Below are 57,671 nucleotides of genomic sequence, written 5' to 3'. Positions count from 1 at the left end.
AAGTCGAAGTAGATCTGGAAGGCGTAGGCGTAGTATGCGAGCAGCACGTTGCCGGCGGGGTAGGCGCCGAGGTCGCCCCAGACCTGGTCCACGTACTGGCCGAGCACGTCCGCGAGCAGCACCTTCTTCAGGAACCCCTGGGCGATGCGGGCGAGCGCCTCCTCGACGTCGGGGCCGGTCACGACCGGCGCGGACGCGAGCTGCGGGATGAAGGCGCGCGGGCGCACGATTGGTCCGGCGACCAGGTGCGGGAAGAACGAGAGGAACAGCGCGAAGTCGAGCAGGCTCCGGCAGGCGCGCTCACCGCGGTAGACGTTGATCGTGTAGGCGAGCGACTCGAAGGTGTAGAACGAGATGCCGATCGGCAGCAGGATGTCCCAGTGCGGCGGCTCCGCCAGACCGAACAGATGGTAGAGGTTGTCGGCGACGAAGTTCCCGTACTTGAAGTAGCCGAGCATGCCGAGGTTGAAGGCGAGGCTCACGCACAGGAGGAGGCGCCGTCGTACGGGCTCGGTCGTACGCTCGAGCACGATGCCGAGCGAGTAGTCGATGAGCGTGGAGCCCAGCAGCAGGAGCCCGAAGAACGGGTTCCACGACATGTAGAAGAGGTAACTGGCGACGACCAGGAAGATCTTGCGGCCGCGCCAGAAACGACGCGGGATGCACAGGTAATGGATGACGAGGGTGAGGGGCAGGAAGATCAGGAACTCGAGGCTGTTGAACAGCATGTGGCCGGCGTGTTCTAGGCGGCGGGCGCGGTGATCGTCAAACCGCGCGCCGATTCCTGATGCCGCGTGTCGTCGCGATCCTGCTCACCTTCTTCGGCGTGCTCGGCGTCGCCGCCGCCGTGCTCGTGCGCGTCGCCGGCGCGCCGTCGCGCGTCGCCGGCGAGGCGCTCTACGTGCACCGCGTGGTCCTCGACCAGATCGAGCTCGCGGCACGCGGACCGCGGCCGGACGTCGCGTGGCTCGGCGACTCGAGCATCATGGACGCGCCGAAGATCGTCGGCTATCCGGCGCTCGTCGACCGCGACGACCTCGAGCCGCGCGGACTCCACGGCGTCGCGCTCGCGGCGATGGGGTTCGACTTCTACGCCTACGACTCGCTGATCGACGCGACGCTCGACCTGGGTCCGCGCGTGATCGTGATGATCGCCAACTTCCGCGTCTCGATCCCCGAGGGCGGCGTGCGGGGCTTCAACGACCTCGTGGCCGAGCAGCCGCTTTCGCGCCTGCCGGACGTGCTCGCGCTGCCGTACAGCTTTCGCGGCATGACCGCGCCGCGGCTCGTGCTCGCGCGCGCGCTGCGAACGACCCCCGGCGAGGACGCGTTCCTCATCGCCGAAGGGTCCCGCCGGCTGTTCCAGGAGCAGCGCTTCTGGCGCGTCCTCGGACCGGACGCACCGCGCGAGCTGACGCAGTGGGAGGTCTTCGTGGCCGGACGCAGCGGCGTGCTCGGCGCCTACCGGCGTCCCATCCGTCCCCGCCAGCCGCTCATGCGCTTCGCGCGCGACGCCGTCGCGCGTGCGGTGGCGCGCGGCGCCCGCGTCCTGGTGGTCGTGACGCCCGTGCCGGTCGATCGGCTGCGGGGCATGGGCTGGTACGACGAGCGCGAGTACGCGGAGCGGGCGGCCGTCGTCCGCGAGGTGGTCGAGTCCGAGGGCGGGCACGTGCTGGATCTGCACGATGCGCTGCCCGAGTCGCTCCTGCGCGACGCCGGCGGACACTTCACGCCCCAGGGCAACGCGCGCATGGCCGAGCTCGTGTGGCCGCCGATCGCCCGGTTGCTGGAGGTCGAGCGAACGGAGTAGGACGCCCGCCGCGTGCGGCGCGTCGTCGGCATCGTGGTCTCGTATCTGGTCGGGCTCGGCGTTGCGACGTGGTGGATCACCGCGACGTGGGGCGACACGGCGTACGCGAAGGGGCAGGACCTCTATCCGCACCGCGTGCTCGCCGGCTGGCTCGCCAAGTGGGAGGGCGAGCACCTGGACGTCGTCTGGCTCGGCGACTCGACGCTGATGGAGCTGACGATGCCGAGCTATCCGTCGGTGATCCAGCGCAAGGATCTGAACCCCCTGCGGATGCGGAGCGCCAACCTGTGCACGCCCGGATTCGACTTCTTCGGCTACTACACCCTCATCGGGCCGGTGCTGGACCTCCGGCCGAGGGTCGTGGTGCTGGTCGCGCACCTGCGCCTGTTCGATCCCGGCGGCACGAACCGCGGCTTCACCGATCTCGCCGGGCTGATTCCCGGCGACGAGCTGCCGCGCGCGGTGACCCTGCCCATTGCCGCCCGCGGCCTCACGGCGCCGCGCCTGCTGCTCGCGCGGCTCATCGACACCGACTGGGGCGTGTGGACGTTCCTGGTCGCCGAGGGGCTCCGCAACGACTTCCAGGAGGCGGGCTTCTGGAGCGCGCTCGGGACGAGCAAGCGGCCGCGCCTCGGCCCGGCCATGGCCGGCATCGCGGGGCGGTATGCCGCCGCGCTCACGCCGGGCCATCCGCTCGTGCGCTTTGCGGGCGAAACGGTGCGGATGGCGACCGCGCGCGGCGTCCCGGCGCTGGTCGTGGTGACGCCGATCCCGTGGGAGTGGCTGACGGCCCGCGGCACGTACGATCCGGCTGCGGTGGCAGCGCACGTCGAGGTGCTCCGTCGCGTGGTGGAGGCGAACGGCGGGACCCTGCTCGACCTGCACGATGCGCTCACGAAGCCGGAGTTCCGCGATCTGGGCGGCCACTTCAGCGCGCAGGGGGCGGACAAGATGGCCGCGCTGGTGTGGCCGGCGCTGCAGCCGCTGCTGCTGCGGAGCGCCGGCCTCAGCGCGCCCGCAGCGAGCCGAGGTACGCCGTGAGCGCGTCGCGCCAGTGCCGGAGCGGCGGCTCGCCCGTCTCCGCCAGGCGCGTGTTGGCGAGCACCGAGTAGGCGGGCCGCGGCGCCGGCGCGGCGTACGATGCGGTCGTGATGGGCGTGATGCTCGCCGCGATGCCCCCGAGGTCGAGTGCGGCCCGCGCGAACTCGAACCACGTGCACTCGCCGGCGTTGGTCACGTGGTAGACGCCCGGCGGCGCGTCGCCCGCGACCCAGCGGGGAAACAGGCGCACGAGCGCCGTCGCGAGATCGCCGGCCCACGTCGGCGCGGTCACCTGGTCGTCGACCACGCGTAGCGCCTGGCCGCGCCGTGCCTGGGCGAGGACGCGGTCGATGAAGCTGCCGCCCTTGCCGCGCGAGCCGCCGGCCGCGTACACCCCGGCCGTCCGCACGATGGCGTGCCGCGGCGCGTGCTCGGCGCACAGGCGCTCGCCGGCGAGCTTCGAGCGCGCGTAGGCCCCGAGCGGGTTGGGCGTCGCGTCCTCGCGGTAGGGCGTCCGCTGTCGCCCGTCGAAGACGTAGTCGGTGCTGGTGTGGACCAGGAAGGCGCCGACGCGGTGCGCCGCCCGCGCGAGCGCGCCGACCGCGTCGGCGTTGATCGCGTTCGCGCTGCTCGGGTCCTGCTCGGCCGCATCCACCCGGTTGTCGGCCGCCGTGTTGACGACGAGGTCGGCTCGCAGGTCGGCGAGCCGGGTCGCGATCGAGCCCGCGTCCTGCAGATCGAGGGCCGCGCGGTCGAGCGCGATCGTGTCGCCCGGCGGCAACCGCGCTCCCAGCTCCCGCCCGAGCTGCCCCGTCGCCCCGATGATCACCACGCGCACGCCCGCACTATATGGGGCGCCGTCCACCGCCGCGAACACGCGAAGATCCGAAACTCAACCCGCGCTCCCGTTGCGTTGGGTCGTCGGGCGCCGTTACAACGGTTCGATGTCCCGTCTGTGGGTCTACGTCGCCCGCTATCGGCTACGGCTGGCGGCGGGCGTCGTCTGCCTGGTGGGGGCGACGAGCCTCGCCATGGCCGTGCCGTGGCTCTGGCGCCGGGCCGTGAACGACATCGGCGCAGGTGCCGGCTCCGGGGCGCTCGTGCGCACCGTGGCCCTCATCGCAGGTATCGCCGCGGCCCAGGCCGTCACGCGGACCCTGTCCCGCACGCTCATCTTCAACGTCGGACGCGACATCGAGTACGACCTGCGCAACGAGCTGTTCGCGCACCTGGAGCGCCTGCCGCTCTCCTTCTACCAGAGCCGCAAGACCGGCGACCTGATGTCGCGTCTCGTGAACGACGTGACGGCGGTGCGGATGCTCCTGGGGCCCGGGATCCTCAACTTCATCAACACCCCCGTCTACTACGCCTACGGCCTCGCCATCATGTGCTCGATCGATCCGCTGCTCACGGTCTCGACGCTGGCGGTCTATCCGGTCGTCCTCTACTGCGTGAAGCGGACGAGCGCGCTGCTCCTCGAGCGGACCCTGCGCGTCCAGGAAGGTCTCGCGGATCTGTCGAGCCGCGTGCAGGAGAACCTCTCCGGCATGCACGTCGTCAAGGCGTACGTGTCCGAGGAGCACGAGACGCGCACGTTCCTGGCGCTCAACGATCGGTTCCAGGAGGCGAGCATGCGCCTCGCGCGCATGCGCAGCTTCATCGGGCCGCTCATGAACATCGTCGGCGGCGTCGGCGCGCTCGTCGTGCTGTGGGTGGGCGGCCGGCGCGTCATGTCGGGACGCCTCTCGGTGGGCGACCTGGTGGCGTTCATCGGCTACCTCCATCTGCTCGCCTGGCCGACCATGGCGCTCGGCTGGATGCTGTCGGTCTTCCAGCGCGGCCGCGCCGCCATGCAGCGTCTGAACGAGCTCTTCGCCGTGACGCCCGCGATCGCGAGCCCGCCCGGCGCGCAGGCGATCGACGGGTTCCGGGGCGAGATCACGCTGCGCGACGTGACCTTCCGCTACCCCGGGCATCCGAGCGCCGCGCCGGTGCTGGACCACGTGAGCCTCACGATTCCGGCCGGCAAGACGGTCGCGATCGTCGGGCGGACCGGCGCGGGCAAGTCGGCGCTCGTCGGCCTGCTGCCGCGCCTGTTCGACGTCGAGGGCGGGCAGGTGCTCGTCGACGGCTGCGACGTGCGCACGCTGCCGCTGGGGTGGCTGCGCGCGAACGTCGGCCTCGTGCCGCAGGATCCGTTCCTGTTCTCGCGCACGATCGCAGACAACGTGGCCTTCGCGATTCCCGAGGACGGCCACCATCGGGTGCAGTGGGCGGTCGACATGGCCGGGCTGCGGCGCGACCTCGACGACATGCCGGCGGGGCTCGACACGATCGTCGGCGAGCGCGGCATCACGCTCTCGGGCGGGCAGAAGCAGCGCGTGACCCTGGCGCGCGTGCTCGCCTCCCAGCCGCGCGTCCTCCTGCTCGACGACGCGCTCTCGAGCGTCGACGCCTCGACCGAGCGTGAGATCCTGGACCGGCTGCGGAGCTTCTTCCGGGCCCGCACGACGGTGCTCGTCGCCCATCGCATCACGACCGTGAAGGAGGCCGACGTCATCGTCGTGCTCGAGGACGGCCGCGTGGTCGAGCAGGGCGACCACGACACCCTCCTCGCGCGCGGCGCGGTGTACGCCGACCTCTTCCGCCAGCAGGCGCTCGAGGGCGAGCTGGAAGCGATCTGATGGACGACACCGAGGACATCGGCAAAGCGTACGACGCGCGCCTGATCGGCCGGCTGTGGACGTTCGTGCGCCCGTACCGCGGCATCTTCTGGAGCGCCTTCCTGCTCTCGCCGATGAACCAGGGCTTCAGCCTGATCCAGCCCTACCTCCTCATGCTCGGCATCGATCGCTACGTGGCCGCGAAGGACACCGCCGGCCTCGGGCGGCTCGCCGGCTTCTTCGTGGTCGCGGTCGCCGGCGAGTTCGTCACCTACTACGGACAGTCGTACCTCACCATGCTGGTGGCGCAGCGCAGCCTCGCCGACCTGCGCGTGGCCCTCTTCGCGCACCTGCAGCGCCTGCCGATGTCGTTCTACGACCGCACGCCGGTCGGCAAGGTCGTCTCGCGCGTCACGACCGACGTGGACGTCCTGAACGAGATGTTCGCGGCCGGCGCGATGACGATCGTGCTCGACCTCCTGAAGCTCGTCGGCATCACGGGCTTCATGCTGTGGATCAACTGGCAGATGGCGATCGTGAGCCTGCTTCTCCTGCCGCCGATGACGCTCGCGATCGACTTCTTCCGCCGCCGGGCGCGCGTCACCTACCGGCAGATCCGCGAGCGCATCGCGCGCATCAACGGCTTCCTCCAGGAGGCGATCACGGGCATCGCCGTGGTCCAGCTCTCGGCGCGCGAGCAGCGGACCTACGGCGAGTTCGAGCGCTTGAACGCCGATCACCGCGACGCCAACCGCTGGTCGAACCGCTACGAGGCGGCCCTGTTCTCGCTCGTGGAGGCGGTCGCGACGGTGTCGATCGCAGCCATGCTGTGGCGGGGCGGCGTGCTCCACGCCCGCGACGCCGTCGAGCTCGGAACCGTCATCGCGTTCATCCAGTACATCCAGCAGTTCTTCGTCCCGATCCGTGACTTCAGCGCGAAGTATGCCGTGATGCAGTCGTCCATGACCGCGGCCGAGCGCATCTTCGCGCTCTTCGACGAGCCGGGGGAGCCGGTGCCGGCCGCGGGGCGCGTTCCCGACGAGATCCGTGGCGCGATCGAGTTCGATCACGTGTGGTTCTCGTACAGGGACACGGACCATGGCGAGCCCGACTGGGTGCTGCAGGACGTCTCCTTCCGCATCGCGCCGGGCGAGCGGGTGGCGATCGTGGGCGCCACCGGTTCCGGCAAGACGACACTCATCAAGCTCCTCGATCGCCTCTACACCGCGCAGCGCGGGCGCCTCCTCGTCGACGGCCTGGACGTGCGCGAGTGGGACGGCGCGGCGCTGCGGCGGCGCATCGCCGTCGTCCTGCAGGACGTGTTCCTGTTCAGCGGCAGCCTCGAGGAGAACGTCACGCTCGGGCGGTCCGACATCGATCGCGCGCGGGTCGATGCGGCCGCGAAGCACGTCCACGCGCATGGGTTCATCGGCCGCCTGGGCGGCTGGTCGGCGGTGCTGCGCGAGCGGGGCTCGAACCTCTCGACCGGCCAGCGCCAGCTCCTCGCCTTCGCGCGCGCCCTGGCACACGATCCGGCGATCCTCGTCATGGACGAGGCGACCTCGAGCGTCGACCCCGAAACCGAATGGCTCGTGCAGGACGCCCTCGAGAAGCTCCTCGCGGGCCGGACGGCGCTCATCATCGCGCACCGCCTGTCGACCATCGAGCACGCCGACCGCATCATCGTCCTGCACAAGGGGCGGCTGCGCGAGGAGGGGACGCACGCCGAGCTGCTGGCGCGCGACGGCATCTACGCCCGGCTCTATCGCGTGCAGTACGCGAGCGGGGCGATCCCCGTCGAGGCGTCGGCCGCGGCGCGCTCGTGAGGCGCGCCGGGCGGGCCGCGCTCGTGGCGCTCGCCGTCGCGGCGAGCGGGTGCGGGGTCGGGTACGTCGTGCGCGCCGGCTATTCGGAGGCGCGCATCCTGTGGCGGCGCGAGCCGATCACGACCGTGCTCGCGCGGCCCGACCTCGCCCCTGGGCTGCGCGAGCGGCTCGAGCTGGTCCTCGCGGTGCGGGCCTTCGCCCGCGACGACCTCGGCCTCCGCGTCGGGGAGAGCTTCGCCACCTTCGCCGACGTCGACGGCGACGCGACGGTGTGGGTCGTGTCGGCGGCGTACCGCGACCGGCTGGAGGCGTACACGTGGTGGTTCCCGGTGGTCGGACGGGTCCCGTACAAGGGGTTCTTCGATCGCGGCGAGGCAACCGCGCTCGCGGCGACGCTCGAGGCGGACCAGCTCGACGTGGACGTCCGCTCGGCGTCGGCGTTCAGCACGCTCGGCTGGTTCGCCGACCCGCTGCTCTCGACGACCGCGCGCGCCGATCCGGTGCGGCTCGCCGAGACGGTGATCCACGAGCTGTTCCACGCGACGCTCTATCTGCCCGGCGAGGCGACCTTCAACGAGAGCGCCGCGACCTTCGTCGGTCATCGCGGCGCGATCGCGTTCTTCTGCGGCGGGCCGGGCGAGAACGTGGAGCGCTGCGGGACGGCGATCCGGCGCTGGAACGCCGAGCGCGCGCACGGGCGGGTGGTGGCGCGTCTCGTCCGCCGGCTGCGTGCGCTCTATGCGAGCGGCGACCCGCCGCCGGCGATCCAGCGGCAGCGACGCATGCTCGCCGCGCACGCCGCGGCCACGGTCGAGCGCCGGCATCTCGGGGATCCCCGCGAGCTCTCGCCGCCGAACAACGCCCGGCTGCTGGCCGTGGTCACCTACGAGACCGACCTCGACCTGTTCGACGGTCTCGTGGCGCCCGGACGGCCGCTGCGGCCGGCGATCGCGGCGATCGTGGCCCGGGCGCGCGGCGCGGACGATCCGTTCGCCGCCGTGCGCGCGATCGATCCGCGCACGTTGCAAACGGACGCGGCGGGACTAGACTCTCCTTCGCCATGGCGCCCGTCGCATTCGCCGTGGACGTCATGCTGGGTCGCCTCGCGCGCTGGCTCCGCATTCTCGGGCATGACGTCGCGTACGGTCCCCACCTGCACGGCGCGGGGCTCGTGCGCCGCGCCCGCGACGAGGGCCGGATGATCCTCACGCGCGACACCCAGCTCGTGCGCGACCCGAACCTGCCGCCCCACGTCTTCATCACGAGCGATCACTTCCGGCACCAGCTCCGGCAGGTCGCCGGCGCGGTGCCGCTCGCCGCGGGCGCGACCTTCACCCGCTGCGTCGAGTGCAATCGCCTCCTACAGGAAACGGCGCGGGACGCGGTGCGCGAACGCGTCCCGCCGTACGTCTTCCAGACGCAGGCGCGCTTCTGGACCTGCGCGGCGTGCCACCGCGTCTTCTGGCCGGCGACGCACCACGCGCGCATGCGGGCCGAGCTCGACGCGCTCGGGCTCGGAGCGTCCGCATGACGGCCGACGGGGCGCCGCCGACGTTCCCGGTCGCGCGCTGTGCGCCGTGCGACCGCGAGGTGCTGGCGCACGTGTGGGTCGGTGCCGGCGGCGACGAGCAGTACGGGTGCATCCATTGCGACGCGCTGCTCGATCCCGCCGAGCTGCGCTGGGTCGCCGAGGAGGAGCTCGACGCAATCGGCTACGGGCTGCTGGCCGAGCGCGAGCATTGCGGGCGGCCGGACTGCGGGGGCGGGCGCTGCGGCCGCGCGTAGCATCGCTGTGCGGGGTGCGCTGGTAGTCCGATTTTCGCCGTGGTAGGCCCTGCCGAATCACCCCCCAGGAGGGACGACGCACCATGAACGAGCGAGTTCGCGAGATCCTCAGTTGCTACTCCAGCGACAACCCGGGGACGCTGACGAACCTGGCGCGGCTCCTCAACACGGGCCGCCTGGGGGGCACCGGCAAGCTGGTGATCCTCCCGGTCGACCAGGGCTTCGAGCACGGACCGGCCCGGTCGTTCGCGAAGAACCCCGACGGCTACGACCCCCGCTACCACTTCCGCCTGGCCCTCGACGCCGGCTGCAACGCCTACGCGGCGCCGCTCGGTTTCATCGAGGCGGGTGCGGCCGAGTTCGCGGGCGAGATCCCTCTCATCCTGAAGCTCAACGACTCGGACTCGCTCTATACCGGCACCGATCCGTGCCCGGCCCTCACCGGCAGCGTCGACGAGGCGCTGCGGCTCGGCTGCGTCGCGATCGGCTTCACGATCTACCCGGCGTCGGCGTTTCGCAACGAGATGTACCGGCAGATCCGCGACCTCACCGAGGAAGCCAAGCGCAAGGGCCTCGCCGTCGTCGTGTGGTCCTACCCGCGCGGCTCGGGCATCTCGAAGGAGGGCGAGACCGCCATCGACGTGTGTGCCTATGCCGCGCAGATCGCGGCCCAGCTCGGCGCGCACGTGATCAAGGTGAAGCCGCCGACGCAGCACATCGAGCAGGCCGCCGCGAAGAAGGTCTACGAGAGCGAGAAGATCAAGATCGACACCCTCGCCGATCGCGTGCGGCACGTCGTGCAGAGCGCGTTCGGCGGCCGCCGCATCGTCATCTTCTCGGGCGGCGAGGCGAAGGGGAACGACGCCATGTTCGACGAGATCCGCGCCATCCGCGACGGCGGCGGGTTCGGCTCGATCATCGGCCGCAACTCGTTCCAGCGCCCGAAGAAGGACGCCATCGCCTTCCTCGGTACCGTCATGGACATCTACGCCGGCAAGGTGAAGTGACGTGCCGGTCGGGGGGGTGAACTTCGAGATCCTGTCGCGATCGTTCCTCAAGGTCGCGGAGGAAGCCGCCATCGCCGCCGCGCGGACGATGGGGCAGGGCAAGCGCAAGTACTCCGACCACGTCGCCGTCGAGGCCATGCGGACCGCGATGGACCAGCTCGCGATGCGCGGCACCATCGTCATCGGCGAGGGCGAGCGCGACGAGGCCCCGATGCTCTACGTGGGCGAGAAGGTCGGGCTCGGCGGTCCGAGCGACCTCGAGATCGACATCGCGGTCGATCCGCTCGAAGGGACGAACCTGTGCGCGACCGGGTCGCCCGGTGCGATCGCCGTCCTCGCCGCGGCGACCAAGGGCGGCCTCTTGCACGCGCCCGACATGTACATGGACAAGCTCGTGGTCGGACCCGCCGCGCGCGACCACGTCGATCTCGACGCGCCCGCGGCCGACAACCTGAAGGCCATCGCGAAGGCGCTCAACCGGGACGTCGAAGACCTCGTCGTGATCGTCCTCGATCGCGAGCGGCACGTGAAGCTCATCGACGACATCCGCGCGGCCGGCGCGCGCATCAAGCTCATCAGTGACGGCGACCTGTCGCCCGCCATCGCGGCGGCCGTGCGCGGCACGAACGTGCACGCGGTCATGGGGATCGGGGGCGCGCCCGAGGGCGTGCTCGCCGCCGCCGCCATGCGCTGCCTCGGCGGCGGCATGCGCGGGCGGCTCGTGGTCGCGAAGGAAGGACAGCTCGAGCGCCTGAAGAAGATGGGCGTCACCGACCTCGACAAGGTCTACACCGAGAGGGATCTCGCCCCGGCCGACGATCTCCTCTTCGTCGCGACCGGCGTCACCGACGGCGCCTTCATGCGCGGCGTGCGCTTCTTCGGCGGTGGCGTGCGCACGAGCTCCATCATCATGTCGCTGGGCGAGCGGCACATCCGGTTCGTCGACACCGTCCACGTCGACGAGGGCAGCGAGGTCGTCGTCGAGTTCTGACGCGGGCCGTGGACGAGCCGTCGCGCGGGAGCACGGTCGGACGGGCGCTCGGCGTCGTCACGCTGCACGTGGCGCTGGTCGTGTGGCTCACGTGGCCGCTGGGCGCGAACCTCGCGACCCACGTGCCGCACACGCGCGAGATCGCCTCGACCGACCTGCCGTACTGCGCATGGGTCCTCGCGTACGAGACGCACACGCTCGCCACGCGCCCGGCGTCGATCCTCGACGCGAACATCTACCATCCGGCACCCCGCACGCTCTTCTACGGCCCGACCTACCTCGCCGCGCTGCCGATCTACGCACCGGTGTGGGCCGCGACGGGAAATCCGACCCTCGCGATCAACTTCGTGTTCCTCGCGGGCCTCGCGCTCACGAGCGCGGCGCTGCACTGGGTCGTCTGGCGATGGACGGCGTCGCATGCGGCGGGCGTCATCGCGGGATGGACCTTCCTGCTCTCGCGGTGGACGATCACCTGGTTCGTTCCGACGGTCCCGCCGTACGGCGTCCTCTGGTACTTTCCGTTCATCGTCGCGGCGGTCGCGACGCCGGCCCGGACCTGGCGCGCGGCGCTGCGGACCGTCCCGCTCCTCGTCCTGCAGAGCCTGACCGATCTCATCTTCGTCGGTGGCGCGGTCATGGCCCCAGCCGCCGCAATCGCCCTCGGGCGCCTCGCGCGCCCCTCGACGCGGCAGGCCGGGCTCCGGCTGCTGGCGGCACTCGGGCTCACCGTGGTCGTCCTGTCGCCGCTCTACCTCGGCTACGTCGACGTCAGGCGGCGCGAGCCGAACATCACCCAGCAGTCGGTGTGGAAGTCGTGGCACGAGTTCGTTCCCCTGCCGGTGGGGGTTCTCGACGAGCACGTCCCCGTGAGCGTCCCGCACCTCGTGTGGCCGCTCGTGCTCGCGGGCGTGAGTCTGCTCGCGCTGCGGCGCGGGCACGGCCGTGCGCCCTCCCGGGCCTGGGGACATGCCGCGCTCTGGCTCGGGCTCGGGACCGTGCTGGCGCTCGACGGCACGTCGCTGCCCGGGGTGGGAAGGTTTCGCATGCCGCACTTCCTTCTGTTCGACGCCGCCGGCATCGGTGCTGCGCTCCGCGTCTCGACGCGCTTCGCGGTGGCGGCGCTGATCGGCGTCTCGCTGCTCGCCGGGCTCGCGTTCGCGGAGCTGACCGCCCGCGCGCGCGCCGGCGTCGCCACGCTCCTCGCGCTCGGCGTGATGGCGCTCACCTACGCCGAGTGCCGGGAGAACTGGTTTCGCTGGATCGTCGAGCGCAAGCCCGTTCCCGCCGTGTATCCGCTCGAGGCGACGCTCGAGCCCTCGCCGATCACCCAGCTCCTTCGGACGAGCGACGCCGTGGTGCTCGAGCTGCCGCTCCTGCCGCGTGCGGTCGCCGGCCGTCCGCATGCCACGGCGATGTTCCGCTCGATCTTTCACTGGCGGCCCCTTCTGAACGGCTACGGCAGCTACTACCCCTCGGGTTTCGCCGAGCGGATGGAGCTCGCCCTCCGGGCGCCCGACCCCGAGGCGCTGCGGACGCTGCAACGCGAGACGGGTCTCACGCACCTCATCGTGAACGCCGGCTCGCCCCTGGCACGTCCGATCTGGATGCGCGCCGCGGCGGCGCCCGGGTCCGGCCTGCGGCTCGTCGCCGAGGACGACGCGACGCTGCTCTTCGCGGTCGAGTTCCCGCCTCAGTTGCCCGGCGCGGGGCCCACCGCGCCGTCGTCGCCGACGACGTAGCCGAGCGCCTCGAGGTTGCGCCGCGTGGCCGCGTCGGGGCCGCCGCCCGGGGTGACGGCGACGCCCTGCGGTCGCGCCGCGAACGCATCCAGCGTCGTCACGAGCGAGGGCGGGACGGCGTCCGCGGCGAGGCGGGCGTGCTGACCGGGGTCGCGCACGAGATCGTAGCACTCGAGCTCGCCGCTCGTGACGTGGCGGGTGCAGGAGTAGTTGGCCGTCTCGGCCGCTACGAGGTCGGTCGTGCGGACCGATTCGGCGGACATGGCCTCGCTGAAGGCGGCCGTTCGATCGCGCACGACGCCGCCCGGGGCCAGCAGCGGCGCGAGGCTCGTGCCGTCGACGCCGGGAACCGCCGGCGCGCCGGCGAGGTGGAGGATCGTCGGCGCGAGGTCCACCAGCGACACCGGCGTCGCGACGCGGCGCCCGGCCGGCACGTGACCCGGCCAGCGCAGGACGAGGGGCACCCGCAGCGTCTCGTCGTAGAGCTGGTAGCCGTGGAAGCGCTGGCCATGCTCGAGGAACTCCTCGCCGTGGTCCGAGGTGAGGACCACGAGCGTGTCGTCCTCGAGCCCGAGGTCCGCGAGCGCCTTCAGCACCGTGCCGACGGCGTCGTCGGCGACGCGCGCCTCCTGCAGGTAGCGCAGGTGGTCGCGCTCGATGCCCGGCGGAATCGTCGCGATGTCCTCGAACAGGGTGCGGTACGCCTCGGGCGGGAAGTAGGGCGCGTGCACCTGATACGTGTGCAGGAAGAGGAAGAACCGGCGACCGGCGTGCGCGCGGAGCCAGGTCGCGCCACGCCCGAACGTCTCCATGGCGTGGCCGGTGCCCTGCTGCGCCTTGTTCTCGTCGTAGAGGCCGAAGCCTCGATCGATGCCGGACTCGGCGAGCAGGAACCCGTCCTCGGTGAAGGCGGTCGTCGCGTAGCCCTGCGCGCGGAGCGCCTGCGCCAGCGTCGCGATCCCCGGCGCGAGGACTTCGCCCAGGCGCCGCACGCCGTGCGAGCGGTAGTAGAGGCCGGTCAGCATGCTCACGTGCGACGGGAGCGTCAGCGGGAAGGGCGCGACCGTCCGCTCGAACAGCGTGCCGCGCCCGGCGAGCTCGCGATCGACGTGTGGCGTCGTCGGCCAGCGCTGGCCGTAGGCGCCCACCGCGTCCGCCCGCAACGTGTCGAGCGAGATGAGGAGCACGTTGGGAGCATGCGGCGGCGCGACCGGCCCGACCAGCGTGGGATCGCCCCACACCGGCAGCGAGCTCCGGGTGTCCGCCGGATCGACCGTGCGCACCTCGAAGCGCAGCCGCACCTCGCGACCCGCGGTCGCCGCGACCGGAATCGTCGCCGGCACCCAGCGGCGGTCGTCGCGGCTCGCGGGATCGACCACCGTCGACCAGATCTCCTTCGCCGCCTGCGCTCCCTCGTCGACGACGACGGCGAAGCGCAGCCGCGGCGAGACCTCCCACGCCTCGGGTTGCACGCCGACGGCCAGCTCGAGCTGCCCGCCCGCCGGGATCGCGATCGGCGCCGTCACGACGTCGCGTTCCGGCAGCGCCGGCGCCGGCAGCGCCCCGATCGCGACGTCGAATGCGCCGTCGACCGGAAGGTCCTTCAGATCGACGACCAGCGCGGCGCGACCGTTCTCGACGCGGACGAGCGCCGTCGCCGAGCGATCCGCAGCGCCCGCGTGCGGATGCACCCAGGTGTGGGCGACGAGCCATGCCGCCGACGCGAGCCCCGGCCCGAGATCGACCACGTACTCCTTCCGCCCCTCCGCCGGCACCCGCTCGTCCCGTCGCAGGAGCAACGTCGCCATCACGCTCCGCCCCAGCACGGGCCGCCATTCGTCCGCCAGCGACACCGAAGGCGGCGCCTCCTTCGCCACGTCCGCGAAGCGCACGAGCGGCCCGACCGGACCCGGCGGCCCAGACGCCTCCCGACACGCGGACGCCGCGAGGAGCGCACCAACGAGAAGGCGCCGCCACATCTCGGGCAGCGTCCGTACCGGTGCCCAGGCGAGGCCGCAAGCGAAGCGCCGCGCCCCGGTCGTGCGATCGTGGCAGCGGGGGCGCGGGGTGACCTCCCGGAGCCGGGAGCGCGGCCAATACGCTCGTTCCGACGGGCCCTAGGCGGAGAGGGCCGCGCGCGTTGCCGGCTCCCGGAGGTCACCCCGCGCCCCCGCGCGCACGCCCGCCGAACGCGACTCGAGCAGCCGCTTCACGAGCGCGTCCAGTGACACTGCCCCGGGCCCCGACACGACGAGGTAGAGGAGTAGCGCGATGTAGTGCAGCTCCTCCTTGCCGAAGAGGTCGCGCGCCGTGTCGAGCTGCGGCCACACGGCCGTCTTGATCGCGACGATCATGGTGACGATGAGCGGGATCGAGAGGAGGCGAGTTCCGAGCCCGACGAGGACGAGGGTGCCGCCCACCAGCTCGACCGCCGAGGCGAAGGGCGCTTGCAGCTCCGGATACGGGATGCCGAGCTCGCGGAAGAAGTTGACGATGTCGGGCAGGTTGTGGAGCTTGCCCCATCCGGTCGGGATGAAGATCGCCCCGATGATGAGCCGGGCGAGCAGAGGCGGCGCCCAGTCGATCCGTCGCAGCACGGCCAGCATCGTTCGCCACTGGGTTCGAAGCCTCTCCATAGAGCGGATCCTCCTCGCGAATGGATGCCGGCCGGCCAAATCCGTTACAGTCGGCCCGTGATCCCGTTCGTGAAGGGCCACGGCCTCGGAAACGACTACCTCGTGGTCGATGCGGCCGACCTGGGTGGCCACGCGCTCGCGCCCGAGACCGTCCGTCTGTGGTGCGATCGGCACCGCGGCGTCGGCGCCGACGGCATCCTGGTTCGGGTCCCGAGCCGGACCGCCGACGTCGGCGTCCGCATCTTCAACCCCGACGGGAGCGAGGCCGAGAAGTCCGGCAACGGGCTGCGGATCTTCGCGAAGTACCTGTTCGACCACGGGCACGCGAGGGCGCCGCGCTTCACGGTCGAGACCACGGGCGGCGTGGTCGCGTGCGAGTGCCACCTGGTCGCCGGGCGGGTGGGCGCCGTCACCGTCGAGATGGGACGGGCCACGTTCGTCCCAGCCGAGATCCCGATGCTGGGCGTCGCCGGCGACGCGGTCGAGGTGCCGCTCGACGTCCCGGGCGGCGAGCGCGTCGTCGTGACGGCGGTGTCGATCGGCAACCCGCACTGCGTGGTCTTCCGCGACGCCGTCGACGAGGCCGCGTGCCGCGCCCTCGGCCCCGTGCTCGAGCGCCACGCGGCATTCCCCAAGCGCACCAACGTGCAGCTCGCGCACACGCTCGGACCGGACGCGATCGAGATCCGCATCTGGGAGCGCGGCGCCGGCTACACGCTCGCGTCGGGATCGTCGTCGTGCGGCGCGGCCGCGGCGGCGGTGCGCACGGGCCGCTGCGAGGCGGGACGCATCCGCGTGGAGATGCCGGGCGGCGAGCTGGTCGTGCACGTGCGCGCCGACTGGTCGCTGCGGCTGGAAGGACCGGTCGTCGAGGTGTTCACCGGCCGGATCGCGCTACCGCCGACCTGATGCGCCGGCCCGCAGCGACCTCCCTCGGCGCCGTCGTGCTGGCTGTCCTGCTGGGCGCGTCCGTCCGCGCCGTCGCCGAGTCGCCCGCGCGCCCGCTCGACGCCCAACGCCTCGTCTTCCTCTTGGAATACGTCGGCACCGACTACGACGGCGCGGTGCACGACGGCGCCGTCCTGAACCAGCTCGAGTACGGCGAGGTGCTGCGGTTCACCAAGCAGCTGATCCGCGAGTACGGTGCCAGCCCGGGTCGCTCCGAGGGGGTGCTCGCGGGTCTGCGCGAGCTGGAGCAGTCGATCGAGCGGCGGGCGCCCGCGGCCGAGGTGTGGTCCGCGACACGACGCCTGCTGCCGGAGTTCGCGCGCACGCTGGGCGGCGCCGCGCGTCCGAGCGCGCCGCCGAACCTCGCCAACGGGCGCCGTCTGTGGGCCGCCGACTGCGCCCCGTGCCATGGGCCGGCGGGCGCCGGCGACGGACCCGCCTCGCCCGACATGGAGCCGCCGCCCACCGCGTTTCGCGGCGAGTACCTGGATCGTCTGGCGCCGCGGCAGGTCTACAGCGCCGTCTCGTTCGGCGTCGACGGTACGGCGATGCCGTCGTTCCAGGCCTACAGCGAGCAGCAGCGCTGGGACGTGGCGTTCTTCGTGATGACGTTGCGCGTGGAGTTCGACCCGAGGCGGCCGGCCGGCGGGTCGCCGCCGACGCTCGACGAGATCGCCGCGTCGTCGAACCTGGAGCTGCTCGACCTCTTGCGGGAGACGCGTCCCGACGCGTCGCCGCGCGAGGTCGACTACTACCGCGTGAACTTCGCGTCCGCGGAAGGCGGAGGTGCGGCCGCCGGACCGGCCGGCGGCCCGAGCTCGGGGCTCGCCGTCGCCGTGCAGCTGCAGGACGTCTTCTCGAGCGTGGCCGACCGGATCTTTCCGCGCGTCGTCGGCGTGACGAGCTACGTGCGCGATCCCGCCTGGTCGCCCGAGAAGCTGCAGGCCGAACGCGGCGACGCCTGGATGGTGAGCAACCCCGACATGCTCCGGTATCCGGGCTTCCGGCCGGTGCGGTCGGGCAGCGGGTTTCTCGTCGACGACGAGGGATACGTGCTGTCCTGCGATCACATCGTGCGCGACCAGCCCGGCGAAACCGTGGAGCTCGTCGACGTCGAGCTGCCCGACCAGCCCCACTATCCGACGCGCATCGTCGGAACCGAGCCCACGCTCGATCTCGCGGTGCTCCGCATCGGCGACCTGCCGAAGGCGATCGACGCTGCGCCGCTCGAGATCGCTGACAGCGATCGCGTGCAGGTGGGGCACTGGCTGATCGCCCTCGGCGACCCGCCGGGAGCGGAGAAGACGTTCTCGGTCGGCGTCGTGTCGGCACCGCCCGAGCGACAGTGCTATCAGGCGCAGATCTCCGCGACGCGCCTGCAGAGCTCGCTCGCCGTGCCGCCGGGTGGGCAGGGCGGGCCCGTCGTCGACATCCACGGCCAGGTCGTGGGCATGGTCGTCGGCGGCGCGCCGGACGGCTCGCCGACCGCGCACGTCCTGCCCGTGAACCTCGTCTGGAACCTCTACGAGGCGTTGAAGGTGGCGCAGAGCCGTCGCTCGCCGTGGATCGGGGTGTCGGTCCTGGAACTACCGCTCCTGCGCAAGCGCCTCGAAGGGCAGCCCGCGAAGACGAAGGCGACGATCCCCATGACGGGCGTCTACATCGACGACGTGTTCGATCCGAGCCCGGCGTCGCGCGTGGGCGTCCGGCCAGGGGACTTCCTGGTCGCGCTCGGCGGCCACAAGCTGCTCTCGGTCGCCGACTTCCAGACGTGGCTCTACGTGCTCGGGATCGGCAAGGAGGTTCAGCTCGACCTCGCGCGCGACGGCACGCCGATGCAGGTCCGCGCGACGATCGAAGTGCGGCCGGAGAACGCGACGACGAGATAGCCGGCACGTCGTGCGGTTTCGCACGACGCGCCGGCGCCGGGATCAATCGGTCGCGAACGGATCGCGGTCGAGGAAGGCTGCGCTCGGCGACCCGAACTGGGTCGTCGAGGTCGTGGTCGACGAGCTGGTGGTCGTGGTCGACGTGCTCGCTGCCGTCGACGTCGTGGTGGACGTGCTGGTGGACGTGCTGGTGCTCGTGCTGGTCGTCGTGGTCTGCACGACGGTGGTCGAGGTCGTCGTGGTCGGCGGCGTGGAGGTCGTGGTCGTCGAGCTCGGGTTCTTGAGCGACGGCACGCAGAACTCCTGGCGCCGGGTGAGGACCAGGTCGTTGAAGGGGCCGAATTGGTTGCCGAGCCAGACGTGCTTGGTGGTGAACGGCGCGCGCGCCTTCACCTTGTAGCAGAGCAGGTGGTCCGGGTGCTGCGGAGCGGTCGGATCCTCGTTGTTCTTGTTGACCGGTGCGCAGAGCTGCGCCGGCTTCAGCAGATCGACGGTGCCGGTCCCGAACTGGTCGTCGACCTTCACGCCGAGGATCTTCTGGAATGACGGCGTGCCCTTCGATCGCCGCACCTTGTAGCACTGGAAGTGATCGACGGCCGGATCGAGCGGCGGGGCGGGGGCAGGTGCCGCGAGGGTCTTGGCCGTCGGAACGAAGAGCAGGTCGGTCTTGATGACGTCGAGCGTGATCGTGCCGAACTGGTTCACGACCACCTGGTTCAGCCGTTTGATGGCTGGATTGCGGATGCGGAACGCGGTCAGATGGTCTGGATCGTTCGGCGCTTCGGGCTGCTCGTCGTTCTTGTCGGCCGGCGCACAGAGCTTGTTCGGCCGGTCGACGTTGACGGTCGACGAGCCGAACTGGTCGACCAGCGTGACGCCGGGGATGCGGTGGAAGAGGAACGGCTTCACCTCGTAGCAGCTGAAGTGATCGGGCACATTGCAGATGTCGGTGATGTGGGATTGCACGCACTGTCCCATCTCGCAGCCCGCCACCGTGCACGCGTTGGCGTCGGTGTCCGTGCACGGCGTGCTGTCGGGCGAGGGCGGGTGCGTGCACAGGCCGGTCGCCGGGTTGCACGGCGGATCGAGGGTGCACTCGTTGGTGTCGGGCGTGCAGACGGTCTGCTGGTGGATCTGCACGCACTGGCCCTGCTCGCAGCCGGCCGTGGTGCACGCGTTCTGATCGGTGTCGCCGCAGGGCGTGCTGTCGGGAACGGGCGGGTGCGTGCACAGGCCGGTCGCGGGGTTGCACGCCGGATCGCTCGTGCACTCGTTCGTGTCCGGCGTGCAGACGGTCTGCTGGTGGGTCTGCACGCACTGGCCCTGCTCGCAGCCGGCCGTGGTGCACAGGTTCGTGTCGGTGTCGCCGCACGGCGTGCTGTCCGGAACGGGCGGATGCGTGCACAGGCCGGTCGCGGGGTTGCACGCGGGATCGCTCGTGCACTCGTTGGTGTCGGGCGTGCAGATCGTCTGCTGGTGGGTCTGCACGCACGATCCCTGCTCGCACCCCGCCGTCGTGCACGCGTTCTGATCGGTGTCACCGCACGGCGTGCTGTCGGGCTTGTTCTGATTCACGCAGCCGCTCACGAGGTCGGTACCCGCGCCGAACTGCACGGTGATGGGTCCTGTGGAGCACCCCATGAGCCCCGCGTTGCACAGGTCGTTGCCGGTCACGTTCCCCTGATCGGGGAGCGGGTCGGGATCGTTCGGCTGCACGACGTAGGTGTTCTGCAGGAAGTTCACCTGCCCGGCGGTTGCCGCGCCGGGCAGCGGGAGGTTCCCGCAACCGGTCGCGGAGTTGGGGACGACGAACAGCGAGCCGGCGGGACCGACGAAGCACGGGAGCGACGGGCCCGCACAGCAGACGGCGTTTCCGAAAACCCCTGAAACGGGGAGGTTGCCGACCGCCGGAACTCGCACGTTGTCCCCGCCGAGGTCCTCGATGTCGAAGCCCCCGGTGATCTTCGTGGTGTCGCCGCAGGTGTCCGCGTTCGCGAGGCTGATGGTGCAGTTGGTGATGTTGCTCTGCGAGAGGTCGCAGACGTCGTCGGTGCACTCGATCTGATCGTTGCACTGCGAGTCCGCGTTGCACTTCCGCTTGGGGCTCTGGCAGGTCTTGAAGATGCTGGCGCCGTGCTGACATTGGGCCTCGACTGCGGGCGGCCCGACCAAGGCGCCGAGTGCGATCGCAACCAGGGCAATTCCGGCGAGTCCGAACTTCCTCGGTCGGTCCATCTTGTCCTCCCCTCGGTATGAGAACTCGGATGAAGAAGAAGCGCTGCTCTCCCGGTCGATCTGGTGACGACTAGGACAGTTCCGCAGAAGGCACCACGCTGTCAAGAAAAAACCGCACGAGACCACCCGCGAACTGAAGGTTTCGGGATAGTCTGCTCGCCGAACCAGATAGTGGCGCGCGTCGTCGCGTCGCCCCCCCACTGTACGGCACACTGCGAGGGGTACGATCGTCGATGGTACTCTCCCATCGCGCCCACGCTCCGCGATGCGGCCCGCATCGTCGCCGCGCAACTACGGGAATTATTGGTGCCGCACGTGCGTCCGAGAGGAACGGAGCCGCGACGACGTCGGCCCGCCCGCGATTGCTGAACGCGGAGCGTCAACGAAGGGCAGGGCGACCGGGCCTGACGTGGATTGGGCATGGACGTCCACCTTCGCCGGAAGCGACCCGCATCCCGTCTCGCGCGACGCGCGATCCTGGCCCTTTGCGCGTTGATACTCGGACAGGGTGACGAACCGATCGTTCGCGCCGAACGGCGTGAAGTCGGCGACGAGCTGCGTCGCGTCACCGTTCGCGAAGCAGTTGTCGTCACCGACGTAGTGGCTCTGCAGCACGTAGAGCTGCGAGACGCGGTTGCCCACGAGCCGATTGCCGATCACGACGGCGTCCTCGACCTCCTCGAGCGACAGGCCGCGCTCGAGGTTGTCGAACAGGACGTTCCGAACCGCCCGGCCGCGGTGGGAGCCGCTGCTCCAGCGCAGGCCCTTCACGTTCTCGTAGGCGACGTTGTCGATGGCGGCGCCGCCCGTGGACTCGGCCGCGAAGTACGCGCCGCAGTTCTCGTTGCGGAAGAGCGTGCTGGCGTGGACCGTCACGTCGCGGGCGCCGTAGATCCGCACGCCCTGCCGGTTGCCGTACGAGATCACATGCGAGACGAGACCGTTGCTCGACCCCTTGAAGAAGCTGACGCCGGCGTCCTGCATGTGCCGGAACGTGAAGCCGATCACGGTGACGTAGTGCTTGTCCTGCACGAAGATGCCGTCGCCGCGCCGGATCAGCTCCAGCTCGTGCGCCGCCGGCGGCCGGCCGTCGCTCGTGTGGAGGTAGAGCACGCGCGTCGCCTCGTCGTAGAACCAGCTCGACGGGCGCAGCGCCACCACGTCGACGGCCGACTTCTTCTCGACCAGATACTCGTGGGTGATCGTGGCGTGCACGTAGCGCTGCTGTGGGCCGTCCATCTCGACGGCGCCCCACACGACGAAGTCGGGGAACGCGGCGCGAAAGACGCCGGGCGGCCCGAGCGGCGCAAAGATCGTCTCGTCGACCGGCTCGGAGCCGGCGAGCACGACCGGGCCGGGTGGATCGCCCGTGTGGCGGCCGCTCGTGTCGGCGACGAAGGTGATCGCGGCATCGGGACGTCCGTCGTGCTCGACCGTGATCTGCTCGCGATAGAGTCCCGGGCCGACGTACGCCGTGTCCCCCGCCTGCATGGCGTTCGACAGCTTCGAGACGTGGCGCCAGGCCGTCGACGGCGAGCGACCGTCGGCGGCGTCGTCGCCCATGCTCTGGCGCACGTAGAAGGTCGTGGCGTGCGCGACCCCGCCGACGCAGAGTAGCGCCGCAAGGATTGCGCGCGTGGCTGCGCCCCCCGCCCCGCGGACGAGGTGCGCAACCAGGCGCGCAACCGAGCCCTCCATACGGGCGCCTGTACTCCGCCGCGGGCGCGGCCGGCAACGCGGGGTCCGCAGCATCCGCACCGCGCGCGCTTCGCCCGCCGCGTCGGTTCGTCGCCGTGCGGACCGAACGCGCGTGCATTCCCGTGCGCGACGTGCGGCGCCCTTCTGCGGGCGCCGCTGCACCCGGTCGGCGATGCTCAGGCGCGGCGCGCACGGCGGGCGCCAAGGCGGCGCGTCGAACGCCCGCCGGTGCTCGCGCGGCGTTGCGGAGCCGTGCTCCGGCGCACAGCGCCGCAGGCCGGGGCACGTGCGTTGCACTGTTTCGCCGCGGGGGAGGTGAGAGCCATGCGCACACGACGTTCTTGTCTGCTGGGGGCTTTGGGGTTGGTGGTGGTGACGGCAACGACGGCGTCGGGTGAGATCGGCGATCCGGTGCGCGGCCTCACACCCGAGCAGGTCCAGACTTTCGAGGCCGGTCGCGAAGTCTTCGAGGAGATCGAGGACGTGGGCGACGGGCTCGGTCCCGTCTTCAACGGTGACGGGTGCGCGACCTGCCACAACGTCGGCGCGACCGGCGGTGGCAGCACGCTCGTCGAGACGCGCTTCGGCGCGGTGGTGGGCGGCGTCTTCGACCCGCTCGCCAACCTCGGCGGGTCGCTCATCCAGAACCAGGGCATCGGCGAACAGGGGGCGTGCAACTTCGTGGGCGAGGTCGTGCCGGGCACGGCCACGGTGAGCGCCGGCCGGCGCACGACGCCGCTCTTCGGCCTGGGCCTCGTCGACGCGGTGCCCGACTCGACGTTCCGCGCCATGGCGCGCTCGCAGGCCCGGCGATCGCCCTCGACCGCCGGTCGGGCGAACATGGTGACCGACGCGGTCACGGGCGAGACGAGGGTCGGCAAGTTCGGCTGGAAGAGCCAGGTGCCGAACCTGATGCACTTCTCGGGCGACGCGTATCTGAACGAGATGGGGATCACGAGCCCGCTCTTCCCGACCGAGAACTGTCCGCAGGGCGACTGCACGCTGCTGGCCTGCGATCCCGTTCCAGACCCCGAGGATGACGGTGAGGACGTGCAGCTCTTCCACGACTTCATGACGATGCTCGGCGCGCCACCGCGCGGGCCCATCACGCGCCAGGTGCTCGCCGGCAGCGTGCTCTTCGATCGCATCGGCTGCGCGAGCTGTCACGTCCGGACGCTCACGACCGGGACGAGCGACATCGCGGCCTTGAGCCGCCGCACCTTCCAGCCGTTCTCGGACTTCCTGCTCCACGACATGGGCAGCCTGGGCGACGGCATCGAGCAAGGCCTGGCGAGCGGACGCGAGATGCGCACCGCGCCACTCTGGGGTCTGCGCCTCCTCACGACGTACCTGCACGACGGTACCGCGACCACGATCCCTGACGCGATCCTCGCGCACGACGGTCAGGGGCGCCGCGCTCGCGACCAGTACGCCCGGCTCTCGAGCTTCCAGCGATCGCGGCTGCTCGCGTTCCTCCGCTCCCTATAGTCCGAATAGTCCGACCCAAGACTTCGTCTTGGGTCGGGGGGAACGCGAGCGTGTGGCGGTCGTACACGCGCGGGCACGCGCGCCAGACTCGATCGGGGAGATTCGGTTCATGCACAGCGGCTCGGCGAATGCCCGTGGTCGGGTGAAGAGCATCGTGCGTACCAGCTATGCCGCGCCAGCTTTGCTGGCCGCGGCATGCCGGTCGCGCGTGCCACTACCGCGACAAACTCGGATCTAGTCCGAGCCAAGACGTAGTCTTGGCTCGGAGCTAAATGACTCCCAGCGCGGCCGACTCGATCCAGCCGCGGCGGCGGTCGCGGCCGACGACCTGCGACCATCCCTTCTGCTCGCCGTCGACGCGCAGCACCGTGCCGGGCTTGGCGGCGAAGTGCGGCTTGGCGTTCGCGTTCGGCTCGTAGCGCACGGTGGCGTCGGCGACTGCGACCACCACGGCATACGTCGGGTGGTCGATGGTCCACCACCGATAGCCCGCCGACGTCGCGCTCACGCCCAGCACGATCGTCGCCGCGGCCACGAGGAATCGCGGCGCGCGCGCGAAGCCGGGGAGCAGCGGTCCGACCGCGAGCAGGAGCCACAGGACCGACCACGCCGCGGCGGCTGCGAGGAGCAGCGTGTCCGTGCTCGCGCGCGACGCGAGCGGGACGAGCAATCGGGCGGCGATGGGCTCGTCGGCGACGTCGCTCGCGAGCTCGCGTGCGTAAGCGACGTTCGCCGCCAGATCGGGGTCGCCGGGCGCGAGGCGGAGCGCGCGCTCGTAGGCGAGGACCGCGCGTCCGACGTCGCCGGTCTTGAACCAGGCGTTGCCGAGATCGAAGTACACGGGCGCGCTCTCCACACCCGCCGCGAGGACCTTCTCATAGGTCGCCGCGGCCTCGGCGTACTTCTCCTCGCCGTAGAGCGCGCTCGCCCGATAGAAGAGGGCGCTCGGGCTCTCGGGGGCCGCGGCGACCGATCCAGCGGCGAGGGCGACGAGCGCGAGGGCGGCGGCCCGGCCGAGGCGGCGCGAGCGCTCGAGCGCGCGCACGATCGCGTCCGCCTGCGCGAGCGTCGTCTCGAGCTCGCTGGCCGAGGTCGCGCGTGGCGCGAAGCGCGCGGCTTCGCAGGCGGTGAAGAAGGCCGTCACCTGCGTTGCCACCGCGTCGCCGGCGCCGTTCGCGCGCAGACGGTCGGGCGCGGCTTCGAGCACGCTCCCCGGTGGGAGCGCCAGCTTGGCGGCGAGGTAGTCGCGCACGGCCGCGGCGACCTGATCGTGGCAGCGGGCGGTGTCACCGCGCCCGAGGACGAGGCGCGCGCGGGCGAGCGCCGCGCGCGCCTCGCGTCCTGCGCGCGTGTAGCGCGCGTACTGCGAGTCGGTCGCGAGCCGCCGGCGACGACGGTCGTAGGCGGTGGCGACGGCCCACACGAGCACGGGCACGAGCTGCAGCAGCCAGAAGACGGGGCTTCGATACAGACGCGCTCCGACCGGCCGCAACGTCCCCGGCGCATCCTTGATGAAGACGATGTCGCGCCCGAGCGTTTCGGTGCGCTGCGGAGCGGGCGCCGGCGCCGGCACGGCGCCGACGATCTGGGGCGTCGCCTTCGCCTGCGCCGACGGGCGGATCGTGAGGGTGATCGGGCTCGGCGCGATCGTCCGGTACGTGCGGCTCGTCGGATCGAAGTAGCTGAAGCGGAGCGTCGGCAGGCGGAAGGGACCCTCGCGCAGCGGGATCACGACCTGCTCGAACGTCCGCTCGTCGTTGCGGTCGGAGGGCTGGCTCGTCTGCACGGGATAGACGCGGAAGCCGTCGCCGGCGGCGATCGTCGGCGGGGCGATTCCGTCGAGCGCGCCGTCGCCGCGCACGACGCTGTGGACGGTCACCGGATCGCCTGCCGTGACCTCGGCCGGCGCCGCCGTCACCTCGAACGTGAAGTGGCCGACCGCGCCGCCGAAATCGGGCGGCCTTCCCTCGCTCGGAAGGGGCAGGACCATGAGCGTGATCGGCTGCGACTGGAGCTGCGTCGGGCGGCTCTCGTCGCCGAAAAAGCCGCCGAAGAACGGCCCGCGCCGCCGTCCCTGGACGACGACGCTCATGTTCATGGTCGCCGGCCCGACGGTCAGCGATCCGGTCTTGAGCGGCGTCAGCGTCGTCTTGAAGTCGACGACCTGCCGCGGCCCGTTCGGCGTGTCCTCCCGGCGCTGCGTCGGCTCGGGAAACTTCTCGAGCGCGAAGCCGTCGCCGGGAACCGCCGGGTACTGGAGATCGCCGATGCGCACGGCGCCCACCAGGAGCTTCAAGCCGAGCGGGATGCGCTCGTGGAGGTAGACCTCGGTGCGCGGCAGCGACAACGACAGCTCGAGCTGGTCGTTGCGGCTCGGGCTGCCGTCGGCCGATCGCGCGCCGGCGGCGAGCGCCTCGAGCGTCACCGCCGGGGCATCGTAGTGCTTGCCGTCGACGTCGACGCCGATCGGACCGATCGTATAGCGGCCCGGCTTCGAGGCCACCACCGTGAAGTGATGTGTGACCGACGCCGTCACGCGGCCGTTCACGATCGTGACGTTCGAGGACGGGCCGACCGCCCGGATCTGCAGGCCCTCGGTGCTCGCGATCTGCGGGGCGGGCGCGCTCTGCGTGCCGTCGATCACGACGGCGAGGTCGGCCGACTCTCCGACCGCGAGCTTCGCCGGGTCGATGGTGGCGGTCACGCGGATCTCGGCGGGCGCCAGCCCGCGCAGCGTGAGCAGCGTCACGACGACGAGAACGGCTCTCACCAATCCTCCCGTGGCTCGGCGACGCCGGCCCCCTGGAGCTGCTGCACGATCTCGTCGGGGCGGACCTCCTGGTCGCGCTGCGCGTCGAGCAGCGCCTCGGCCTCGTGCGGCGACATCTCCTTCGTCGGCTCGCCCCCGGCCGTGGCGCCACCGCCCTGCGCCTGGCGCTGGTCGCCCTGCGGCTCGCCGGGTTCGCCTTGGGCCTGCTGCGGCTTCTGGTCGCCCGGCTTCTCCTGGTCGTCGCCGCCCTGCGCCTGCTCCTGCTCCTTCTGCTTCTGTTCCTTCTCCTTCTGCTCGCCCGGCTGCCGTTGGTCCTGCTGATCCTGCTGCTGCTGTTGGTCCTGCCCTTTGTCGGCCTGCTCCTCTTGCTGCTGGTCGTGTTGTCGTTGCTGCTGTTGCTGCTGATCCTGAGCCTGTTGCTGCTGCTGTTGCTGATCCTCACCCTGCTGCTGCTTCTGGTCCTTCTGATCCTGTTGCTGCTGCTGGTCCTTGTTCTTCTGCTGCTCCTCGAGCTTCTTCTTGAGGTCGGCGATCTTCTTTTCGACGAACTCGTGGTTGAACTTCGCGTCCTCGTCGGCGGGATCGGCCCCCATGGCGCGCCGGTACGCGACCAGCGCCTCGGCCCAGCGCTCGAGCGCCGTCTTCGGGTCCGACGTCTCCGCCGCGGCGCCGAGCCGGTACTTCGCATTGCCCGTGTCGTAGGCGGCGCGCGCCGTCCGCGCCGGCTCGGTGTCCGACGACGGCACCTGGCCGAGCGCGTTGATCGCGTCGTCGAACTTGCCCTGCCGATAGGCGGCGGCGCCCAAGTTCAAATGAAGCAGCGCCGAGTCCGGGTCGTCGACCAGCGCCTCGTTGTACTTGGCGACCGCGTCGTCGAACTTCCCGTCGGCATAGAGCTTGGACGCCTGGCGCGCCGTCGCGTGCGGATCGAGCCACCCGGCGCCGGTCGTGCCGAGCGCGAGGACGAGCAGGAGGGCGGCTCTCACGACGCCACCTCGCTGCGACGTCGCCACCACGAACGCTCGCGCCACGCCGCGCGCCGCCGCTCGCCGACGAACGGCTCGGCCACCAGCAGGAGCAGCGCGAGCGCGAGCGGCAGCTGGAAGCGATGCTCGTAGCGCCGCTCGAGCGTGCTCGCGAGCTCGCGCTTCTCCATCGTCGCGATGTGATCGCGATAGAGGTCCGCGAGGCCGAGGTCGGCGCCGGCGGCGTGCAGATAGACGCCACCCGTGTCGATCGCGACCTTCTTGAGGGTCTCCTCGTCCAGATGCGACTTCACGACCTGGCCCTTGCGGTCCTTCAGGTAGCCCTTCTCGACAGGGATGAGCTCGCCTTCGCTGGTGCCGATGCCGACCGTGTAGATCTTGACGCCGCGCTCGGCGGCACGTTTGGTGGCCTCCTCGACCTTGCCCTCGTGGTCCTCGCCGTCGGTGATGAGGACGAGGGCCTGATGGCTTCCCTGGCGGCCCTCGAACGCCTCGAGCGCCGTGTCGATCGCCGTCGTGAGATTGGTTCCGCCGCGCGGGATGATCCCGACCTCGATCGCATCGAGGCTCTCCATGAAGGCGCTCCGGTCGAGCGTCAGCGGGCACTGCACGAAGGCGGTGCCGGCGAACGCGACGAGACCGATGCGATCGCCCTTGAGCTGCGCGAGGAGGTCCTGCACCGCGAGCTTCGCGCGCGCGAGGCGGTTGGGCGCGACGTCGGTCGCGAGCATGCTCTTCGAGGTGTCGAGCGCGACCACGAGGTCGATGCCTTCCCGCCGCATCTCCTCCCAGTGGAAGCCCCACATCGGGCCCGCGAGCGCGACGGCGAGCGCGGCGGCGGCGGCGACCAGGAGCACCATGCGGACCCGGCGGCGCCGCCGGTCGAGATCGGGGACGACGACCGGGAGCAGCGCCGCCTCGACGAACGCCATGAGCGCGCGCTCGCGCTGGCGGAGCGCCCACAGGAAGAAGAGCGCGAGCGCGGGCACGGCGAGGAGGGCGGCGAGCGCCACGGGGTCGCGCCACTGGATCATGGGATCTTCCGCAGGAGCGTCTCGGCGAGACCCACCTCGAGACACATGACGAGCAAGGCCGGCCAGACGAGCCAGGGATAGAGCTCCCGGTAGTCCGCGTACTCGGGCGCTTCGAACGTCGTCTTCTCGGCCTTGTCGATCTCCGTGTAGATGTCGCGCAGGCTGTCGGTATCGGTGGCGCGGAAGTAGCGGCCGTGGGTCGCAGAGGCGACCCGCTTCAACGTCTCCTCGTCGATGTCGACCTGCATCGGCCGGTACACCTTGTTGCCGAAGAGGTCGCGCGCGGGAAAGGGGGCCATGCCGCGCGTGCCGGCGCCGACCGTGTAGACCTTGATGCCGAGCGCCGCGGCGGCTTCGGCCGCCGTCTCGGGCGTGATGCGGCCGGCGTTCTGCTGGCCGTCGGTGAGCAGCACGACGAACTTGCTCCTGGCCGTCGACGCGCGCAGCCGATTGACGGCGGTCGCGAGCCCGGCCCCGATCGCCGTCCCGTCCTCGATCATGCCGACCTCGGCGCGCTCGAGGTTCTGGCGGAGCCACCCGTGATCGAGCGTCAGCGGACACTGCGTATACGCCCGCGCCCCGAACAGGACGAGCCCGATCCGATCCTGCGGCCGCGCCGCGACGAAGTCCTTGACGACCGACTTCACGACCCCGAGCCGGCTCGCGCGCTCGTTCCCGAGCGTGAAGTCCTCGGCGAGCATGCTGCCGGAGACGTCGACCGCGAGCACGACGTCGACGCCCTCGTGGTGGACCTTGGCGGCGGCGTTGCCCACCTGCGGGCGCGCCATCGCGAGCGCGATCAGGACGACGACCGCTGAGCGCAGGAGCCCGAGCACGAGCCGGCGCCGCCCGGAACCCGCCGGCGCGACCGCCCGCAGCACCGCGAGCGACGGATAGCGCACCGCCGCGCGACGATCTCGCCGCCGCCCCGCCGTCCACAGGAGGGGCAGGAGCGCGAGCAGAAGCAGCCACCAGGGGTTGGCAAGCCGGCCGCTCACGCGGCCTCCCGTGTAACGGGGGTCGTTTCGTCGATGAAGCGGCGGGCGGCGGTGAAGGCGCGCTCGCTGTCGGCGATGGTGGGGACGTGGCGCGCGAACTTCACCAGGTCGGACTCGACGAGGAAGTCGCCGAGGAGGCGGCGGTGCGCGGCGGCCAGGCGGCCGTCGCGCGAGGTCGCCAGCAGGAACTCCTCGGTCGTCATCTCGGGCGCGCGGACGCCGAAGCGGTCCTCGAGGTAGCGGCGCACGATGTCGGAAAGCGCCGAGTAGAACTCTTTGAGCGCACCCTTCTCGACCAGTGCGCGGGCGCGAAGGGCGTCGAGCGCGGCGACGGCGACCACGTGCGGGGGCGGTGGGGGCGGGGCGGCGACGACGCGGCGGCGCCGGGCGAGCGCGAAGTAGACGGCATACGCGAGGAGCGCGAGGGCGATCGCGCCGCCGGCGAGCCACTCGTACGGACGCCAGTCGACCGGGATCGGCTCGGGAGGCTTTATGTCGCGGATGTCGGCCGCCTGCGGGGCGCGCTCGAGCAGGCTCGTCACGGTCACGCCGACGTCGTCGGTGGGCGCGTCGGCGAGCTCGCCGCCGGGCGCGCGATACTGGACCTTCGGCGACACGAGGAGATGATGGCCGGGGCTCCACGCGACGAGCTGCCACCAGCGCCGGAAGACCACGCGGCCGTCCTTCGTGGGCGACGGGGCCTCCGTGCCGAAGTCGACGATCTCCATGTCGCCGATCCGCTCGGCCGGCTGGGCGACCATGATCTCCATGCCCGGCGGCGCGCTCACCTCGACCTCGTAGCGGACGCGGGTGCCGATGGTGGTCGTGTCGGGCGTCGCATGGGCCTTCACGGAGACCACGGATGGTGCATCGTCGGCGAAGGTGGCCGCCCCGAGCGCCAGCGCGAGAAGAAGACCCCTGATCACGCGCGACGCTCCCGCATGCGGAAGAAGCGCATGATCGCCTCGATGTACGGACGATCGGTCCCGACGACGATCGCGTCGACGTCGGCCGCGCGCAGATCGCGGTCGCGCTGCGCGCGCGCGAGCGCAGCCTGGCGGGCGAAGGCGTCGCGGACGCGCCAGTCGCGCGTGTCGACGACGTAGCGCTCGCCGGTCTCGGCCTCCTCCAGCTCGACGAGCCCGACCGAGGGCAGCTCAGACTCGCGCGGGTCCTCGAGCACGACGGCGATGACGTCGTGACGGCGCGACGCGAGCCGCAGCGCCTGCTTCCATCCCGGCGTGAGGAAGTCCGACACCAGGAAGAGGACGCAGCGGCGCTTGGTCACGCGCCCCAGGTGCTCGAGCGCCGCCGGCACGTCCGTTCCCCGACCGGTCGGGCGCAGCGAGAGGATCTCGCGGATGACGCGCAGGACGTGGCGGTTTCCCTTGCGCGGCGGCAGCGCCAGCTCGATCCGATCGCTGAACATGACCAGACCGACCTTGTCGTTGTTCGTGATCGCCGAGAAGGCGAGGAGCGCGCCCAGCTCGGCCGCGAGCGCCTGCTTGGTCTGGCGCCGGCTGCCGAACACCGTCGAGGCGCTCGCGTCGACGACCAGCATGACCGTCAGCTCGCGCTCCTCGGCGAAGCGCTTCACGTGCGGCGTGCCCGTGCGGGCGGTGACGTTCCAGTCGATCGTGCGCACGTCGTCGCCGGGCTGGTAGAGACGCACCTCGGCGAACTCCATGCCGCGACCCTTGAACACGCTCTGGTACTGCCCGGCGAACAGGTCCGAGACGAGGTGGCTCGTCCGGATCTGGATCTTGCGAACGGCTCGCAGCTGCTCGCGCGACAGCATGACCGGGCTGCGGCCGCTCAGGGAACCGGGACCCCGTCGAACACCCGGCGCACGATCTCGTCGGCGTCGACCTCCTCCGCCTCGGCCTCGTAGGTGACGATGATGCGGTGGCGGAGCACGTCGGGTCCGATCGTCTTCACGTCCTGCGGCGTCACGTAGCCGCGACCGGACAGGAACGCGTTGGCCTTCGACGCGAGCGTCAGCGCGAGGGTCGCGCGCGGCGACGCGCCGTACTGGATGAGCGGGCCCAGATCGAGCCCGTGCGCGCCCGGCTCGCGCGTCGCGAGCACCAGCGTCACGATGTACTCCTTGATCTTGTCGTCGACGTAGATCTGGTCGACCAGACCGCGCGCCGCGAGGACGTCGCCCGGCGTCACGACCGGCCGCACGACGGGATCGCTCTTCGTGAAGGCCATGCGCTCGAGGATCTGGCGCTCCTCCTCGCGCGACGGGTACGTCACGCGCAGCTTCAGCATGAAGCGGTCGACCTGCGCCTCGGGGAGCGGGTACGTGCCCTCCTGCTCGATCGGGTTCTGGGTGGCGAGGACGAGGAACGGTTCGGGCAGCGCGAGCGTCTCGTCGCCGATCGTCACCTGGTGCTCCTGCATGGCTTCGAGGAGCGCGCTCTGCACCTTGGCGGGGGCCCGGTTGATCTCGTCGGCGAGGATGATCTGCGCGAAGATGGGACCCTTCTTGGTCGTGAAGGCGCCGTCGCGCGGGTTGTAGATGAGGGTGCCGATGAGGTCGGCCGGCAGGAGGTCCGGCGTGAACTGGATGCGCCGGAACGTCGCGTCGACGGCCTGCGCGAGCGTCTTCACGGCGGTCGTCTTGGCGAGCCCCGGGACGCCCTCCAGGAGGACGTGCCCGTTAGCGAGGAGGCCGATCAGCAGCCGGTCGATCAGGTAGCGCTGCCCGACGATGACGTTGCCGATCTCTTCGCGGAGTCGATAGGCGAACGCCGAGGCCTCGCGCACCTGGTCGTTGACGGCTGAGACGGACGCTTCCATCGGACCGCACTCCCTACCGGCGGTCGACGTAGAGCGCAACGATCCTATTCGACCCGGTGCGAGGAAGGGTGGGGCGGGAGGCCACGAAGACGGCCGACACCCCCGGTCACTGGGACCACCGGACCGGCATGTGCTTCACGCCGTCGATGAAGTGGGAGCGCAGGAGCTTGATCTCGCCGGCCAGGCGGAGGTTCGGGAAGCGCTCGAGCATGCCGCCCACCATGGCGCGGAGCTGAAGGCGGGCCAGGCTGGCGCCGAGGCAGAAGTGCTCGCCCTCGCCGAAGGCCAGGTGCTCGTTCGGCGAACGCGTCACGTCGAAGCGGTCCGGGTCCGGGAAGATGTCCTCGTCGCGGTTGGCGGACGGGTAGTAGACGGTGACGAAGCTGCCCTTGGGGATCTTGACGCCGCGGATCTCGGCGTCGGACTTGGTCGTGCGGCGGAAGTACATGACGGGTGGGCTGTAGCGCAGCGCTTCCTCGATGGCCGAGGGGACGAGCGACGGATCGTCCCGGAGCTTCGCCAGCTCGCCAGGGTGCTCGAAGAGGAGGCGCATCGTGTGCGACGTCTGGTTGCGGGTCGTCTCGTTGCCGGCGACCGTCAGCAGCACGAAGAAGGCGATGAAGTCGAGGTCGGACAGGCGTTCGCCGTCGACCTCGGCGTTCTGCAGGATCGTGATGATGTCGTCGCGGGGCTCGGCCTTGCGCTCCTCGGCGATGCGGTGCGCGAGCATGGCGAGATCGATCGCCCCCGCGCGCCCGTCCTCCTCGGTCGTGCCGTACTCGGGATCCTCGAACCCGATCAGCCGGTTGCTGGCGGAGAAGAGGGTCGTGCGCTCCTCGGTCGGGACGCCGAGAAAGCGGGCGATCACGCGCAGCGGCAGCTCGGCCGCGACATCGGTCACGAAGTCGCAGCCGCCGCGTGGCGCCACCTCGTCGATGATCTCGTTCACCAGCTCGCGGATCATGGGCTCGAGCGCGTTGATCCGTCGTGGTGTGAAGCCGCCGGAGACGAGCTTGCGGTAGCGCGCGTGGCGCGGTGGATCCATCTGCAGCATGCTCGACTGGCCGGCCTCGAAGTCCTGCGGGCCCTGGTCCACGATCGTGATGCCGGGCTCCGACGAGAAGATGGCCGGCGTGCGGCCGACGTAGCGGACGTCCTCGTACTTCGAGACGGCGAAGAAGCCCTTGCCGCCTTTCTCGTGCCCCCGCGCATGCCAGTAGACCGGCGCCTCGCGGCGCAGGCGGCGGAACACGTCGTGGGGAAAGCCCCGCTCGTAGGTGTCGGGGTCTGCGAGGTTGGCGCCGATGTCGAAGTTGGCCATTCGGTCTCCGTCCCAAACGAACGTTTGGGAGGCATTACAGTATTCGCGGGCCATGTGAAAGGGGGAGGGAGGCGGACGGCGACGAGCGCCTGCCCGGCGATCGTGCGAGGTCGCGAAGCGCCCGCCGAAAACCCCAGTCGTCGAGCGCATCTGGCGCGCCTTCACGGTCCGTGCGGGCCGTTTTCCCGAAGATTAGGTATTGACGACGTACCTGTATCCACACATCGGTGGGGAAGACGAAGGAGGGTTTCATCATGTGGACGCAGATAGCCAGGGGACGTTCCACTACGCTGCTGGGCCTGGGGTTGGTCGTCGTGCTGGCGGGTGCCGCCGCGGCCGCCGTCGATATCCAGCGCCAGCCGCTCACGGCCACGACGAGCGCGCCGCCGAAGGCGCACGGGCGCGCCAGGCTCGCCATGAAGTCCGCGGCCAGCGCTCGGCTCGGAATCTTCACCCAGCGGCTGCCCCGCAAGACCACGTTCGACGTGGTCGTCAACGGCGTGAAGGTCGCAACCCTGCGCACGAACGGCGCGGGCAACGGGAAGGTGCGGCTCAGCACCGCCCCGCGCGGTAACGAGCGGCTGCTCGGATTCGATCCGCGCGGTCTCACCCTGGCGATCCGCAACCACCAGGGCCAGGACGTCCTCGGCTGCCATTTCCCCGGGCACCCCAAGGAAAAGGTGAGGTGCTGCGTTCCCAGCAGCGTCACCGGTTCCTTCCCCGATCAGCCGAGCGACACGTGCGAGGAGGTGACCAGGGCGCAGTGCGAGAAGGCCGGTGGGACGGAGGTCGACGCCGACTCCTGCATTCCGGACCCGTGCGGCCCTCCACCCACGGAGAAGGTCCCCTGCTGTCTCCCGAGCAGCGCCGATGCCGCGTTCTGCGATCACCAGCCGGAGGTGCCGTGCGAGGAGCTGATTCCCGCCGAGTGCGCTGCTGCGGGCGGAATGGTCGTGGATGCTCCCACGTGCGACCCGAACCCCTGCACGCCGGTCCCGCCCCCGCTCGTCGCCTGCTGCGTCTCCACGTCCATGCGGCACCACGACAGCGAGCCGGAGACGAAGTGCGTGCTCGCTACCGAGCAGCAGTGCATCGACCATGACGGGACGGTCACCGACGCGACGTCCTGTGAGCCCGATCCGTGCAACGAGGCTCCGCCTCCGCCACCGGTCGTCTGCTGCGTGCCCAAGGAGGTGGGGTCACAGTGCGCCGTCATCTCGGAGGAGCTGTGCTCGGCCAAGCACGGCACGGTCAAGACGGCGACGTCCTGCGAGCCCGATCCATGCAAGCCCGCGCCGCCGAAGATCATCGCCTGCTGCGTCCAGAAGCTGGACGAGGACGGCGAAGTCGAATCGAAGTGCGTGCCGGCGACCGCGGCGCAGTGCACCCTCCACCACGGGACGGTCACGTCGGCGACGTCGTGTCAGCCGAATCCCTGCCAGGGCGACGACGACGAGGACGACAACGACCAGGGCGACGAAGATCACCATCCCGGCAAGGGTGGTCCCGGCAAGGGTGATCACGGCAAAGGTCACGCTTACGGTCACCACAAACACGACTGAGCCGCGCCACGACCGATCCGCCACGCCCGCACGCCGGCTACTCTGCGCCGGCGGCGGGCGGTGGCGTTGCGCGGCGACGGCCGAGCGGGAGAAGCGCGACGAGCACACAGGCCCACGCGAAGACGTCGCCGGCGCGCGTGTAGACGGTCTCGCCCGACAGGGCGACGACCGTCGCCGGTAGGACGGCGGCGACGTCGCGCGGCGCCTGGGCGACGACGGCGCCGCGAGGATCCACGACTGCGGTCACGCCGGAGTTGGTGGCGCGCAGGAGGTAGCGCCGCGTCTCTCGACCGATGCGAGCGGCCCGGGCCCCGTGCCCGGGCCGCTTTCGTTCGTGCGCGACGCGACGCCGCTTGCGGGTCGAGCGGCCGTTCGATTATGGAGCCCTCATGCGGATCGTCGACGCGGACGGACACGTCGCGGAGGGCACGGCGCTGACGCTCGAGTGCATGAAGCGGTGGCCGGACAAGGTGACCACGCGCACCGACGGCCGGCCGAGCCTCAAGATCGAGGGACGCCACTACCCCGAGGACAAGGGACCGGGCGCCGGCTGCCCACCCGAGCACGGGCTCAGCGTCGTCGAGGGCATAAACTGGACGTCGGTCGAAGGCGTGCTGAAGGACGCCGACCGCGACCACATCGACGCCATGGTCCTCTATCCGAGCTTCGGCCTCTGCGTGCCGTCGCTCGAGGATCCCGCCTTCGCCGCCGGCATGGCGCGGCTCTACAACGAGTGGATCGCGGACTACTGCCGGCGCGCCGGCGGGCGCCTGTACGGCGTCGGGGTGACACCGATCGAGCACGGAGCGGTCGCGATCGACATCATGCGCGAGGCGAAGAAGCTCGGGCTGGTCGCGACACTGATCCCGCCGGCGCTCAAGACGCGCAACCTGGACCATCCGGACCTGGAGTCCTTCTATCGGGCCGCCGTCGATCTCGACATGCCGCTCGGCGTCCACGGCGCGCCGGGCATCCACCTGCCGAAGATCGGCGTCGACCGCTTCACGAACTACATCCAGGTGCACTGCATCTCCTTCCCGTTCGACCAGATGACCGCCATGACGGCGCTCGTCTCGGGCGGCGTCTTCGACCGTCATCCGAAGCTCCGCGTCGCCTTCCTCGAAGCGGGCGTCGGCTGGGTGCCGTACTTCATCGACCGCATGCACGAGCACTACGAGAAGCGCGGGAGCTGGATCCCGAACGGTTGGCAGCACGAGCCCATCGACTACCTGCGCGCGGGCAACATCTGGGTGTCGTGCGAGCCCGAAGAGCCGATCCTGCCCGGCGTGATCAGCGTCCTCGGCGACGACTTCATCATGTATGCGAGCGACTACCCGCACTGGGACGGCGGCTGGCCGGAGTCGACGAAGCACCTGCGCACGCGCCGCGACATCAGCGAGACGTCGCGCGAGAAGGTCGGCGGACGCAACGCGGCGCTTTTCTATGCGCTCGCCTGAGGCGGCGTGACGCTCCCCGCCGGCCTCGCCGATCTCTCCGACCCCGAGAGCTTCGTCGGCGGCGTCCCGCACGAGACGTTCCGCCGGCTGCGGCGCGAGGCGCCCGTGGTCTTCCATCCGGAGCGGAGCGGCCGCGGCTTCTGGGTGGTCAGCAAGTGGGAGGACATCCGCGCCGTGTCCCTCGACCAGGCGACCTTCTCGTCGTGGGAGGGCGGCATCATGATCCGTGACTACCCCGACGATCTCATGGCCGCGCAGCGCGAGACGCTGACGGCCATGGAGCCGCGGCGCCATCAGAAGCACCGCCGGCTCGTCTCCGGCACCTTCGCGCCCAAGGTGATCCGCGACCTCGAGCCGCGGCTGCGCGCCCTCGTGACCCGCGTGCTCGACGGCGTCGAGGCGCGCGGCGGCTGCGACTTCGTGACCGACGTCGCGGCCGAGCTGCCCGTCGTCGCCATCTGCGAGCTGCTGGGCGTGCCGTACGAGGATCGCGGCAGGATCGTCGCCTGGTCGAATGCGCTCGTCGGCGCGGACGATCCGGAGTACGCCGACGATCCGAGCCAGGCTCCCGTAGCGGCGATGCAGCTCGCGATGTACGCCCACGAGCTGGCGGAGACGCGGCGGCGCGAGCCGAAGGACGACATCGTCTCCGCCCTCCTGCGGGCCGAGGTCGACGGCGAGCGACTCTCCGAGGCCGGCTTCAACGCGTTCGTGCTCGTGCTGTCCGTCGCCGGCAACGAGACGACGCGGAACCTCATCGCGGGCGGCCTGCAGACGCTCTTCGAGCACCCGGCCGAGCGCGCGCGGCTGCAGAAGGATCTCTCGCTCCTGCCGACGGCGATCGAAGAGATGCTGCGCTACGTGCCGCCGGTCCTGCACTTCCGGCGCACCGCGACGCGCGACGTCCGCCTGCGCGGCGCCGACATCAAGGCGGGCGACAAGGTGACCGTCTGGTACGTGTCGGGCAATCGCGACGAGGACGTCTTCCCGGAGCCCGATCGCTTCGACGTCGGTCGCACGTCGAACGACCACCTCTCGTTCGGCTTCGGCTCGCACTACTGCCTCGGCGCCTCGCTGGCGCAGCTCGAAGCGCGCCTGCTGTTCGAGGAGCTGCTGACGCGCCTTCCCGACATCGCGCCCGCGGGCCCGCCCGAGCGCCTACGATCGAATCACATCGGCGGCATCAAGCACCTGCCGGTGCGCTTCACGCCGTCGGCGCGAAGGAGCGTCGCATGACCAAGGACGGGATGCTGGTCGCCGACAGCGACATGCACATCTTCGAGCCGCCGGACCTCTGGCAGCGCTACATCGCGCCCGAGTGGAAGCACGCGGCGCCGGTCGGCCTCACCGAGCTGCGCCGCGACATGCGGGTCAAGGTGAAGTCGCACGTGATCCTGCGCCTCGGCACGCAGCGTCCTTCGCGTCCGGGCGACGTGTGGAAGGCGTCGCACGAGAGCCCGTATACGCAGGCCGAGAGCCGCGGCTGGGATCCCGCCTCGCAGTACGATGCGATGGTCGCGGAAGGGCTCGACGCGGCGGTGATGTTCCCCACACGGGGCCTGTTCGTTCTCGGGCTCGATACCAAGCAGATGATGGGCACCGACGGCCTCGAGCCGGAGCTCGCCGCGGCCATCGCGCGCGCCTACAACGACTGGCTGGCGGATTTCTGCAAGCCGTATCCGGGGAAGTTCTACGGCGCCGGGATGGTCGCGCCCCATGACGTCACGTCCGCGGTCGAGGAGACGCGACGGGTGGTGCGGGAGTACGGCTTCAAGGCGATCTTCCTCTCGCCGGGCGCCGTCGGGCGCCGGCAGTGGCACGATCCGTACTACGACCCGCTGTGGGCCGAGTGCGAGAAGCTGGGCGTGCCGATCTCGTTCCACGGCGGCGGACAGAACTTCCTGAAGCCCGACTTCTCGCTCGAGATCTTCGACCGTCTGATGATGTGGCACACCTTCAGCCAGCCGCTCGGCATCATGGCCGTCGCCGTGAGCCTGTGCGCCGGCGGCGTCTTCGAGCGCTTTCCGAAGCTCCGCGCCGCGCTGCTCGAGGGCAACTGCTCGTGGGCCCCGTGGCTCTTCTATCGGCTCGACGAGCACTACGAGTGGGTGGGGGCGCTCGAAGCGCCCGACCTCACCATGAAGCCGTCGGACTACTTCCGCCGCAACTGCTGGCTCTCGGTCGAGGCCGACGAGGAGACGGTCGGGCAGTACGTCGAGCGCTTCGGCGACGACAACATCGTGTTCTCGACCGACTACCCGCACGCCGACTCGAAGTTTCCGCACGCGGTCGAGGCCTTCGGGACGCTGCCCCTGTCGGCCGCGTCGCGCCGCAAGATCCTGTGGGACAACTGGAGCCGGCTCTACGCGATCGAGGCGCCGCGCCGCTGAGCCCCGCTCAGCGGTAGTAGTGCCAGCTCTCCCCCGGCTCGAGCACCACGATCCGGTCCGGCGCGATCCCCGCCGCCTTCGCCTCGTCGCGGAAGGTCGCGATGGGGTCGCTCGCGTACCACACGAACGGCGATCCGCTGCCCGCGCCGTAGCCGATCGGCACGATACGGCGCGGATCGAGCAGCCGTGCCGCGTCGACGGCCTCGGCCGGTCCCATGGTGCGCTTGAGACCCATCAGGCGCTCGCCCCCGATCGGCAGGAAGGCGACGTCGAGGTGGGGAAACGCGGTCGCGATGTCCGCCATGCCGTCGAAGTAGCGCGTGTCGCCGGCGAAGTACGCGCGCGCGCGATCGGTGGCGAGCACGTACCCGTTCTCGGGCGCGGAGTGGTTGGACGGGACCGCGGTCACGTGGATCGGACCGACCTCGGTCCGATCCCACCAGTCGAGCGGCGTGACCTCCTTGAAGCCGAGGCTGCGGAGCGCGTCGGCGACGGCCGGCGGCCCGATCGCGCGGGGCACCTTCTTCGCGAGCTCGCGCAACACCTCGGGGTCGAAGTGCTCCGTGTGCTTGTGCGTGATGACGACGGCCGAGAGCTCGGGGAGGCCGCCGGGCAGGAGCCCGAGCGGCTCGGTCTGCCGGGTCGTGAAGCCGGAGTTGAACCACGGGTCGATCAGGACCCGCGTCTGCTCCATCTCGATGACGAGCGAGCCGTGCACGATACGCGTGACGCCGAGATCGGCGTCCGACGAATGGTAGGTGGCATTCTTCGGCAGCGGCAGGGCCGTGCACGCGGCCAGGAGGAGGAGCGAGGTCCACGACAGGTTCCGCATCAGACGGCTCCCTGCTGGCGGAGCGCCTCGTAGAGCACGATGGCGACCGCGTTGGCGAGGTTCAGGCTTCGCACGTGCGGGCCGTGGATGGGAATGGTGTAGGTGGCGTCGGGGTACGCGTCGCGGATTTCGGGCGGCAGCCCGCGGCTCTCGCAGCCGAAGACGAGGATGTCGTCGGGTGCGTAGCGGACCGTCGTGTACGACGGTCCCGGGGGGCGCGCCGCGAACAGGAGGAGCCGCCCGCGCGGTCGCCCGGCGAGGAAGGCTTCCCAGCTCGCGTGCCGCGTGAGCTGCACGTACTCCCAGTAGTCGAGGCCGGCGCGGCGGACGTGCTTGTCGTCGACGATGAACCCGAGCGGCTCGACCAGGTGGAGCCGGGTGCCCGTCGCCACGCACAGCCGTCCGATCGAGCCGGTGTTCTGCGGGATCTCCGGGGCGACCAGGACGACATGCACGGCGTCAGGCGAGCGTCACTCGCAGGGAGCCGACGGGAAGGACGAGCGTCCCCTCGGGGCCCGGGACGCAGTGGCGCATGAGCTCGTAGTAGGCGGGGCGCAGGAACCGCGCCTCGTGCCTGGCGTCCTTCACGCGGCAGTAGAGGACGTTGTCCGGACCCACGCGCAGCGTCGCCGGATCGAGCGGCTCGAGCGTCTCGTCGTTCAAGAGGATCTGGAAGCCGCGCGCGGGACCGCCTTCGACCTGCACGACCACCCACGGCGTGTCCTCGATCGTGACGTGCGCCTCGTCCTCGCCGAGGCGCAGGCGCGCGATGCCGTCGGCGTCGATCGTCATGGCCCTGGCGTACAGGCGGCAGATGGCCTTGTTCGGAATGATCTCGTCGTCGCAGTACCAGCGCCCGTCCTTGCCGAAGGTGATCCTGCCCGAGTGGATGGCGGTGAAGCCGGCGCGTGCCACGGTCAGTTCCATTCGGCGGTGTCGAGCACGATCGTGACCGGCCCGTCGTTCACCAGCGCGAGGGCCATGTGGGCCTGGAACCGTCCGGTCTGGACCGGGACCGCGCCGCGCCGGGCCTGCGTGACGAAGTGCTCGTAGAGGCTCTTCGCCCGCTCGGCCGGGGCGGCGCTCTGGAACGAAGGCCGCCGGCCCTTGCGGCAGTCGGCGTGCAGCGTGAACTGCGAGACCACGAGCAGCGCGCCGCCGACCTCGTCCACGGCTTTGTTCATCTGGCCGCGCTCGTCCTCGAAGATGCGCAGCCCGACGATCTTCTGGCACAGGCGATCGGCCTCGGCCTCGGAGTCGGCCGCCGACACGCCCAGCAGCACGCACAGGCCGCGGTCGATCTCGCCGACGACGTCGCCGTCGACCAGCACGCGTGCCTCGCGCACGCGCTGCACCACCGCTCGCACGACCGGCCTTGTAGCACCGCCCCCGACCCTCAGCTACACTCGCGCTCCGCGTTGATCCCCGACAACCTTCACATCGGTCCGATCCCGATCCACGTCTTCGGCATCTGCCTCGCGCTGGCGTTCCTCGCCGCGGGCAAGGTCGCGTCGCTCGAGTTCGAGCGCCGCGGCTGGGATCCGGACGCCGCCTCGCGCGCGCTCGTGTATGCGGCGGTCGGCGGCATCATCGGGTCGCGCCTGTGGGTGATCTTCGAGAGCTTCGGCGACTTCCTCGCCCATCCACTCGAGTACCTGCTCACGGGCAAGGGATTCGTCTTCTACGGCGGGCTCGCCGGCGGCGCGGCGGCGGTCACGTTCCTCTTTCGCCGGACCGGCATCCGCTGGCTCGCGGGCGCCGACGCGGTCGCGCCCGCGATCGTGATGGGGCAGGCGATCGGCCGCATCGGCTGTCAGCTCTCGGGCGACGGCGACTGGGGCATCGAGACGAAGCTCCCGTGGGGCATGGCGTATCCCTACGCGGTCGTCGGCTGGCCCTATCCGCCCGGCGTCCGCGTCCACCCGACGCCCGTCTACGAGACGATTCTCTACCTCGTCATCTTCGCGATCCTGTGGCGGATGCGAAGGCGATCGCCCCCCGAGGGGACGATCTTCGGCTGGTATCTGATCCTGTCGGCGACCGCCCGGTTCTTCGTCGAGTTCCTGCGCATCGAGCCGGTGATCGCCTTCGGGCTCACCTCGGCGCAGCTGACGGCGCTGGTCCTCGTGCCGATCGGCGTCGCCCTCGTGCGGCGACAGCGCACATGGCAAACCGCCGCGGCGTGAGGATCGCCGCCGTCACGGCGGCGATCGGCGTCGGGATCCTCGTCCTGGCGCTCTGGGGTCGGGGGCGATCGCTGGCGATGGCGCCCGACTTTGCACTGCCCGATCTCGCCGGGCAAGCCATTCGCCTCTCGGCATACCGCGGGCAGGTGGTGCTCGTGAACCTGTGGGCGACCTGGTGTCCGCCCTGCCGCGAGGAGATGCCGTCGATGGAGCGTCTCTACCAGCGCTTGAAGGACCGCGGCTTCGTCCTGCTGGCCGTCAGCCAGGACGAGGGCGACGTCGAGGGTGTCAAGAAGTTTGCCAAGGAGATGAAGATCACGTTTCCCGTCCTCGTCGATCCGCAAGGCGATGTGGGTCGGAACTACGGCGTCTGGGGCTACCCGGAGAGCTTCCTCCTCGACCGATCGGGACGGATCGTCGAGCGGGTCATCGGGCCGAGGACCTGGGACACCCCGAAGCAGGTGGCGGCCATCGAGGCCCTCCTGGCGACCGACACCGGCGTCTCCGGAACGCCCGGGCATTAGGCCTCTGCGAGGTGGTTTCGTCTCGGCCGCCGGCCGCGTATAACAGAGCACCAGAGCCCATTATGTTGATGCGCAAGCGACGAACCGGTGTGGGAGTGGCGATCGTCCTGGCGTTCCTCGCCGGTGTCGCCGCGTCGGAATTCCTGGAAGTCCGCAAGGTCGGAGCCGCCTCGAAGGAGTCGTACGAAGGCCTCGAGACGTTCACGAACATCCTCGCGATCATCCAGAAGAACTACGTCGACGAAGTGCCGACCAAGCAGCTGATCGAGGGGGCCATCAACGGCATGCTCACCTCGCTCGATCCGCACAGCGCGTATCTCACGCCCGAGCTCTACAAGGAGCTACAGGTCGAGACGAAGGGCAGCTTCGGCGGGCTCGGCATCGAGATCACGAACAAGAGCGGCATGCTCACGGTCGTGGCGCCGATCGAGGACACGCCCGCCTACCGCGCCGGGATCAAGTCGGGCGACGTCATCCTCAAGATCGACGGCGAGTTCACGAAGGACATGTCGCTGGTCGAGGCCGTGAAGCACATGCGCGGCCCCAAGGACACGAAGGTCCGCCTGACGATCAAGCGCGACAACCCGACGCAGGTCTTCGACGTCACGCTCACGCGCGAGGTCATCAAGATCCAGAGCGTCAAGTACAAGATGCTCGAGAAGGGCTACGCGTACCTCCGCCTGACGCAGTTCCAGGAGCGGACCGACGACGACCTCGAGCACGCCGTCCGCCAGCTCGACAAGGAGTCGGGCGGGTTGCAGGGCGTGGTGCTCGATCTGCGCAACAACCCCGGCGGGCTCCTCACGCAGGCCGTGAAGGTGAGCGACATGTTCCTCGACGCGGGGCTCATCGTCTACACCGACGGCCGCCTCGAGAACCAGAAGCAGAAGTACTTCGCACACAAGCCGAGCACGTGGTCGGACTTCCCGATGGTCGTGCTGGTGAACGGCGGCAGCGCGAGCGCCTCCGAGATCGTCGCAGGCGCCCTGCAGGACCACAAGCGCGCGCTCGTGCTCGGCACGACGACGTTCGGCAAGGGATCGGTGCAGACCATCCTGCCGATGGACGAGAGCTCCGCCCTGCGTCTGACGACGGCGCGCTACTACACGCCGAACGGCCGCTCCATCCAGGCGACCGGCATTGTCCCCGACATCACCATGGACCAGGGCACGAAGGTCGCGAAGGGCGACAACAACTCGTCGTCGGTGACGTCGCTGCGCGAGGCGAACCTGCCGCGTCATCTGGAGCACCCGCAGGGCGTGAAGGTCCCGGCCGACGGCGAGGAGGCCGAGCCGGACGCGTCCGACGCACCGGCGCCCGGCGTGAAGGAAGGCGAGCTCGGGTCCGATCCGCAGCTCGATCGCGCGCTCGAGCTCTTGAAGAGCTGGCAGGTCTTCAAGACCTTCGTCGCGAAGCGCGAAGACTAGGAACGCCGACCCAAGACTGTGTCTTGGGTCGGGGAGGACGGGAGACATGGGGCGTTCGCGGTATGCCGGTCGCGCGTTCCACGAGGCCGCGGTACTCGGTACCGACCCAAGACGCAGTCTTGGGTCGGCCTCCTAGCGTGGGCGTCGGGCTCCGACGCCAGCCGCGCGTTCTCAGCGTCTCGGAGCTCTCTGCGCGCATCGCCGGCGCGCTCGATGCCGAGATCGGCAAGGTCTGGGTCGCGGGCGAGCTGTCGAACTGCCGGCGCGCGGATTCAGGGCACCTCTACTTCAGCCTGAAGGACGAGACCGCCCAGCTCGACGCCGCCATGTTCCGGCGCGAGCTCATGCAGCTCGTCTTCGAGCCCACCAACGGCACCGAGGTGGTCGTGTACGGCCGGGTCGGCGTCTGGCGTGGTCGGTTGCAGATCTACGCGGACCACATGGAGCCGCTCGGCCTGGGGGCGCTGCGCCTCGCGTTCGAGCAGCTGAAGGCGAGGCTCGCGGCCGAGGGCCTGTTCGACCAGGAGCGCAAGCGGTCTTTGCCGCCGACGCCGGGCACGATCGGGCTCGTGACCGCGCTCGCGGGCGCCGCCGTGCACGACATGCTGCGCGTCCTCGGCGATCGCTGGCCGGCGGCGCGCGTCGTCATCCGGCCCGTGCGGGTGCAGGGCCCCGGCGCGGCCGAGGAGATCGCCCGCGGCATCGCCGCCCTCCACGCTCTCCCGGACGTCGAGGTGCTGGTGGTGGGGCGGGGCGGTGGCTCGCTCGAGGACCTGTGGGCGTTCAACGAGGAGGTCGTGGCGCGCGCGATTGCGGCGTCGCGCGTGCCCGTCGTCTCCGCCGTCGGGCACGAGGTCGACTTCACGATCGCCGACTTCGTCGCCGACGTGCGCGCACCGACGCCGACCGCCGCCGCGTCGCTGGTCGTGCCCGACCGCCGCGAGCTCGCGCGCCGCGTCGCGCAATGTCGCGACCGGCTGCGCGGCGGTCTCGAGCGGCGCCTGCACCTCGCGGGCACGCGGCTCGACGGCCTCGGCCGTCGGCTCGGCGATCCGCGGCGGCGGGTGGCCGACGCGACGCTGCGCGTGGACGACCTCGCCACCCGGGCGCGCCAGGCGCTCGTGCGCCGCGTCGCCTGGGATCGCCGCGAGCTCCGTCGCCTCGTCGCCGCGCTCGGCAAGCACGAGCCACGCGCCGTGCTGGCGGCGGCCCGGGCGCGCGTCGGGCACGATCGGGAGCGCCTGCAGCGCACGGTCGAGCGGCAGGTAGGGGCGGCGCGCGGCGCGTTCGAGCGCGAGCAGGCGCGCCTGGCGGCGTTCTCGCCGCTCGCCTGCCTCGAGCGCGGCTACGCCATCGTGCAGCGCGAGGACGCGCAGGGGACGGTCGTCCGGGATGCCACGACCCTCGCCCAGGGCGAGCCCGTCCGCCTGGTGCTTGCACGGGGCCGCGCGCGGGCGCACATCGACTCGACGGAGAGCTGAGACGAGATGGCCAAGGACGCATCCGCCACGCCGCGGTTCGAGGACTCCCTCGCGGAGCTGGAGGCCGTCGTGCGGCGCCTCGAGCAGGGGGAGCTGCCGCTCGAGGACTCGCTGGCGGCGTTCGAGCGCGGCATGGGGCTGGTGAGGGAGCTCTCGAAGCGACTCGAGGACATCGAGAAGCGCGTCGAGGTCCTGCTCGAGCGCGAGGACGGCACGCGCACGTTGCGGCCCCTCGACGACGAGGAGTGACGTGGACCTCGCCCGCTACCTCGACGGGCGCCGCCGACTCGTCGAGCGGGCGCTCGCTCGCGCCTTCCCGGCGACGCGCGCGACGCTCCGCCAGGCGATCCGCTACAGCCTGCTGGCCGGGGGCAAGCGCGTGCGCCCGATCCTCACCCTCGCGGCGGGCGAGGTCGTCGGCGCCGCGCCCCGCACGACCATGCCGTTCGCGTGCGCCCTCGAGCTGATCCACACCTACTCGCTCGTGCACGACGATCTGCCGGCCATGGACGACGACGATCTGCGCCGCGGGCGCCCGACCAGCCATGCCGTGTACGGCGAGGGCACGGCGATCCTGGTCGGCGATGCGCTCCTGACCGAGGCCTTCGGCGTCATGGCGCGCGCGCGTGGCGTGGCGCCGAAACGGACCCTCGCGGCGATCGACGAGGCGGCGCGGGCGGCGGGCGAGCTCGGCATGGTCGGCGGTCAGGCCCTCGATCTCGCCGCCGAAGGCACCTCGCCGACGCTCGCCACCGTGCGCGGCATCCACGCCCGCAAGACCGGGGCCCTCATCCGGGCCGCGGTCCGCGTCGGGGGCATCGTGGGCGGTGCGCCGCCGGCGACGCTCCGCCGTCTCACGCGCTACGGGGAGCAGCTCGGGCTCGCGTTCCAGATCGCCGACGACATCCTGGATGCGCTCGAGGACGGGGACGCCGACGGGCGCACCGACCGCGAGCTGGGCAAGGCGACGTACCCCGGGACGCTCGGCATGGACGGCGCACGCCGCCACGCGCATCGCGCCCGGGACGCGGCCACGGCCGCGCTCGCGCCCTTCGGGCGCCGGGCCGAGCCGCTCGCCGCGCTCGCCGCGTACGTCGTGGAGCGCGCGGACGTCGCGGCCGAGCGCGCCGCGCGTGCGTGAGCGGCGTGCGCCTCGACCGCCTGCTCGTCGACCGGGGGCTCGCGCCCAGCCGCGAGCGGGCGCAGCGGCTCATCATGGCCGGCGACGTGCTCGTCGACGACCGCCCGGTGACCAAGGCCGGCGCGCTCGTCGCCGACGACGCGGTCGTCCGGCTGCGGGTCGCGCCGTCGCCGTACGTGTCGCGCGGCGGGGAGAAGCTGGCGCCTGCGCTCGACGCCTTCGGGATCGACCTCGCCGGTCGCGTCGTCCTCGACGTCGGCGCCTCGACCGGCGGCTTCACCGACGTCTGCCTGCGGCGCGGCGCCCGCCGCGTGATCGCCGTCGACGTCGGTTACGGGCAGCTCGCGTGGACGCTGCAGACACACCAGCAGGTCACGATCCTCGACCGGACGAACGCGCGGAGCCTCGTGCCGGCCATGCTGCCCGAGGTGCCGGACGTGGCGGTGATCGACGTGTCGTTCATCTCACTCGCTCTGGTGCTGCCGGCCGTTGCGGGCGTGCTCGCGCCGGGCGGCGAGGTGGTGGCGCTCGTGAAGCCGCAGTTCGAGGTCGGAAAGGGCGAGGTGGGCAAGGGCGGCGTCGTGCGCGATCCCGCCCAGCGCGCGCAGGCGGTGGCGCGCGTACGGACGGCGGCCGAGGGGCTGGGCTTCGTGGTCCGGGGCGAGGCGGAGTCGGCGCTGGCGGGTCCGAAGGGGAACCGCGAGGTCTTCCTGTGGCTCAGTCGAGCGCGTGCGGATCGGAGCGGATGACGACGTCGTCGTACGAGGCCAGCTGATCGCCGTCCTCGTCGTAGATCCGCGCCAGGAGCATCGCCGACCGCGGCTCGTCGGGATCCCAGTGGGTCGCGTGCTCGATCAGCCGGCGACGCTTCTCCTGCGCCGCCTTGCGGGCTGCCACGGCGCGCTCCCACTGGTTGCGGCCGGGCAGGGGGTCCGGCGCGACGGGCGGAATGCCACCGCCCATGCCGAGGATGTGGTCCCGCAGGAGCGCCGCGTGCCCGTCTTCGGCGTCGGCGATCGCGCGCAGCTGCGCCGCCACCTGCGGATAGCGCGCCAGCTCGGCGTGCTGGCGCAGCACGATCGCCTGCGTCGCCTCGGCTCGATAGTCGTCGATCAGCTCCGAGAGCAGCTCCCGACGCGCCGTTCCCGATCCCAGCAGCCGCGACACGAAACCCATGGGCGCGAGGCACGTACACAGCCGGCCCCCCTCGAGTCAAATGCGCGCGGGGCCGGGGTTCCCTTCACCGGGGATTTCCGTTACGGTCGGCGTTCCATGGCGCGAATCACCGTCGAAGACTGTCTGGAGAGGGTCCCCAATCGCTTCGAGCTCGTCCTGCTCGCCGCCCGCCGGGCGAAGCAGCTGCTGAAGGGGGCCCGGCCGCTCGTCGAGTCCGACAACAAGGACATCGTCACCGCCCTGCGGGAGGTTGCCGAGGACAAGGTCCGGCTCCACTATGACGAGTGAGCCGGAGGCCGATGGCAAAATCGAAGGACCTCTATGGCATCCTCGGCGTCGAACGTAGCGCGAGCGCGGATGACATCCGGAAAGCGTACCGAAAGCTCGCGCGCAAGCACCACCCTGACGTAAACCCCGGCGACAAGAAGGCCGAGGAGCGCTTCAAGGAGATCTCGTTCGCGAACGACGTTCTCTCCGACGCCGCCAAGCGCAAGCTCTACGACGAGTTCGGCGAAGAGGGGCTCCAGTCGGGCTTCGATCCGCAGCGCGCCCGCGAGTACAAGCGGTGGGCGGAGAGCGGCCACGGGTTCTCCTTCGGCCGCGACGGCGAGGCGTTCGACTTCGGCGGCGCGCGCGTGCGCGCCGGCGAGGGTGGCTTCGCCGACATCCTGAACGAGATCTTCGGCTCCGGGGCGCGCGAGGCCTCGCAGCCGCAGGCCGGCGAGGACATCGAGCATCCGGTCGAGATCGGCCTCCTCGACGCCCTGCGCGGGGTCAAGATGCCGGTCACCGTGCGGCGTCCGGTCACCTGTGCGACGTGCCACGGAAGCGGGCGGGTCGGGCGCAAGGCCTGCACGACCTGCGGCGGCACGGGCACCGTCGAGAAGCGCGAGCAGCTCCAGGTGAAGATCCCCCCGGGGGTCGCCGACGGGGCGCGCGTGCGCGTGTCGGGCAAGGGCGGCGGCGGACGCGCGGGCGGCCAGACGGGCGATCTCTACTTCCGCGTCAAGGTGCGCCCGCACCCGCTGATCCAGCGCGACGGCAAGGACCTCACGATCGAGGTGCCGGTCACCGTGAGCGAGGCCATGCTCGGCGCCACCATCACCGTCCCGACGCCGCAGGGCGCGATCAAGCTGAAGGTGCCCGCAGGCAGCCAGGGCGGGCAGCGCCTGCGCGTCCCGGGCCGCGGCGCGCCCGACCCGAAGGGCGGATCGCCGGGCGATCTCTACGTCCGGCTCATGGTCCAGGTGCCGACCAAAGGCGAGCCCGAGCAGCTGCGCGACGCGCTCAGCGCCCTCGATCAGGCGTACGCGGGAGATCCACGCGCCGAGCTGGCGCTCTGAGACGGCCGGATCCGATGGCCGACACGCGCGAGACCACGCCGATCGAGGCCGAGGTCGTCGACGAGATCGCCGACGGCGAGGCGGGCGTTCCCGTCCCCGCGCCGGAGCCCGAGCTCGACGCCGAAGCGAAGAGCGTCGCCCCCGCGGGCGCGCTCGTCCCGCTCGACAACCTCCAGAAGTACCTCGGCGAGATCCGCCGCATTCCCGTTCTCACGCGCGAGCAGGAGCACGAGCTCGCGGTGCGCTGGAAGGAGAAGGGCGATCGCACCGCGGCGTGGTCGCTCGTCACGGCGAACCTCCGCCTGGTGGTGATGATCGCGCGCGACTACCAGCGCGCCGTCCACAACCTCCTGGACCTCGTCCAGGAGGGGAACGTCGGCCTGCTCGAGGCCGTGAAGCAGTTCGATCCCTACCGCGGCGTGCGCTTCCCGTCGTACGCGGTCTGGTGGATCCGGGCGTACATCATCCGTTACATCATGAACAATTGGCGGATGGTGAAGGTGGGCACCACGCAGGCTCAGCGCAAGCTCTTCTTCAACCTCCAGAAGGAGCGCGAGCGCCTCGAGCGCGAGGGCTTCTCACCCGAGCCGAAGCTCATCGCCGATCGCCTGGGCGTGAAGGAATCCGAGGTGGTGGAGATGGAGCAGCGCCTGTCGGCGCGCGACCTCTCGGTCAACGCGCCCATCGGGGACGACGACGGCGACACGACCTTCCTCGACCTGCTGGCCGGCCCGCAGCAAACCGCGGAGACGGTCGCCGACGAGGAGTATCACCAGCTGATCCGCGAGAAGGCGGCCGAGTTCAAGAAGACGCTCTCGGGCAAGGACCTCGTCATCTACGAGCGCCGCCTCGAGGCGCTCATGCGTGACGACGATCCCGCGACGCTGCAGGAGATCGGCGACGAGTACGGCATCACGCGTGAGCGCGTTCGGCAGATCGAGTCGCGTCTGAAGAAGCGGTTGGGTGCCTATCTGCGCGAGCAGATCCCGGACATCAGGGACGTCGAGTTCGGGGCCTGAGCGTGCGCGTCAGTCACCCGGCAGGCGGTGACACCAGCGGAAGAACGGCTTCTTGCGGCGCACCTTGCAGTGGCCCGTGCTCGGCTTGCAGATCGACGTGTGGCAGTCGTCGGGCGGGTCGCACACGACCGGGTCGCCGCTCGTGCAGGTGCCGGCCTCGCAGGTGTCGCCGCGGGTGCACTTGTTGCCGTCCCGGCAGGGCGTGCCGTCGGCCTTCGCATCGCCCTGGACGCAGCGGCCGCTGCCCGGATCGCAGACGACCTCACGACACGTGTCTTCGCCGCCCGAGCACACCTTGGGCGCGCCGCCGACGCAGGCGCCGGCCTGACACGTATCGCCCCGCGTGCAGAGGTTGCCGTCGTTGCACGACGTCCCGTCCGGCTTGGCGGGGTTCACGCACTGTCCGGTTCCCGGATCGCAGACGCCCGCCTTGTGACAGGCGTCGGTCGCCGGACACTTGAGGGTCGGTCCCGCCACGCACATGCCGCTGCGACAGACGTCGTTCTGCGTGCAGGCGTTGCCGTCGTCGCACGGCGAGCCGTTGGGCTTCTTCACGACCGTGCACTGGCCGGTGGCCGGATTGCACGTGCCGGCGTGGCACGCGTCGCTGCCGCCGCAGGTGATCGGGGCACCTGCGACGCAGGCGCCGGCCTGGCAGGTGTCGGCCTGCGTGCAGGCGTTGCCATCGCTGCACGCGGTGCCGTCGGGCTTCGGCGGGGCCGTGCAGGCACCCGTCTGGGGATCGCAGACGCCGTCGGCGCGGCATGCGTCGCCGGCCGGGCAGGTGACCGGCGCTCCGCCGACGCAGCTGCCGGCGCGACACGCGTCGTTCTGGGTGCACGCGTTGCCGTCGGTGCAGGCGGCGCCGTCCGCCTTCGCCGGGTTCGAGCACGCGCCGGTCGAGGGATCGCACACGCCGGCGTCGTGGCAGGAGTCGCCGGCCGTACAGACGACGGGCGCGCCCGGGACGCAGCTTCCGGCCTGACACGCGTCGCTCTGCGTGCAGGCGTTGCCGTCGCTGCACGCGGTACCGTCCGGCTTGGGCGCGTTGACGCAGGCGCCGGTCTGCGGGTCACACACGCCCGCCTCGTGGCAGGCGTCGCCCTCGGAGCAGGTGACGGGTGCGCCGGCGGCGCACCTTCCGGCCTGGCAGCTGTCGTTCTGGGTGCAGGCGTTCCCGTCGCTGCACGCGGCGCCGTCGGGCTTCGTCACGCTCGAGCAGGCGCCGGTGTCGGGGTTGCAGACGCCCGCCTCGTGGCAGGCGTCGGCGGCGGCGCACACGACGGGCGTCCCCGCCGTGCAGGCTCCGCCGTGGCAGGCGTCGTCCAGCGTGCAGGCGTTGCCGTCGTTGCACGGCGTGCCGTCGGGTTTGGGGGCGGTCATGCACATGCCGGTGTGCGGGTCGCAGAACCCCGCCTCCTGGCAGGCGTCGCCGCCGCCGCACACGACCGGCGTGTGCTGGCAGCCGTTCACGTCGCAGGTGTCGATCGTGCACGGGTTGCCGTCGTCGCACGAGCTGTTGCCGAAGCGCAGCATCGTCGCCGTTGCGAGGTCGGCCGAGACGCAGTCCGCTCCCGTCGTCATGCCGTCGGTCGCAGTCACGACGATCTCGATCGGTCCGGGCGAGAGCGAGGACAGATCGACGCTGCAGGGCAGGCTGCCCTGCCACGCGACCTCGAGCGCGGCCGTCGGCAGCTCGGGCGTGAGCCCCGCGGCGTCGACGGGCCCGGCGATGGCGCCCGAGGCGCAGAGATCGGGGTCGTCGAAGCTGTTGCCGCCGAAAGCGTCGTACAGCGGCACGACGTGGTCGACGCCGTCGGCCGTGACGACCGCGTAGGCCCACGCCATCAGCGTGCGCGCCTCGACCGGGAATCCGGTGCTCTTGCGGATCCCGACCATGTTCGCGCCGGGATGCAGGAGCGAGAGCGCGCGGGCCAGCGGGACTTCGAAGTTCGAGATGAGCGGCGTGCACGTGCAGAGGGGGCCGTCGGCCTCGGGCACGACGCTGGCCGCCGTGGTGTCGTTGATGACGAGCTCGAGCGTGTCCTGCGTCATCGTGCAGGACGTGGCGAGCCAGACGAACCGTACGGATGAGACGCGGGTGCCGTCGTGGATCGCGACCCGTCCCGAGAGCGGCAGGCCGTTCGGGTTGGTCAGGGTGACGTCGGCGTCGAGATGGCCCTGGCCATCGTCGACCACCGCGGCGATGTCGACGCGCACGCTGCACGCGTCGGGCTCGCCGTCGCCGTCGGCATCCTGCTGCAGCGGATCGGCCACCGCGGGACAGTCGTCGCACAGGTCGCCGACGCCGTCGCCGTCCTGGTCGGCCTGGTCCGGGTTGGCGATGCCGGGGCAGTTGTCGTTGCCGTCGCAGACGCTGTCGGCGTCGGCGTCGACGCTGTTCGGGCACGTGTCGCAGGCGTCGCCCACGCCGTCGCCGTCGGTGTCGGTCTGCTGCGGGTTCGGGAAGGCGGGACAGTTGTCACAGGCGTCGCCCATGCCGTCGCCGTCGGTGTCGGCCTGCGTCGGGTCGGCCGCGAACGGACAGTCGTCGTTCTGGTTGCAGATGCCGTCGCCGTCGTCGTCGAACGCGCCGGGGCCCACGCACCAGTCGCATGCGTCGCCGACGCCGTCGCCGTCGAGGTCGGTCTGCGTCGGGTTGTAGGTGTCGACGCAGTTGTCGCCGTCGTCGCAGATGCCGTCGCCGTCGGTGTCGGGGGTCCCGAGACACGGGTCGCAGGCGTCGCCGAGGGTGTCGTTGTCGCTGTCGAGCTGATCGGCGTTGGCGACGCTCGGGCAGTTGTCGCAGGCGTCGCCCACGCCGTCGCCGTCCTGGTCGAACTGGTCGGCGTTCGCGGTCAAGGGGCAGTTGTCGCAGCCGACGCCGAAGCCGCCGACGCGGCCGTCCTGATCCGGGTCGGGGCCGCCGATCATGCCGACGTACACGAAGTCGCCGGGCATGTCGCAGGTCGAGCGCGGGGCGCAGGCGAGGTGCGTGTTCCACGGAAAGCCGTCGTACAGGCACGCGCTCGAGGACGCGGCGCCGTCGGTCGCCCCGACGCGCACCCAGGCGATCGACATGGAGTCGTTGCCCGGGCGGACGCGGATGCGGGCGCTGTTGCAGGTGCTGTCGTGCAGGAGGGCGAGCGTGGTGGGATCGGTGAGGGTCACCACGAGCGGCGTCGTGTTGCAGGTGCAGCCGTTGGTCGACGGGACCGACGCGACCAGGGACTCGTTCAGGTAGAGGTCGACCGTGTGGGCGCCGGGCGCCGTGCAGTCCGAGTGGCCCACCTCGAAGGTCACGGCCGTGGGGGTCGCGTGCGCGCGCGGCGCAGCGACGATTCCGATCACCCCTACCAGAATGCTGACGACGGCGTGGCGTGCCAGTCGCATGGCGAGAACCTCCCCGGCTCGCTCACGAGCCTGGGACTACTGGAACAAGAACCGGACCAATTGCAGCGGCGCGATTTCCCTGGACAAGAGCGGACAAGAGCGTCGCGCCGGCGTCGCTCGCGAGCGGAAATGCAACGCTCGGTGGCGCGAGCGCTCCAGCCGACGGCGCGGCGGTGCTCGCAGCGAACGACCTGCGCTCCGCCTTGATTTTCCGGGCCCCGCCCAGCAGACTCCCCCGTCTGGCACGCCTGTGCCGTCGCCGCGTTCGCGGCCGGCAGATCAATCGAGAGGGGTCTCACTCATGATGCACGGAGGTCGAGTCGTCGCCCGGGCGCTCAAGCGCGAGGGCGTGCAGTACGTGTTCACGCTGTGCGGTGGACACGTCATGTCGATCTACGACGGATGTCTCGACGAGGGCATCGGGATCATCGACGTGCGCCACGAGCAGTCGGCCGCGCACGCCGCCGACGGCTGGGCGCGCGTGACCGGGCAGCCGGGCGTCGCGATCGTCACGGCGGGACCGGGGCTCACCGACGCCGTCACGGGTGTCGCGACCGCGTGGCGGGCCAACATCCCCCTCATCTGCATCGGCGGGCAGGCGCCGCGCGCGTTCCAGGACATGGGCGGCCTGCAGGACATGGCCCACGTCGATCTCATGCGGCCGATCACGAAGTGGGCGGTGTCGGTCCCCGCCGCGAACCGGCTGGGCGAGTACGTCGCCACGGCGTTCCGCGTGGCGACCACCAACGTGCCCGGACCCGTCTTCCTCGAGATGCCGCTCGACCTCCTGTTCGACAACGTCGACGACAAGGACGTCGTCGAGTGGCAGCACACCCGCACCCAGGCCGGCGTCGCCCCCGACCCGCACTTCATCGAGGCGGCGTTCGAGTACCTGCGGGGCGCCCAGCGCCCGGCGTGCCTGGTGGGCTCGCAGCTCTTCTGGTCCAAGCGACGCGACGCCTACCCGGAGTTCGTGAAGACGTTCGGCATGCCGGTCTACGTGAACGGCCAGGCGCGCGGCAGCCTCGACCCGGACGATCCGCACTGGTTCCTCCAGACGCGCAAGGACGCGCTCAAGAAGGCCGACGTCGTCCTCATCTTCGGGACGCCGCTCGACTTCCGCATCGGCTACGGCCGCGAGCGCGTCATCAACCCGGCCGCCAAGCTGATCCAGGTCGATCTCGACGGCCGCGAGCTCGGCCGCAACCGGCCCTGCGACGTCGGCATCATCGGCGACACTGGGCTCGTCATGGCGGCCCTCACGCAGCTCGCCAAGGACTCGAAGTTCACGCCCGAGCTGTCGCGCCCGTGGCTGGCGGAGCTGCGCGCGATCGAGAAGAAGAAATGGGAAGGACTCGCGCCGCAGCTGACGTCCGACGAGGCGCCGCTCAACCCGCTGCGCGTGTGCGCCGAGGTCGACACGTTCCTCACCAAGGACACGATCGTCATCGGCGACGGCGGCGACTTCGTCGGCTCGGCGGCCAACGTGCTGCGGCCGCGCGGGTTCGGGCACTGGCTCGACGCCGGCCCGCTCGGGACGCTCGGCGCGGGCCCCGGCTACGCCATGGCCGCGAAGCTCGCCTCGCCCAAGAGCGACGTCATCATCATGTACGGCGACGGGGCCTTCGGCCTCAACATGATGGAGTTCGAAGCCTGCATCCGCCAGAAGATCAACATCGTCGGCATCATCGGGAACGACGCTGCGTGGACGCAGATCCTGCGCGGCCAGGTGCAGATCTACGGCCCGGACCGCACGCCCGCCTGCAAGCTCGCGCCGACCCGCTACGACCTCATGATCGAGGCGATGGGCGGACACGGCGAGTGGGTGGAGCGGCCCGACCAGCTCCGTCCGGCGATCCAGCGCGCGCTCGGCGCGGGCAAACCCGCGGTGGTGAACGTCCGCATCGGGGCCAGCGACTTCCGCAAGGACGCCATCTCGGTGTAGGAGCGGCGGGGGCATGGCCGTCGATCGCAGCGCGGGCATCGTCGTCATCGGCAACGAGATCCTGTCGGGGAAGGTCACCGACACCAACTCGCCGTTCCTCGCGCGCGAGCTGCGCAAGCTCGGCGTCACGCTCCAGCGCATCACCACCATTCCCGACGAGATCGACCTCATCGCCGCGACCGTGAAGGAGTTCTCCGAGCGCTACGAGATCGTCTTCACGTCGGGTGGCGTCGGACCCACGCACGACGACGTGACGATGGAGGGCGTCGCGCGGGCCTTCGGCCGCAAGGTCGTCCGGCACCCCGAGCTGGACAAGCGCCTGCGCGAGTTCCTGGGCGCCAACGCCAACCCGGCGCGCATGCGGATGGCCGACGTGCCCGAGGGCACGGAGCTGGTCCTCGATCAGCGCCTCGGCTTTCCCACCATCAAGTGCGAGAACGTCTACGTCCTGCCGGGCATCCCCGAGATCCTCGAGCAGAAGTTCCTCGCCCTGAAGGAGCGGTTCGTCGCCTCCCCGTACCATCTGCGCGTGGTCTTCACCCGCGACGGCGAGGGCTCGATCGCCGAGCACCTGAATGCCACGCTGGCGAGGTTTCCCGCGCTCCTGCTCGGCTCGTATCCGAAGCTGGGCGACCCTGAATACGCCGTGAAGCTGACGCTGGAATCGAAGGACCAGGCCTACGTCGAGGCGGCCCTGGCCCACCTCCTCTCGCTGCTGCCCAAGGAAACGGTCGTCCGGACCGAGTAGCGTCCGACCGGCCGATGGGCTAGACGGGACCTGGCGTGCAGCCCGATCCCGCGAGGCCGGGACCGCAAGGAGGAATCATGATGGGGTGGAGGATGTTGATGGCCGCTGCCGTGCTCGTCGCGGGTCTGGCCGCTCCGCGTCCCGTGCGCGCCGAGTTCGCCGAGGATGCGGGCTGGGGCGTGCTCACGGTGCTCGCGAACGTCGGCTACATGCCGGCCAAGATCGTGTACTCGGTGGTCGGCGGGCTCACCGGCGGCTTCGCGTACGTCTGCACGGGCGGCGACACCGAGACGGCATCGAACGTCTGGTCACCGGCGATGAGCGGCACCTACGTGCTGACGCCGGCGATGATCCGTGGCGAGGAGTCGATCGCTTTCGCGGGGCCGATGACGCCGGCAGCCGAGGCCGCCGCGGACCCGGTGGCCGACGCGGCGCCTGCGGACGAGGGAGCGCCGGCGAACGCGCACGGCCGGCAAGACGAGCGTCTGCCCTCGAGCTGATCGCGACCAGGTGCGCGCCCGCGGTCCTTCGGCTAGGGTCCGGATCGCGTGCGGGGTGCGCGTGATGCGTTGATCACGGGCTGCGGGGTCCAGTCCCCCGTCGGTTTGGGTGTGTCGAGCTTCTGGGAGGGTCTGCTCGCGGGCCACACCGCCGCCCGCCGCATCGAGCGCTTTCCCGCCGCCGATCTCGCGCCGAACGTCGCCGCGGAGATCTCGTGGGACGACGGCGATCCCGACCGGGCCGGCGCGCTCGCCCTGCGCGCCGCGCACGAAGCCCTCGACGACGCGGCCCTGGGTCGCGGGGTGGCCGCGCCCGAGCGCCTCGGGGTCGCGCTCGGGACGACGCTCGGGGGCATGACCATCCTCGAGGCGTGGGATGCCGCCGTGCGCGCGGGCGGGGGATCCGTCGCGGGCGTCGAGCAGATTCCGTACTACGCGCCGGCGACGCGGCTCGCCCGGCACGTGGGCGCGCGCGGCCCGGTCGCGACGCCGCAGCTCGCGTGCGCGTCGGGCACGCACGCCGTGGCGCTCGCGGCGTCGTGGGTCCGCGCCGGTCGCGCCGACGTCGTGCTCGCCGGCGGGACCGATCTCCTGTGCCGGTTCGTGGTCGCGGGGTTCAACTGCCTGCGCGCCACGTCCGAGGTGGCGCGGCCGTTCGATCGGGACCGCAAGGGCCTCGTCCTCGGCGAGGCGGCGGCGATCGTCGTGGTCGAAGCGCGCCAGCACGCCGAGGCACGCGGCGCCCGCGCGCGCGCCTGCGTCGCCGCCGCCCGCCGCGGCCGGCCGGGCCCCGGCCCGCGAGGCAGCCGCTGCGCCCGCTGCTGCTGCCACGCATCCCGCGGTCCAGGGCCCGCGCCCGGAGCAGGCTGCTGCGATC

Annotated in this window: 52 protein-coding genes (1 of these 52 running past the window's edge); 31 read left to right on the top strand and 21 right to left on the bottom strand. The window is 71.1% G+C overall.

Features of this window, described 5'->3' with window-relative positions; genetic code table 11:
• A protein-coding gene (locus VMS22_26265) for an MBOAT family protein (protein HXJ37548.1) crosses the window boundary here: on the bottom strand, positions 1–728 show its 5' portion. It extends 664 nt beyond the left edge of the window; 728 of the gene's 1,392 nt are visible here — the first part of the coding sequence; the start codon lies at positions 726–728; the stop codon falls past the left edge of the window.
• Between the two features lie 59 nt (positions 729–787).
• On the opposite strand from VMS22_26265, the gene VMS22_26260 reads away from it, so the two are divergent.
• Both VMS22_26260 and VMS22_26255 read left to right on the top strand, forming a co-directional pair.
• Positions 788–1,810 (top strand): hypothetical protein, encoded by a 1,023-nt coding sequence (locus VMS22_26260; GenBank protein HXJ37547.1) that lies wholly within the window; start codon positions 788–790, stop codon positions 1,808–1,810.
• Positions 1,811–1,822: 12 nt separating this feature from the next.
• On the top strand, positions 1,823–2,851 hold the full coding sequence (locus VMS22_26255; GenBank protein ID HXJ37546.1) for a hypothetical protein: 1,029 nt from the start codon (positions 1,823–1,825) through the stop codon (positions 2,849–2,851).
• Here the strand turns inward: VMS22_26255 and rfbD are convergent.
• Entirely contained in the window at positions 2,817–3,689 is an 873-nt protein-coding gene (rfbD, locus tag VMS22_26250; GenBank protein ID HXJ37545.1) for a dTDP-4-dehydrorhamnose reductase, read from the bottom strand. The two genes, VMS22_26255 and rfbD, sit on opposite strands and share 35 nt — an antisense overlap.
• A gap of 106 nt (positions 3,690–3,795) precedes the next feature.
• Here rfbD and VMS22_26245 point away from each other — a divergent pair, with 106 nt between their 5' ends.
• The 8 genes from VMS22_26245 (at position 3,796) to VMS22_26210 (ending at position 12,862) form a co-directional block, all read left to right on the top strand.
• Entirely contained in the window at positions 3,796–5,535 is a 1,740-nt protein-coding gene (locus tag VMS22_26245; GenBank protein HXJ37544.1) for an ABC transporter ATP-binding protein, read from the top strand.
• Positions 5,535–7,340: an ABC transporter ATP-binding protein gene (locus tag VMS22_26240; protein HXJ37543.1), complete on the top strand. Its 1,806-nt coding sequence runs from the start codon at positions 5,535–5,537 to the stop codon at positions 7,338–7,340. The genes VMS22_26245 and VMS22_26240 overlap by 1 nt, the downstream gene beginning before the upstream one ends.
• A complete protein-coding gene (locus VMS22_26235; GenBank protein ID HXJ37542.1) occupies positions 7,337–8,542 on the top strand; it encodes an aminopeptidase in 1,206 nt (401 codons plus the stop codon). Before VMS22_26240 ends, VMS22_26235 begins: the two co-directional genes overlap by 4 nt.
• Positions 8,431–8,871 (top strand): Mut7-C RNAse domain-containing protein, encoded by a 441-nt coding sequence (locus VMS22_26230; protein ID HXJ37541.1) that lies wholly within the window; start codon positions 8,431–8,433, stop codon positions 8,869–8,871. The genes VMS22_26235 and VMS22_26230 overlap by 112 nt, the downstream gene beginning before the upstream one ends.
• A complete protein-coding gene (locus VMS22_26225) occupies positions 8,868–9,125 on the top strand; it encodes a hypothetical protein (GenBank protein ID HXJ37540.1) in 258 nt (85 codons plus the stop codon). The genes VMS22_26230 and VMS22_26225 overlap by 4 nt, the downstream gene beginning before the upstream one ends.
• 83 nt (positions 9,126–9,208) lie before the next feature.
• Complete coding sequence (locus tag VMS22_26220; GenBank protein HXJ37539.1) at positions 9,209–10,132, top strand: class I fructose-bisphosphate aldolase; 924 nt, start codon at positions 9,209–9,211, stop codon at positions 10,130–10,132.
• Between the two features lie 16 nt (positions 10,133–10,148).
• Positions 10,149–11,123, top strand: a complete 975-nt coding sequence (gene glpX / locus VMS22_26215) for a class II fructose-bisphosphatase (protein ID HXJ37538.1) — start codon at positions 10,149–10,151, stop codon at positions 11,121–11,123.
• An 8-nt stretch (positions 11,124–11,131) separates the two neighbouring features.
• The gene (locus tag VMS22_26210; GenBank protein ID HXJ37537.1) at positions 11,132–12,862 is read left to right on the top strand and encodes a hypothetical protein; all 1,731 of its coding nucleotides are present in this window, start codon (positions 11,132–11,134) and stop codon (positions 12,860–12,862) included.
• On the opposite strand, the gene VMS22_26205 is transcribed toward VMS22_26210, so the two are convergent.
• Positions 12,814–14,754 carry a sulfatase gene (locus VMS22_26205; GenBank protein HXJ37536.1) on the bottom strand — a complete coding sequence of 647 codons (1,941 nt, stop codon included), beginning with the start codon at positions 14,752–14,754 and terminating at the stop codon, positions 12,814–12,816. The genes VMS22_26210 and VMS22_26205 overlap by 49 nt on opposite strands.
• A gap of 225 nt (positions 14,755–14,979) precedes the next feature.
• Positions 14,980–15,498: a DoxX family protein gene (locus tag VMS22_26200; GenBank protein ID HXJ37535.1), complete on the bottom strand. Its 519-nt coding sequence runs from the start codon at positions 15,496–15,498 to the stop codon at positions 14,980–14,982.
• 57 nt (positions 15,499–15,555) lie between these two features.
• Here VMS22_26200 and dapF point away from each other — a divergent pair, with 57 nt between their 5' ends.
• Positions 15,556–16,407, top strand: coding sequence for a diaminopimelate epimerase (gene dapF, locus VMS22_26195; GenBank protein ID HXJ37534.1), 852 nt, complete (start codon positions 15,556–15,558; stop codon positions 16,405–16,407).
• Complete coding sequence (locus tag VMS22_26190) at positions 16,407–18,335, top strand: trypsin-like peptidase domain-containing protein (GenBank protein HXJ37533.1); 1,929 nt, start codon at positions 16,407–16,409, stop codon at positions 18,333–18,335. Before dapF ends, VMS22_26190 begins: the two co-directional genes overlap by 1 nt.
• A 42-nt stretch (positions 18,336–18,377) precedes the next feature.
• On the opposite strand, the gene VMS22_26185 is transcribed toward VMS22_26190, so the two are convergent.
• Entirely contained in the window at positions 18,378–20,570 is a 2,193-nt protein-coding gene (locus VMS22_26185; GenBank protein ID HXJ37532.1) for a hypothetical protein, read from the bottom strand.
• Between the two features lie 300 nt (positions 20,571–20,870).
• Positions 20,871–22,268, bottom strand: a complete 1,398-nt coding sequence (locus tag VMS22_26180) for a right-handed parallel beta-helix repeat-containing protein (GenBank protein HXJ37531.1) — start codon at positions 22,266–22,268, stop codon at positions 20,871–20,873.
• Between the two features lie 369 nt (positions 22,269–22,637).
• Here VMS22_26180 and VMS22_26175 point away from each other — a divergent pair, with 369 nt between their 5' ends.
• A complete protein-coding gene (locus VMS22_26175; protein ID HXJ37530.1) occupies positions 22,638–23,756 on the top strand; it encodes a di-heme oxidoredictase family protein in 1,119 nt (372 codons plus the stop codon).
• A 268-nt stretch (positions 23,757–24,024) separates the two neighbouring features.
• On the opposite strand, the gene VMS22_26170 is transcribed toward VMS22_26175, so the two are convergent.
• The 8 genes from VMS22_26170 to VMS22_26135 all read right to left on the bottom strand — a co-directional run bounded on the left by VMS22_26170 (position 24,025) and on the right by VMS22_26135 (position 33,670).
• Positions 24,025–26,526, bottom strand: coding sequence for a BatD family protein (locus VMS22_26170; protein HXJ37529.1), 2,502 nt, complete (start codon positions 26,524–26,526; stop codon positions 24,025–24,027).
• Positions 26,523–27,512, bottom strand: coding sequence for a tetratricopeptide repeat protein (locus tag VMS22_26165; GenBank protein HXJ37528.1), 990 nt, complete (start codon positions 27,510–27,512; stop codon positions 26,523–26,525). The genes VMS22_26170 and VMS22_26165 overlap by 4 nt, the downstream gene beginning before the upstream one ends.
• Positions 27,509–28,546: a VWA domain-containing protein gene (locus VMS22_26160; GenBank protein HXJ37527.1), complete on the bottom strand. Its 1,038-nt coding sequence runs from the start codon at positions 28,544–28,546 to the stop codon at positions 27,509–27,511. The genes VMS22_26165 and VMS22_26160 overlap by 4 nt, the downstream gene beginning before the upstream one ends.
• A complete protein-coding gene (locus VMS22_26155; GenBank protein HXJ37526.1) occupies positions 28,543–29,544 on the bottom strand; it encodes a VWA domain-containing protein in 1,002 nt (333 codons plus the stop codon). The genes VMS22_26160 and VMS22_26155 overlap by 4 nt, the downstream gene beginning before the upstream one ends.
• A complete protein-coding gene (locus VMS22_26150; GenBank protein HXJ37525.1) occupies positions 29,541–30,470 on the bottom strand; it encodes a hypothetical protein in 930 nt (309 codons plus the stop codon). The genes VMS22_26155 and VMS22_26150 overlap by 4 nt, the downstream gene beginning before the upstream one ends.
• Positions 30,467–31,342, bottom strand: a complete 876-nt coding sequence (locus VMS22_26145) for a DUF58 domain-containing protein (GenBank protein ID HXJ37524.1) — start codon at positions 31,340–31,342, stop codon at positions 30,467–30,469. The genes VMS22_26150 and VMS22_26145 overlap by 4 nt, the downstream gene beginning before the upstream one ends.
• Positions 31,343–31,359: 17 nt before the next feature.
• A complete protein-coding gene (locus VMS22_26140; GenBank protein ID HXJ37523.1) occupies positions 31,360–32,349 on the bottom strand; it encodes a MoxR family ATPase in 990 nt (329 codons plus the stop codon).
• A 106-nt stretch (positions 32,350–32,455) separates the two neighbouring features.
• Positions 32,456–33,670: a cytochrome P450 gene (locus VMS22_26135; GenBank protein HXJ37522.1), complete on the bottom strand. Its 1,215-nt coding sequence runs from the start codon at positions 33,668–33,670 to the stop codon at positions 32,456–32,458.
• Positions 33,671–33,924: 254 nt separating this feature from the next.
• Here VMS22_26135 and VMS22_26130 point away from each other — a divergent pair, with 254 nt between their 5' ends.
• Complete coding sequence (locus VMS22_26130; protein HXJ37521.1) at positions 33,925–35,232, top strand: hypothetical protein; 1,308 nt, start codon at positions 33,925–33,927, stop codon at positions 35,230–35,232.
• 37 nt (positions 35,233–35,269) lie between these two features.
• Here the strand turns inward: VMS22_26130 and VMS22_26125 are convergent, their stop codons facing one another.
• Complete coding sequence (locus tag VMS22_26125) at positions 35,270–35,467, bottom strand: hypothetical protein (GenBank protein HXJ37520.1); 198 nt, start codon at positions 35,465–35,467, stop codon at positions 35,270–35,272.
• Positions 35,468–35,621: 154 nt separating this feature from the next.
• On the opposite strand from VMS22_26125, the gene VMS22_26120 reads away from it, so the two are divergent.
• The 3 genes from VMS22_26120 to VMS22_26110 are packed head-to-tail and all read left to right on the top strand — an operon-like array spanning position 35,622 to position 39,079.
• On the top strand, positions 35,622–36,689 hold the full coding sequence (locus VMS22_26120; GenBank protein HXJ37519.1) for an amidohydrolase family protein: 1,068 nt from the start codon (positions 35,622–35,624) through the stop codon (positions 36,687–36,689).
• A 6-nt stretch (positions 36,690–36,695) separates the two neighbouring features.
• Complete coding sequence (locus VMS22_26115) at positions 36,696–37,925, top strand: cytochrome P450 (protein HXJ37518.1); 1,230 nt, start codon at positions 36,696–36,698, stop codon at positions 37,923–37,925.
• Positions 37,922–39,079, top strand: coding sequence for an amidohydrolase family protein (locus VMS22_26110; protein HXJ37517.1), 1,158 nt, complete (start codon positions 37,922–37,924; stop codon positions 39,077–39,079). Before VMS22_26115 ends, VMS22_26110 begins: the two co-directional genes overlap by 4 nt.
• Positions 39,080–39,086: 7 nt before the next feature.
• Here VMS22_26110 and VMS22_26105 read toward each other — a convergent pair whose 3' ends face one another.
• Genes VMS22_26105 through dtd form a run of 4 tightly spaced genes read right to left on the bottom strand, consistent with a single transcriptional unit; the run spans position 39,087 to position 41,278 of the window.
• Entirely contained in the window at positions 39,087–39,911 is an 825-nt protein-coding gene (locus VMS22_26105; GenBank protein ID HXJ37516.1) for an MBL fold metallo-hydrolase, read from the bottom strand.
• The gene (locus VMS22_26100) at positions 39,911–40,366 is read right to left on the bottom strand and encodes a tRNA (cytidine(34)-2'-O)-methyltransferase (protein HXJ37515.1); all 456 of its coding nucleotides are present in this window, start codon (positions 40,364–40,366) and stop codon (positions 39,911–39,913) included. The genes VMS22_26105 and VMS22_26100 overlap by 1 nt, the downstream gene beginning before the upstream one ends.
• A gap of 4 nt (positions 40,367–40,370) precedes the next feature.
• A complete protein-coding gene (locus VMS22_26095) occupies positions 40,371–40,826 on the bottom strand; it encodes a hypothetical protein (GenBank protein HXJ37514.1) in 456 nt (151 codons plus the stop codon).
• A gap of 2 nt (positions 40,827–40,828) precedes the next feature.
• Positions 40,829–41,278: a D-aminoacyl-tRNA deacylase gene (dtd, locus tag VMS22_26090; protein HXJ37513.1), complete on the bottom strand. Its 450-nt coding sequence runs from the start codon at positions 41,276–41,278 to the stop codon at positions 40,829–40,831.
• Positions 41,279–41,329: 51 nt separating this feature from the next.
• On the opposite strand from dtd, the gene VMS22_26085 reads away from it, so the two are divergent.
• The 7 genes from VMS22_26085 (at position 41,330) to VMS22_26055 (ending at position 47,419) form a co-directional block, all read left to right on the top strand.
• On the top strand, positions 41,330–42,097 hold the full coding sequence (locus VMS22_26085) for a prolipoprotein diacylglyceryl transferase (GenBank protein HXJ37512.1): 768 nt from the start codon (positions 41,330–41,332) through the stop codon (positions 42,095–42,097).
• A complete protein-coding gene (locus VMS22_26080) occupies positions 42,094–42,621 on the top strand; it encodes a TlpA disulfide reductase family protein (protein HXJ37511.1) in 528 nt (175 codons plus the stop codon). The genes VMS22_26085 and VMS22_26080 overlap by 4 nt, the downstream gene beginning before the upstream one ends.
• Positions 42,622–42,689: 68 nt before the next feature.
• Entirely contained in the window at positions 42,690–44,048 is a 1,359-nt protein-coding gene (locus VMS22_26075; GenBank protein HXJ37510.1) for a S41 family peptidase, read from the top strand.
• Between the two features lie 137 nt (positions 44,049–44,185).
• Complete coding sequence (gene xseA / locus VMS22_26070) at positions 44,186–45,529, top strand: exodeoxyribonuclease VII large subunit (GenBank protein HXJ37509.1); 1,344 nt, start codon at positions 44,186–44,188, stop codon at positions 45,527–45,529.
• A 6-nt stretch (positions 45,530–45,535) separates the two neighbouring features.
• Complete coding sequence (locus tag VMS22_26065) at positions 45,536–45,778, top strand: exodeoxyribonuclease VII small subunit (GenBank protein ID HXJ37508.1); 243 nt, start codon at positions 45,536–45,538, stop codon at positions 45,776–45,778.
• Position 45,779: 1 nt separating this feature from the next.
• Positions 45,780–46,670, top strand: coding sequence for a farnesyl diphosphate synthase (locus tag VMS22_26060; protein HXJ37507.1), 891 nt, complete (start codon positions 45,780–45,782; stop codon positions 46,668–46,670).
• Positions 46,667–47,419 carry a TlyA family RNA methyltransferase gene (locus VMS22_26055; GenBank protein HXJ37506.1) on the top strand — a complete coding sequence of 251 codons (753 nt, stop codon included), beginning with the start codon at positions 46,667–46,669 and terminating at the stop codon, positions 47,417–47,419. Before VMS22_26060 ends, VMS22_26055 begins: the two co-directional genes overlap by 4 nt.
• Here the strand turns inward: VMS22_26055 and VMS22_26050 are convergent.
• A complete protein-coding gene (locus VMS22_26050; GenBank protein HXJ37505.1) occupies positions 47,388–47,846 on the bottom strand; it encodes a hypothetical protein in 459 nt (152 codons plus the stop codon). The genes VMS22_26055 and VMS22_26050 overlap by 32 nt on opposite strands.
• A gap of 96 nt (positions 47,847–47,942) precedes the next feature.
• Here VMS22_26050 and rpoZ point away from each other — a divergent pair, with 96 nt between their 5' ends.
• From rpoZ to VMS22_26035, 3 genes are read left to right on the top strand one after another with little or no spacing between them, the layout of a single operon-like run.
• Complete coding sequence (gene rpoZ, locus VMS22_26045; GenBank protein ID HXJ37504.1) at positions 47,943–48,134, top strand: DNA-directed RNA polymerase subunit omega; 192 nt, start codon at positions 47,943–47,945, stop codon at positions 48,132–48,134.
• 11 nt (positions 48,135–48,145) lie between these two features.
• Entirely contained in the window at positions 48,146–49,189 is a 1,044-nt protein-coding gene (locus VMS22_26040; GenBank protein HXJ37503.1) for a J domain-containing protein, read from the top strand.
• A 14-nt stretch (positions 49,190–49,203) separates the two neighbouring features.
• Positions 49,204–50,208, top strand: coding sequence for an RNA polymerase factor sigma-32 (locus tag VMS22_26035; GenBank protein HXJ37502.1), 1,005 nt, complete (start codon positions 49,204–49,206; stop codon positions 50,206–50,208).
• A 9-nt stretch (positions 50,209–50,217) separates the two neighbouring features.
• Here VMS22_26035 and VMS22_26030 read toward each other — a convergent pair whose 3' ends face one another.
• On the bottom strand, positions 50,218–53,601 hold the full coding sequence (locus VMS22_26030; GenBank protein ID HXJ37501.1) for a thrombospondin type 3 repeat-containing protein: 3,384 nt from the start codon (positions 53,599–53,601) through the stop codon (positions 50,218–50,220).
• 304 nt (positions 53,602–53,905) lie between these two features.
• Between VMS22_26030 and VMS22_26025 the strand changes: the two genes are divergently transcribed.
• The 4 genes from VMS22_26025 to VMS22_26010 form a co-directional block, all read left to right on the top strand.
• Positions 53,906–55,546, top strand: a complete 1,641-nt coding sequence (locus VMS22_26025; GenBank protein ID HXJ37500.1) for a thiamine pyrophosphate-binding protein — start codon at positions 53,906–53,908, stop codon at positions 55,544–55,546.
• 13 nt (positions 55,547–55,559) lie between these two features.
• Complete coding sequence (locus VMS22_26020) at positions 55,560–56,294, top strand: competence/damage-inducible protein A (GenBank protein HXJ37499.1); 735 nt, start codon at positions 55,560–55,562, stop codon at positions 56,292–56,294.
• Positions 56,295–56,374: 80 nt separating this feature from the next.
• The gene (locus tag VMS22_26015; protein HXJ37498.1) at positions 56,375–56,794 is read left to right on the top strand and encodes a hypothetical protein; all 420 of its coding nucleotides are present in this window, start codon (positions 56,375–56,377) and stop codon (positions 56,792–56,794) included.
• Between the two features lie 111 nt (positions 56,795–56,905).
• Positions 56,906–57,671 (top strand): beta-ketoacyl synthase N-terminal-like domain-containing protein (locus VMS22_26010; protein ID HXJ37497.1); only part of this gene is annotated, 766 nt, incomplete at its 3' end.

This window comes from Candidatus Eisenbacteria bacterium (assembly GCA_035577985.1).
GTDB lineage: Bacteria > Desulfobacterota > Binatia > DP-6 > DP-6 > DATJZY01.
This window is presented reverse-complemented; position numbering and strand designations above follow the sequence as displayed.

Bases quoted from the DNA above. Each gene is read 5' to 3' on its own strand.
- VMS22_26260 (HXJ37547.1), top strand. From the start codon at position 788: ATGCCGCGTGTCGTCGCGATCCTGCTCACCTTCTTCGGCGTGCTCGGC.
- VMS22_26245 (HXJ37544.1), top strand. From the start codon at position 3,796: ATGTCCCGTCTGTGGGTCTACGTCGCCCGCTATCGGCTACGGCTGGCG.
- VMS22_26240 (HXJ37543.1), top strand. From the start codon at position 5,535: ATGGACGACACCGAGGACATCGGCAAAGCGTACGACGCGCGCCTGATC.
- VMS22_26230 (HXJ37541.1), top strand. From the start codon at position 8,431: ATGCTGGGTCGCCTCGCGCGCTGGCTCCGCATTCTCGGGCATGACGTC.
- VMS22_26225 (HXJ37540.1), top strand. From the start codon at position 8,868: ATGACGGCCGACGGGGCGCCGCCGACGTTCCCGGTCGCGCGCTGTGCG.
- VMS22_26220 (HXJ37539.1), top strand. From the start codon at position 9,209: ATGAACGAGCGAGTTCGCGAGATCCTCAGTTGCTACTCCAGCGACAAC.
- VMS22_26200 (HXJ37535.1), bottom strand. From the start codon at position 15,498: ATGGAGAGGCTTCGAACCCAGTGGCGAACGATGCTGGCCGTGCTGCGA.
- VMS22_26190 (HXJ37533.1), top strand. From the start codon at position 16,407: ATGCGCCGGCCCGCAGCGACCTCCCTCGGCGCCGTCGTGCTGGCTGTC.
- VMS22_26185 (HXJ37532.1), bottom strand. From the start codon at position 20,570: ATGGACCGACCGAGGAAGTTCGGACTCGCCGGAATTGCCCTGGTTGCG.
- VMS22_26180 (HXJ37531.1), bottom strand. From the start codon at position 22,268: ATGGAGGGCTCGGTTGCGCGCCTGGTTGCGCACCTCGTCCGCGGGGCG.
- VMS22_26160 (HXJ37527.1), bottom strand. From the start codon at position 28,546: ATGATCCAGTGGCGCGACCCCGTGGCGCTCGCCGCCCTCCTCGCCGTG.
- VMS22_26145 (HXJ37524.1), bottom strand. From the start codon at position 31,342: ATGCTGTCGCGCGAGCAGCTGCGAGCCGTTCGCAAGATCCAGATCCGG.
- VMS22_26140 (HXJ37523.1), bottom strand. From the start codon at position 32,349: ATGGAAGCGTCCGTCTCAGCCGTCAACGACCAGGTGCGCGAGGCCTCG.
- VMS22_26135 (HXJ37522.1), bottom strand. From the start codon at position 33,670: ATGGCCAACTTCGACATCGGCGCCAACCTCGCAGACCCCGACACCTAC.
- VMS22_26130 (HXJ37521.1), top strand. From the start codon at position 33,925: ATGTGGACGCAGATAGCCAGGGGACGTTCCACTACGCTGCTGGGCCTG.
- VMS22_26120 (HXJ37519.1), top strand. From the start codon at position 35,622: ATGCGGATCGTCGACGCGGACGGACACGTCGCGGAGGGCACGGCGCTG.
- VMS22_26110 (HXJ37517.1), top strand. From the start codon at position 37,922: ATGACCAAGGACGGGATGCTGGTCGCCGACAGCGACATGCACATCTTC.
- VMS22_26105 (HXJ37516.1), bottom strand. From the start codon at position 39,911: ATGCGGAACCTGTCGTGGACCTCGCTCCTCCTCCTGGCCGCGTGCACG.
- VMS22_26075 (HXJ37510.1), top strand. From the start codon at position 42,690: ATGCGCAAGCGACGAACCGGTGTGGGAGTGGCGATCGTCCTGGCGTTC.
- VMS22_26065 (HXJ37508.1), top strand. From the start codon at position 45,536: ATGGCCAAGGACGCATCCGCCACGCCGCGGTTCGAGGACTCCCTCGCG.
- VMS22_26050 (HXJ37505.1), bottom strand. From the start codon at position 47,846: ATGGGTTTCGTGTCGCGGCTGCTGGGATCGGGAACGGCGCGTCGGGAG.
- rpoZ (HXJ37504.1), top strand. From the start codon at position 47,943: ATGGCGCGAATCACCGTCGAAGACTGTCTGGAGAGGGTCCCCAATCGC.
- VMS22_26040 (HXJ37503.1), top strand. From the start codon at position 48,146: ATGGCAAAATCGAAGGACCTCTATGGCATCCTCGGCGTCGAACGTAGC.
- VMS22_26035 (HXJ37502.1), top strand. From the start codon at position 49,204: ATGGCCGACACGCGCGAGACCACGCCGATCGAGGCCGAGGTCGTCGAC.
- VMS22_26030 (HXJ37501.1), bottom strand. From the start codon at position 53,601: ATGCGACTGGCACGCCACGCCGTCGTCAGCATTCTGGTAGGGGTGATC.
- VMS22_26025 (HXJ37500.1), top strand. From the start codon at position 53,906: ATGCACGGAGGTCGAGTCGTCGCCCGGGCGCTCAAGCGCGAGGGCGTG.
- VMS22_26020 (HXJ37499.1), top strand. From the start codon at position 55,560: ATGGCCGTCGATCGCAGCGCGGGCATCGTCGTCATCGGCAACGAGATC.
- VMS22_26015 (HXJ37498.1), top strand. From the start codon at position 56,375: ATGGGGTGGAGGATGTTGATGGCCGCTGCCGTGCTCGTCGCGGGTCTG.